The sequence below is a fragment of the Azospirillum thiophilum genome (assembly GCF_001305595.1).
Taxonomy (GTDB): domain Bacteria; phylum Pseudomonadota; class Alphaproteobacteria; order Azospirillales; family Azospirillaceae; genus Azospirillum; species Azospirillum thiophilum.
Genome location: NZ_CP012401.1, coordinates 736624 through 792850, shown reverse-complemented (window position 1 = coordinate 792850; position 56227 = coordinate 736624). Strand labels below are relative to the sequence as shown.

Sequence of the window (56227 nt, the reverse complement as noted above, 5' to 3'; positions counted from 1 at the left end):
AGTTCTTCAAGGACCACGTCAAGATCATCGGTCACCTGCCGCCGGAGAACAACCTGGCGGTCGGCCAGGTCTTCCTGCCGCGCATCAGCCTGGACGCGCAGGAAGCCTGCCGCTGCATCGTCGAGACCGAGATCCTGGCCTTCGGCTATTACATCTATGGCTGGCGTCAGGTGCCGATCAACGTCGACATCATCGGCGAGAAGGCCAACGCCACCCGGCCCGAGATCGAGCAGATCATCGTCGGCAACAGCAAGGGCGTGTCGGACGAGCAGTTCGAGCTCGACCTCTACATCATCCGCCGCCGGATCGAGAAGGCGGTCCATGGCGAGCAGATCACCGACTTCTACATCTGCTCGCTGTCGGCCCGCTCGATCATCTACAAGGGCATGTTCCTGGCCGAACAGCTCTCCACCTTCTATCCCGACCTGACCGACGACCGCTTCGAGTCGGCCTTCGCCATCTACCACCAGCGCTATTCGACCAACACCTTCCCGACCTGGCCGCTGGCCCAGCCCTTCCGCATGCTCGCCCACAACGGCGAGATCAACACGCTGAAGGGCAACGTCAACTGGATGAAGGCGCACGAGACCCGGATGGAGCATCCGGTGTTCGGCGGCAACATGGGCGACCTGAAGCCGGTGATCGGCGTCGGCCTGTCGGATTCGGGCGCGCTCGACACCGTGTTCGAGGTGATGGTCCGCGCCGGCCGCAGCGCGCCGATGGTCAAGATGATGCTGGTGCCGCAGGCGCTGACCAGCTCGCAGACCACGCCGGACAACCACAAGGCGCTGATCGCCTACTGCAACTCGGTGATGGAGCCGTGGGACGGCCCGGCCGCGCTCGCCATGACCGACGGCCGCTGGGTCGTCGGCGGCATGGACCGCAACGGCCTGCGCCCGATGCGCTACACCATCACCAGCGACGGGCTGATCATCGGCGGGTCCGAGACCGGCATGGTCAAGATCGAGGAGAACCAGGTGGTCGAGAAGGGCCGCCTCGGCCCGGGCGAGATGATCGCCGTCGATCTCCAGGCCGGCAAGCTGTTCAACGACCGCGAGCTGAAGGACCATCTGGCCGGGCAGAAGCCGTGGAACCAGTGGGTCAAGAACACCACGCACCTGGACGAGCTGGTCAAGACCGCCGCGCTGAAGGGCGAGGCGTCGGAGATGGAGAAGGCCGAGCTGCGCCGCCGCCAGATGGCCTTCGGCCTCGCCATGGAGGACATGGAGCTGATCCTCCACCCGATGGCGGAGGACGGCAAGGAGGCCATCGGCTCGATGGGCGACGACAGCCCGATCGCCGTGCTGTCCGACAAGTATCGCGGCCTGCATCATTTCTTCCGCCAGAACTTCTCCCAGGTCACCAACCCGCCCATCGACTCGCTTCGCGAGCGCCGGGTGATGAGCCTGAAGACGCGGCTCGGCAATCTCGGCAACATCCTGGACGAGGATGAGAGCCAGACCCGGTTGCTGCAACTCGACAGCCCGGTGCTGACCACCGCCGAATTCCGCGCCATGCGCGAGTATATGGGCGAGACGGCGGCCGAGATCGACGCGACCTTCCCGGTGGAGGGCGGCCCCGACGCCCTGCGGGACGCGCTGCGCCGCATCCGCCAGGAGACCGAGGACGCGGTGCGCGGCGGCGCCAACCACGTCATCCTGACCGACGAGGCGATGGGGCCGGAGCGCGCCGCCATCCCGGCGATCCTGGCGACCGGCGCGGTCCACACCCACCTGATCCGCTCCAACCTGCGCACCTTCACCTCGCTGAACCTGCGCACGGCGGAATGCCTGGACACCCATTACTTCGCGGTGCTGATCGGCGTCGGCGCCACCACCGTCAACGCCTATCTGGCGCAGGAAGCGGTGGCCGAGCGCCAGCGCCGCGGCCTCTTGGGCTCGCTGTCGCTGGAAAAGGCGATGACGAACTACAAGAAGGCGATCGACGACGGCCTGCTGAAGATCATGTCCAAGATGGGCATCTCGGTCATCAGCAGCTATCGCGGCGGCGGCAACTTCGAGGCCATCGGCCTCAGCCGCGCCCTGGTCGCCGAGCATTTCCCGGCGATGGTCAGCCGCATCTCCGGCATCGGCCTGAACGGCATCCAGAAGAAGGTGCTGGAGCAGCATGCGCTGGCCTATGCCGGCGAGGCGCTGCCGCTGCCGGTCGGCGGCTTCTACCGCTTCCGCAAGTCGGGCGACCGCCATGGCTGGGAGGGCGGCATCATCCACACCCTCCAGCAGGCCGTCACCAACGACAGCTACACCACCTTCAAGAAGTATTCCGAGCAGGTGAACAAGCGGCCGCCGATGCAGCTGCGCGACCTGCTGGAGTTCCGCACCACCAAGGCCGCCGTCCCGGTCGACGAGGTCGAGAGCATCACCGCGATCCGCAAGCGCTTCATCACGCCGGGCATGTCGATGGGCGCGCTGTCGCCCGAGGCGCACGGCACGCTGAACGTCGCCATGAACCGCATCGGCGCCAAGTCCGACTCGGGCGAGGGCGGCGAGGATCCGGCGCGCTTCCGTCCCGACAAGAACGGCGACAACTGGAACTCCGCCATCAAGCAGGTGGCGTCGGGCCGCTTCGGCGTCACCGCCGAGTACCTGAACCAGTGCCGCGAGCTGGAGATCAAGGTCGCCCAGGGCGCCAAGCCCGGCGAGGGCGGGCAGCTGCCCGGCTTCAAGGTGACGGAGATGATCGCGCGGTTGCGCCACGCCACGCCGGGCGTGACCCTGATCAGCCCGCCGCCGCACCACGACATCTATTCCATCGAGGATCTGGCCCAGCTCATCTATGACCTGAAGCAGATCAACCCGGACGCCAAGGTCACGGTGAAGCTGGTCAGCCGGTCGGGCATCGGCACCATCGCCGCCGGCGTGGCGAAGGCGAACGCCGACATCATCCTGATCTCCGGCAACTCCGGCGGCACCGGCGCCAGCCCGCAGACCTCGATCAAGTTCGCCGGCCTGCCCTGGGAGATGGGGCTGTCGGAGGTGCATCAGGTCCTGACCTTGAACAAGCTGCGCCACCGCGTGCGGCTGCGCACCGACGGCGGCCTGAAGACCGGCCGCGACATCGTCATCGCCGCCATGCTGGGTGCGGAAGAGTTCGGCATCGGCACCGCCAGCCTGATCGCCATGGGCTGCATCATGGTCCGGCAGTGCCATTCCAACACCTGCCCGGTCGGCGTCTGCGTCCAGGACGAGACGCTGCGCGAGAAGTTTGTCGGCACGCCTGAGAAGGTGGTCAACCTCTTCACCTTCCTGGCCGAGGAGGTCCGCGAGATCCTGGCCCGGCTGGGCGTCCGCTCGCTGACCGAGGTGATCGGCCGCACCGACCTGCTGCATCAGGTCAGCCGCGGCGGCGCCCATCTGGATGACCTCGACCTCAACCCGCTGCTGGCTCAGGTCGATCCGGGCGAGAACGCGCGCTACTGCACGCTCCAGGGCCGCAACGAGGTGCCTGACACGCTGGACGCCCGCATCGTCGCCGATGCCCGCCCGCTGTTCGAGGAAGGCGAGAAGATGCAGCTCGCCTACAACGCGCGGAACACGCAGCGTGCCATCGGTACGCGGCTGTCCTCGATGGTCACGCGGAAGTTCGGGATGTTCGGGCTGCAGCCCGGCCACATCACCGTCCGCCTGCGCGGCACCGCCGGCCAGTCGCTGGGCGCCTTCGCGGTCCAGGGTATCAAGCTGGAGGTGATGGGCGACGCCAACGACTATGTCGGCAAGGGCCTGTCGGGCGGCACCATCGTCGTCCGTCCGGCGACCAGCAGCCCGCTGCTGTCGAACGAGAACACCATCATCGGCAACACGGTGCTGTACGGCGCCACCGCCGGCAAGCTGTTCGCCGCCGGCCAGGCCGGCGAGCGGTTCGCGGTGCGCAACTCCGGCGCCACCGTGGTGGTGGAGGGCTGCGGCTCCAACGGCTGCGAGTACATGACCGGCGGCACGGCGGTCATCCTGGGCAAGGTCGGCGACAATTTCGCCGCCGGCATGACCGGGGGCATGGCCTACCTCTACGACCCGGAGGACTCGCTGCCGCTGCACATCAACGAGGAAAGCGTCATCTTCCAGCGGATCGAGGTGCCGCATTACGAGGCCCAGCTCCGCGCCCTGATCGAGGAGCATGTGGCGGAGACGCAGAGCCGTTTCGCCGCCGAGATCCTCAACGACTGGCAGCGCGAGCTCGGCCATTTCTGGCAGGTGGTGCCGAAGGAGATGCTGCACCGTCTGGCCGTGCCGGTGACCCTGCCGCGCGCCATCCCGGCGGAGTGACGAAGACTGCTCCCTGCCCCGCCTTCACCGGCGGGGCGGTGGGCGGATATGAAAACGGCGCGCCATCCGGCAGGGTGGCGCGCCGTTTCCCGTTTCCGTTGGAACCGGACCGCCGGCGCCGGATCAGCGCCGCTCCGCCAGAAAGCCGCCCGCCATCAGCCTGAACGCTGCGATCGCCTTCGGCAGAACGGATTGCGGGTCGTCACTGGACGCGACCCACAGCGCGGCATTCAAGGCCGCTCCGCTCAGCAGGCGCGCGGCGGCCTCGACGTCGACCGGTTTCATGACGCCGTCGGACACCAACTCCGCCACCGCCTGCTTCGTGACGGCCAGGCAGGCGTTCTGGCTGGGCCAGCGGGACGGATCGCCCAGGAATGCGGGACCGTCCAGCAGCACGACCCGCCGGACCTCGGGGTTCAGCGCCATCTCGATGTAGGCGGCCCCCTCCGCGAGCAGCCCCTCCCAGCCGTCGCCGGCCAAGGCCCCGGCCTGCTTCGCACGCTCGGCCATCTCGCCGTCGATCTCCGCCACGACGGCGCCGAGCAAGCCGGTCTTGTCGCCGAAATTGTGATAGAGCGCGCCGCGCGTGAGCCCGGCATCCGCGGTCAGCTCATCCATCGACGACGCTGCGAAGCCCTTCGTTGCAAAGGCCTTGCGCGCCGCCGCCAGCAGCTTCCTGCGGTTCTCCTCCATCGTGTCGATGCGACGCTTCGCAGCCACTGCGATCCTTTCCAGTCAGATGCGTCGCGCAATCCGCTTGACATACGCGACGTATGCCAGTCTTCTACATACGTCGCGTATGTGAAATGCGCGACCAGCGACCCATTCCCGCATGGCGATTCCGCCCTTGCCGGACCAAGGCTCGAAAGGAGACCGATATGACCCGACGTGACGCGGTATTTCCCGAGAACCGCCATGCGCTCTACGAGGCGCATGGCTATTCTGCCGCCATCCGGTCCGACACGCTACTGTTCGTGTCGGGCCAGGTCGGCAGCCGCGCCGACGGCTCGCCGGAACCGGATTTCGGGGCGCAGGTGCGGCTGGCCTTCGCCAACCTGAAGGCAACCCTGCGGGCAGCGGGTTGCGGCTTCGACGACATCGTCGACGTGACGACCTTCCATACCGATCCCAAAAACCAGTTCCCGACGATCATGGCGGTGAAGAGCGAGATCTTCCCCCAGGCTCCCTACCCGAACTGGACGGCGGTCGGGGTGACCTGGCTTTCCGGCTTCGATTTCGAGATCAAGGTGATCGCCCGCATTCCAAGTTGACCGGGGGCGCCTCCCTCCCCATCGGGGGAGGGACCGCCGAGGGCGGTCAGAGCGGCAACTCCCAAGGCTCCGCCTTGGCCGCAGCGGTCCATTCCCGCATCGCCGGCAGGGCCAGCACCGCGTCCATGTAGGCGCGCGTTTCCGGCGACACCGCGACGCCGTAGGTCTCCAGCCGCGTCACCACCGGGGCGAACATGGCGTCGGCGATGGTGAAGGCGCCGAACAGGAAGGGCCCGCCCGCCGGCCCGCCGAAGCGGGTGCGGGCATCGGCCCACAGCGCCTCGATGCGGGCGATGTCGGCGGCGGTCGCCTCCGTCATGCCCTCGCCCTTGCGGTCGCGCCTGAGATCCATCGACATGGTGGTGCGCAGCGAGACGAAGCCGGAATGCATCTCCGCCGACACCGCGCGGGCCACCGCGCGGGCGGCGCGGTCCGCCGGCCACAGCCCGGCCCCGGGCGCCAGTTCCGCCACATACTCGCAGATCGCCAGCGAATCCCAGAGGACGAGGTCGCCATCGAGCAGGCAGGGCACCCGGCCGGACGGCGAGTGTGCGGCGATGCGCGCGGCGGTGTCGGGCTGGCGCAGGGGAATCACGGTCTCGGCGAACGGCAGCCCGGCCTGTTTCATCGCCAGCCAGGGGCGCAGCGACCAGGACGAGTAGGCCTTGTTTCCCATCACCAGGGTCATGTCGGACATCGGTACCTCGCGGGCAGGCGCGGGATCGCGCAAAATCGGTGGCCGAGCATGCCGCCCCCTCCGCATCTCCGCAAGCTCCGGTCAAGGACGGCCGACGCGTGGCCGGAGAGCCGTCGGGCGCCTCCGCCATGCCTGTCCGGCGCATCCTCCCCCTTTCCAGCCGGCGTTCGGCACGCCATCCTTGGGGGTGGGCATCCGCACCGGATGCGTGACGTGATTTCGTGAGAAGGATTACCCGTCTTGCTCGCCACCCTGCTTGCCGTCGGCGGTCCCGATACCGTCGCCCTCACCCCCGTGACCAAGGCCGGACTGGCCGACTGGCTGGCCGCGCAGACGCCGGCCGTCGCTTCCTGGGTCAAGGCGGTGGGCTTCACCGGCGAGGCCGGATCGACCGTCTTCCTGCCGGGGCCGGACGGCGCCGTCGCCCGCGTGCTGGCCGGCGTGTCCGCCCTCGATGACCTGTGGGCCTTCGCCGGGCTGCCGGCCTCGCTGCCGGCCGGCTCCTACCGGATCGACAGCAAAATCGAGGGGGGGCTGGACGCGCGGGCGGCGACGCGGGCGGCGCTGGGCTGGGCGCTCGGCAGCTACCGCTTCACCCGCTACAAGAAGCCGCCCGAGAAGGGCTTCGCCTGCCTCGTCTGGCCGGCGGAGGCCGACCATGGCGAGGTCGAGCGGGCGGCGACCGCAACCCATCTGGTGCGCGACCTGGTGAACACCCCCGCCTGCGACCTCGGCCCGGCCGAGCTGGCCCAGGCGGCGCAGGATCTGGCGGCCGAGTTCGACGCGGCGGTCGAGGTGATCGTCGGCCAGGATCTGCTCGACCGCGACTATCCGGCGATCCATGCGGTCGGCCGTGCCAGCCCGCGCGACCCCCGGCTGATCGACCTGCGCTGGGGCAACCCGGAGCATCCGAAGGTCACCATCGTCGGCAAGGGCGTCTGCTTCGACACCGGCGGGCTCGACCTGAAGCCGTCGTCGGGCATGCTGATGATGAAGAAGGACATGGGCGGGGCGGCGCATGCGCTGGCGCTGGGCCGCATGATCATGATGGCCGGCCTGCCGGTGCGGCTGCGCGTGCTGGTTCCCGCCGTCGAGAATGTGGTGTCGGGCAACGCCTTCAAGCCGCTGGACGTGCTGAAGACCCGCAAGGGCCTGACGGTCGAGGTCGGCAACACCGACGCCGAGGGCCGGCTGATCCTGTGCGACGCGCTGGCCGAGGCGGATTCGGAGAAGCCGGCCCTGCTGATCGACTTCGCCACCCTGACCGGCGCCGCCCGCGTCGCGCTCGGCCCCGACCTGCCGGCGCTGATGAGCAACGACGACGCGCTGGCCAATGAGTTGACCGAGGCCGGGAGCGCGGTCGACGACCCGATGTGGCGGCTGCCGCTGTGGGCGCCCTACCGCAAGGGGCTGGACAGCAAGGTGACCGACATCAACAACGTCACCACCAACGGGTTCGCCGGCGCCATCACCGCCGGGCTGTTCCTGCAGGAGTTCGTGTCCAAGGGCACGCCCTGGGCCCATCTCGACACCTATGCCTGGAACGGATCGGCCCGGCCCGGCCGTCCGGAGGGCGGCGAGGCGCTCGGCCTGCGCGCCGCCTATGCGGTGATCGCCAGACGCTTCGGCTGAGGCCACGGCCCCCATAGGGGGCAAGGGGGGCAAAGGGGACAAGGAAGGGATTTGACTAAATTTGTCCCTTCTTTGCTCCCCCCTTGGGGATGGAACCCCCAACTGGATCGTATTACAACGGACGATCAGGATCGTGTCGATGGGAACGGCCGGCCGCGCATCGCGGCCCCTTACCCCCGTCCATGAATGCGGATTGGTGGAGACAGGCATATGGCGTTGAAGGTTCGCGAGGATTACCGGACCCTCACCGGCCCCGAAAAGGCCGCCATCATGATGCTGGCGCTGGGCGAGGAGCATTCGTCCAAGCTGTTCTCCCTGATGGACGACGAGGAGATCAAGGAGCTGTCCCAGGTGATGGCCAACCTGGGCACCGTGTCGGCCAACCTGATCGAGCGCCTGTTCGTCGAGTTCGCGGAGCAGATGTCGGCCACCGGCTCGCTCGTCGGCTCCTTCGATTCGACCGAGCGCCTCCTGCTGAAGACCCTGCCCAAGGACAAGGTCGACCAGATCATGGAGGAAATCCGCGGTCCGGCCGGCCGGACCATGTGGGACAAGCTGGCCAACGTCAACGAATCGGTCCTGTCCAACTACCTGAAGAACGAATATCCGCAGACCGTCGCGGTGGTGCTGTCGAAGATCCGTCCCGAACATGCCGGCCGGGTGCTGACCCAGCTGCCGGAAAGCTTCGCGATGGAGGTCATCATGCGCATGCTGCGCATGGAGGCGGTGCAGAAGGAGGTGCTGGACGACGTCGAGCGCACCCTGCGCACCGAGTTCATGACCAACCTCGCCCGCACCAGCCGCCGCGACAGCCACGAGATGCTGGCGGAAATCTTCAACGGCCTCGACCGCACCACCGAGCACCGCTTCATGGCGGCCCTGGAGGAGCGCAACCGCGACAGCGCCGAGCGCATCAAGTCGCTGATGTTCACCTTCGAGGATCTGTCGAAGCTCGACCCCAGCGGCGTCCAGACCCTGATGCGCACCGTCGACAAGCAGAAGCTGGGCACCGCCCTGAAGGGCGCGTCGGAGACGCTGAAGGATCTGTTCTTCTCCAACATGTCCGAACGCGCCGCCAAGATCCTGCGCGAGGACATGGCGGCCATGGGGCCGGTCCGCGTCCGCGAGGTGGACGAGGCGCAGATGTACATGGTCCAGCTGGCCAAGGATCTCGCCGCCCGCGGCGAGCTGGTCATCTCCGAGGGCAGCGGCGAGAACGAACTGATCTACTGACCGGACGCCCGCCGGGGCTTCCGGTGGAGCGATCCGGCGGCGGAGGGGCCGTATGGGCATGCCGGCGGACCGGGGCAGGGACTGGATGGCGGTGCGCCGCGACGCGGAGAGCGGCATCGAGACCATCCGTGCCCATTTCCACGGCCATGCCTACGACCTGCACGACCATGACGAGCTGCTGGTCGGCGTCACCGAACAGGGGGTGCAGGCCTTCCGCTGCCGCCGCCGGCTGCACACCAGCACCCCCGGCCGCGTCATCCTGATCGAACCCGGCGAGGCCCATGACGGCCACAGCCCGGGCGAGGACGGCTTCACCTACGCCATGCTCTATCTGCCGGTGCCGCTGCTGGCGGCCTCCGGCCAGGCACTGGGCCTTCCGGCGGGCTTTCCGTTCGGCTTCCGCGACACGCTGGCCGACGATCCCGGCCTCGCCGCGGCGATCCGCTCCGCCTTCCTGGCGCTGCATCAGGGCGAGGGGCGGCTGGCCCGCGACCTGTCGGTGGACCGCCTCGCCGCGCGGCTGGCCGGCCATCTCGCCCCGCCGCCGGAGCGGCCACGCCTGCGGCCCGACCGCGCCGCGGCGCTGGCCCGCGAGCTTCTCCATGCCCGGATGGCCGAGGATGTCGGGCTGGAGGCGCTGGCCGCCGCCGCGGGCGTCGACCGCTTCCGCCTGAACCGCGCCTTCCGCGCCGCCTTCGGCCTGTCGCCCCATGCCTATCTGGTGCGGCTGCGCCTGCGGGCGGCCCGGCGGCGGCTGGCGGCCGGCGAGGCGCCGGCACCGGTCGCGGCGGCGGTCGGGTTCGCCGACCAGAGCCATCTCGGCCGCTGGTTCCGCCGCGCCTACGGCCTGACCCCGGCGGCCTACCGCGATCTGTGCACGAACGTTCCAGACTGACGCACCGTCATCGGGCATCAGGGACGGCGAAGGAGACACCGCCATGCCCGACAGCCAGATGACCGACAGCCAGATGCCTGAAAGCCCGATGACCGGCGCCGCTTCGCCGGATGCACCCGTCCGCTTCGACACCAAGGTTGCGCTGATCGTCCGCGCCGACCTGCCGGTGTGGCAGAAGCTGAACGTCGCCGCCTTCCTCGCCACCGGCATCGCCGCCGCGGCGCCCGAGGCGCTCGGCGAGCCCTATGTCGATGCGGCGGAGCGCCGCTACGGCCGCATGCTCGGCCAGCCGATCCTGATCTTCGCCGCCGAGCGCGACCAACTGCGCGCCGTGCGCGACGCCGCGCTGGAGCGCGGGCTGACGCTGGTCCCCTATGTCGCCGCGATGTTCACCACCGGCCATGACGCCGCCAACCGCGCCGTCTTCCGGGCCGAGGATGCGGACGCCCCCGATCTGGTCGGCCTGGCGCTGCGCGGCCCGAAGAAGGCGGTCGACAAGACGGTGAAGGGGCTGGCGCTGCACGGGTAGGGGGATTTCCCCCTTCGCGCTCGGGGTGCACACTTCCTGTCGAGCCGGACCGGATCCCCTCTCCCCCCCCGGGGAGAGGGTTAGGGTGAGGGGGATGCGTGGCGGCTATTTCCAAGAATCCAACCGGTGCCTCCCCCTCACCCCGGCCCTCTCCCCGGGGGGGAGAGGGGGGAGCTTGCGATCTACCCTGAGATCCCCCTCCGTCACAGCTCCTGCGGCACGGTGATGCCGACGATGGTGCCGGCGCCCGGCGTGCTGTCGATGGCGAGCCGGCCGGCGAGCGGCCCGGTCACGGTGTTGAAGACCACCGCCAGACCCAACCCCTTGTGCCCGCGCCCGCGGGCGGTGGTGAAGAACGCGTCGGTCAGGGCGGGCAGATGCCGGGCCGGAATGCCGGTGCCCCAGTCGCGGACGGTCAGGCACCAGGCGGGCACGGCGTCCAGCGTCGTCGGCGCCATCGTCACCTCGACGCGGCCGGGACCGCCGCCATAGCCGTGGGCCGCCGCGTTGGCGAGCAGATTGTGCAGCACCCGCTCCAGATGCGGGACATAGCCGAGCCAGGGGCAGGGCGGACCCGGAGCCACCTCGATCTCCAGCGGCAGGTCGGGGTGCTGGACGGCGAACAGCGCGGCGGCATCGGCCGCCGCCTGCCGCAGGTCCAGCGCCTCCAGCGGCTCGGTGTTCTGGCAGGCGGCGATGGCGGCGAAGGCCTCCACCAGTTCCACCGCGCGGGTGAGGTTGGCGTCCAGCAGGGCCGCCGGCTCCTGCAGCTCCTCGGTGGCGAGCGGGCCGCTGCCGGAACGCGACAGCTCCTTCAGGTGGCTGGCCGCGGTCACGCAGACGCCGAGCGGCGTGTTCAGCTCATGGGCCAGCCCGGTCACCGCCAGGGTGATGGCGCGCTGGCGGGCCAGCTCCGATTCGGCGATGCGGGTGCGGCGCTCAAGATCCTCGCGGACCACCCGCTCCGACACGTCGCGGATCATCCGGCTGAGCTCGCGCAGCAGCTTGGCCAGCAGGGCGGGGGAGGGGGAGATCAGCGACAGGAACAGGTCTCGTTCCAGCTCGAACACCCGGACCGGCGTGGCGGCGATCACCGAGGCGGAGCGCGAGCCGCCGTCGATCAGCGCCATCTCGCCGAAGCAATCGCCGACCCGGCGGAACCCGACCTCGACCTGACCGCCGAACTTGTCGCTGCGCACCACCCGCACCGTGCCGTCGAGCAGGACATAGAGCGAGCTGGCGGTGTCGCCCTCCCGCATCAGCATCGTGCCCGCCGCGGCATCGAACACCCGGCCGCGCGAGGCAACCGCGGCGCGCTCCTCCGGCGTGAAGGCCTCGAACAGGACGATGCCGTCGAGGATCCCGCCGGGGGTGGCGGTGCCGGTGGGTGCGCTGGTGACTGCGCTGGTCATGGCGAGGGGTTGCTCCGAAAGGGCTCTGTCCCGCCAGCATAAACCAAGCCACCGGGGCTTCGCGAGACGTTAACCGCAAGACGCTAACCGATGTGTTCGCGACGCGGAAACTTGCTTTCGCGTGCCAGACGGTCGAGCAGGCCGCGCGCCCCGGCCTCGCACAGGTCGAGCACCTCCTCGAATCCGTCGGCGCCGCCGTAATAGGGATCGGGCACCTCGCGGCCGGCCAGCCCCGGCGCATCGTCGAGGAACAGGCGCAGCGCGGCGGTGGCGCCCGGCGGGGCGAGGCGCTGCATCTGGGCCAGATGGCCATGGTCCATCGCCAGGATATGGTCGAAGCGGGTGAAGTCGGCCGCCGCCAGCCTGCGGGCGCGCTGGGACGACAGGTCGACACCGCGGGCCAGCGCCGCGCGCAGCGTGCGCGGGTCGGGCGGCTCGCCGACATGGTAGCCGTGGGTGCCGGCGGACGCGGCGGTCACCCGGCCGTCCAGACCGGCGCGCCCGGCCAGATGGCGGAACACCCCCTCGGCGGTCGGCGAGCGGCAGATGTTGCCGGTGCAGACGAACAGGATCTTGACCACCGTGGATACTCCTTTTCGTCAATTTCAGCGTCTTTACTTCCCGGCGCGACAAGCGTACGCCGCAGCAGTTTTCCACATGACCGGTTTCCGAACCGCTAAGGGGATCCCATGCCCTCACCCGCGCTGACCAACCGACTGCGCCCGACCGATTCCATCGTCATCCTGACCGGGGCCGGGATCTCCAAGGAATCGGGACTCGACACCTTCCGCTGCGAAGGCGGCATCTGGAGTCAGGTCGATCTGGAGGACGTGGCGACGCCGGAGGGATTCGCCCGCGATCCCGACCTCGTCCACCGCTTCTACAACGACCGCCGCCGCGGCCTCGCCGACCCGGCGGTGCAGCCCAATGACGCGCACCGGGCGCTGGCCGAGCTGGAGCGGCGCTGGAAGGGCGAGCTGCTGCTGGTGACGCAGAACATCGACGATCTGCACGAGCGCGGCGGGTCGACCGCGCCGCTGCACATGCATGGCGAGCTGCTGAAGGCCGTCTGCCTGCATTGCCGTACCGTGGTGGAGGTGCAGGGCGACCTGTCGGTGCACGACCATTGCCTGGCCTGCGGGCGCAAGGGCGGCATGCGGCCGGACGTGGTCTGGTTCGGCGAGATGCCCTACCGGATGGACCGCATCCAGCGGGCGCTGGAGGAATGCGACCTGTTCGTGTCGATCGGCACCTCGGGCCATGTCTATCCGGCCGCCGGCTTCGTCGCCGAGGCGCGGTCGGCCGGTGCCTATACGGTCGAGCTGAACCTGGAACCGTCGGAGGGGGCGTCATATTTCCACAGCTCAATCCACGGTCCGGCCACCCGGGTGGTGCCGGCCTTCGTCCAGGATCTGCTGACGCTTGTCTGAGACCGGTTCCGAACGCGAATCCGATCTGGGCCGCCTGTTCGCGGGCGCCCGTGCCTGCACGCTGTGCGCCGGCGTGCTGCCGCATGGCTGCCGGCCGGTGCTGCGCGGCAGCCCGACCGCCCGCCTGCTGATCGTCGGGCAGGCGCCGGGGGCGCGGGTGCATGCCAGCGGCATCCCCTGGGACGACGCCTCCGGCGACCGGCTGCGCCGGTGGCTGGACATGGACCGCGCCGCCTTCTACGACGAAACCCGCATCGCCGTGGTGCCGATGGGGCTGTGCTATCCCGGCACCATGGCGAAGGGCGGCGATCATCCGCCGCGGCCGGAATGCGCGCCGCTGTGGCACCCGCCGCTGCTGGCGGCGCTGTCGGGCGTCCGGCTGACCCTGCTGGTCGGGCAGTATGCCCAGGCCCGCTATCTGGGCGACCGGCGCCGGGCGACGATGACCGAGACGGTGGCGGACTGGCGCGCCTATGGCCCGGCCTTCATGCCGCTGCCTCATCCGAGCTGGCGCAACACCGGCTGGCTGAACCGCAATCCCTGGTTCGACGCCGAGCTGGTGCCGGCGCTCCGCCGCCGGGTGGGCGAGGCGCTGGCGGGCTGAGCCTTTGGAGCGTCCCTACTCCATCGCCTCGATCCGCTCCATGTCGTCGTCGGAGAAGCCGAAATGATGGCCGATCTCGTGGATCAGGACATGGCGGACGATGGAGGGCAGATCCTCCCCCGTCTCGCACCAGTAATCCAGGATCGGGCGGCGGTAGAGGAAGATCATGTCGGGGCCGCCGCGCAGGTCGGCGACGCTTTGCCGCGTCAGATCCACCCCCCGGTAGAGGCCGAGGAGGTCGAAGGGGCTTTCCAGCTCCATCTCCCGCTCGGTATCCTCATCGGGAAAATCCTCGACATGGATGACGAGGTTCCCGACCGGGGCGAGCAGCTCCGCCGGGATGGTGCCGAGCGCCTCTTCGGCCATGCGCTCCAGGTCTTCGACCGTGGGCGGAACCGTATGGGGACCTGATGGTTTCCTTATCATGCCGGAGAAGGTAGCGAACCGCCGCCCATTCGCCAAGGAGGCGCAGGCGGCAAAAGAGAAAGGGAGGTCATCATGTCCGATCGCCTGGTCGGCGCGCATCGCCAGACGGCACTGAAGGAACTGCACGGCTGGTCGGAGGTGCTGGAACGCGACGCCATCCGCAAGACCTACCATTTCGCCGATTTCGCCACCGCCTGGGGCTTCATGGCCCAGGTCGCCCTGCTGGCCGAGAAATGCGGCCACCATCCCGAATGGTTCAACGACCTGGGCCGGGTCGAGGTGATCCTCTACACCCGCAGCGTCGACGGCGTGACCCAGGCCGACGTCGATTTCGCCCACCGGCTGGACCAGATGGCGCCGCTGCATGATCGGTGAGTGGGGCCGCCGTCACTCCACCCACCAGGTTTCGATCATCGGCCCGTAGAGCGGCGTGACGTCCGGGCGGTGGAGCCGCGACCAGCGGGCGACGCGGTCGACCGGGCTGTGGAACAGCGGGACCATGTAATGGCCCCACAGCAGCACCCGGTCGAGCGCCCGCACCCGCCCGACCAGCTCGGCCCGCGTGGCCGCCGCGGCGATCGAACGGGCGAGCGCGTCGACCACCGGGTCGCGGATGCCGGCAAGGTTCCGGCTGCCCTCCTGCCCGGCCGCTTCGGACCCGTAATAATAGAGCTGCTCATTGCCGGGCGACAGGGTGGACGCCCACCAGCGCATGGTCATATCGAAATCGAAACGGTCCAGCCGGGCCTGGAACTGGGCGCTGTCGACGGTGCGGACCCGCGCCGCGATCCCCAGCGGCTCCAGCGAGCGGGCGAACTCCAGCGCCACCCGCTCGTCCGCCGGGTTCGACAGGAGGATTTCGAAGGCGAAACGGTTGCCGGCGGCATCGGTCAACCGGCCGTCGCGCACCCGCCAGCCGGCCTCCTCCAGCAGCCGCAAGGCGTCGCGCCGGTTGGCGCGCAGGCCGGCCGGGCCGCCGCCGGCCGGCAGGACGAAGGGGCGGGTGAACAGGTCGGGCGGCAGCCGGTCGCGGAAGGGTTCGAGCGCCCGCAGCTCCTCCCCCGCCGGCAGGCCGCGGGCTGCGAGTTCGGAGTTGGGGTAATAGCTGGCGGTGCGGGTCAGCAGGCCGTGGAACAGGCTGCGGCCGATCCAGTCGAAATCCGCCGCCATCCCCAGCGCCCGCCTGACCCGGACGTCGGCGAACAGAGGCCGGCGGGTGTTGGCGATCAGGCCGCGGGCCGGCTCGGGCCGGCGGTTGGGCAACTCCTCGCGCACAATGCGGCCATCGCGCAGCGCCGGACCGTCGTAGCCGGTGGCCCATTTGGCCGGATCGCTTTCGTAACGAACGTCGCCCTGTCCCGCCTTGAAGGCTTCCAGCGCCACCGAATCGTCGCGGTAATAGTCGAACTCCAGCCGGTCGGCGTTGAACTGCCCGACCCGTGTCGGCAGGTCGCGGCCCCAATAGCCGGGCACCCGCTCGTAGACGATGCGCCGGCCGGGATCGACCGCCGCCACGCGGTAGGGGCCGCTGCCCAGGATCGGCTCCAGCGTGGTGCGGCTGAAGTCGCGCCCGCTCCAGAAGGCCTTGGAATGGATCGGCATCAGCCCCATCAGCAGCGGCATCTCGCGGTCGATCCCGCCCTCCGGGCCATCCTTTGGGGCGGCGGCGAAGGCGAAGCGGACGGTCTGCGGGTCGGGGGCCGTGGCCTCCGTGACCTTGGCGTAGAACAGGCGGCGGTTGGGCGTGCCGTGCTGCCGCTGCACCTCCAGCGAGAACAGCACGTCGTCGGCGGTCACCGGTGTCCCGTCATGCCAGCGCGCCCGGCCGTCGATGTGGAAGGTGACGGACGACCGGTCGTCGGCGACCTCGACCCGGTCGGCCAGCAGGCCGTAGAGCGAGAAGGGCTCGTCCCACGACCGCGTCAGCAGGGTTTCGAAGACATAGCCCGTCCCCAGCGCCGGGACGCCCTTGACGATGTGCGGGTGCAGGCTGTCGAAGCTGCCGGTCACCGCCTGCCGGATGGTGCCGCCCTTCGGCGCGGCCGGGTTCACGTAGGGCAGGGCGGTGAAATCAGGCGGCAGGGCCGGATCGCCATGCATGGCGATGCCGTGGGCGATGCCGTGGGCGATGCCGTTGGTCTGCTGCCCGGCCGGCAGCGGAAGCGGCGCCAGCAAGGCCAGAAGGAGGAGGAGCGGGAGGAGCGGGCGGGCCATCCCCGGCAGGGTTGCTCCTTATGCCGCACCTGCGCAAGAGCCCGCGCAAGTTCCTTGGCCTCGATCCGCGTTCCGCCTAAACTCCGGCCCCGCGTGGCGCCGGACCGGGCACCGGTGCCAAAACAAAGAAACTGCCCTGAATACGCCAGTCGAAGGAACGCGATACATGGATCTGAGCAAGCTCGCCGCGGGCAAGAATCTTCCCTGGGACGTGAACGTCGTCATCGAGATCCCGATCGGCGGCCAGCCGGTGAAGTACGAGGTCGACAAGGAATCGGGCGCGGTGTTCGTCGACCGTTTCCTGCACACCGCGATGTTCTATCCCTGCAACTACGGCTTCATCCCGCACACCCTGTCGGGCGATGGCGACCCGGTCGACGTCTGCGTCGTCGGCCAGCATGGCGTCGTCCCGGGCGCGGTGCTGCGCTCGCGTCCCATCGGCGTGCTCTACATGGAGGACGAGGCCGGCGAGGACGAGAAGCTGCTGGCCGTGCCGGTCGACAAGCTGCATCCGTTCTACACCGACGTGAAGAACTACACCGACCTGCCGTCGATCGTGATCGAGCAGATCGCCCACTTCTTCGAGCACTACAAGGATCTCGAGAAGAACAAGTGGGTGAAGGTCCGCGGCTGGGGCAACGCCGAAGAGGCCGCGAAGAAGATCGAAGAGGGCCTGGCCCGCGCGCTGGAGGCCAACAAGGGCAACCCGGGCCCGGTGGTCTGAGGCCAGTGGTCTGAGGCCGGCGGCTCAAACCGTGTCGGACTCAGACCGAGCGGCTTGAGTTCGCGTGGTCCGGCACGCCTCTCCCCGCCTCCGGCAGGTCCGCCGGCTGCGCGGGGAGAGGCTCCGGCCCGAGGCACCCCAGCCCGGCGAGCGTCCGGCGCACCGCGAGGTCGAGCGGCGTGTGCGGCTCCTCGCCCAGGAAGGCCAGCAGGCGGCGGTTGTCCAGCCGCACCGGCCGTTCCCACAGATACCGCATCTCATTCAGTTCGCGGAACAGCGGCACCAGCGGCGAGGCCAGGCGCAGCAGCCCCCAGGGCATCCGCCGCACCGGCAGGCCGGGCTTGCCGAGCGCGTGGGCGATGGCCGCGATCATCCGCCGGCCGTCATCGTCCCAATGCCCGTCCATGTGGAAGACCGCGTCGTCACCCAACTCCGACTCGCGGTCGAGCAGCCGCATCGCCGTCTCCGCCACGTCGGGCAGATAGGCCCATTGGTGGCCGATCCCCGGCCGTCCCGGCTGGGTGATCCGGACCGGCGGCCGGCCGGGAGTCAGCAGCCCCTGGCTGAACCAGCTGTTGGCGGCCCGCGGCCCGAAGAAGTCGCCGCAGCGCAGGATCAGCAGCCGCGCCCCTTCCCCCACCGCGCGGTGCAGGCGGCGCTCCATCTCCACCCGGATCGCGCCCTTGCGGGTGACGGGGTTTTGCGGCGCCGTCTCGCCGATCAGCGGAAAGACGTCCGGGCCGTAATTGTAGACGGTGCCCGGCAGCAGGATGCGGGCATCGTTGGCTGAGGCCGCGGCGATGGAGTTGTCCAGCATCGGCAGCACCAGCCGGTTCCAATGCCGGTAGGCCGGCGGGTTCACTGCGTGGACGATCAGCGAGGCGCCCTCGGCGGCGGCCCGAACGTCGGCCGCGTTCATCGCGTCGCCGACCACCCACTCCATGGCCGGGGCGCCGCCGCCGGCCTCCGCCGGTTTGCGGCGCAGGCCGCGCACCGACCAGCCGCGCGCCGCCAGCGCCCGCGCCATCTCGCCGCCGACCCCGCCGGTCGCCCCCAGCACCAGCGCGAGCTTGCCGTTGGTGGATTTCCGGCCGTCCATCGTCTTCTCCATCGCCGTGAGGTTCCTTGCCGGAGCGAGGATGGCCGTGGTCACGTCTGAACGGAATTGTCGAACTGCGGTGGGTCGCTATACTGTTTTCGATGAACCACCCTCCACCCAGCTGGGATCTGTACCGCAGCTTCCTGGCCGTGCTCCGCGAAGGGTCGCTGTCGGCGGCGGCGCGCAGCCTCGGCCTGACCCAGCCGACCCTGGCCCGCCATGTCGCGGCGCTGGAGGAGGCGGTCGGCGGCTCGCTGTTCCTGCGCTCGCCCCGCGGGCTCGACCCGACCGACGCGGCGCTGGCGCTGAAGCCGCAGGCGGAGGCGCTCGACGCGGTGGCGGCTGGCCTGTGGCGCACGGCGTCGGGCTGGGGCGCCGAGATCGGCGGAACGGTGCGGATCACCGCCAGCGAGGTGGTGGGCGGCCGCATCCTGCCGGCGATCCTGGCGGGGCTGCGGACCCGCCATCCGGCGCTGGAGGTCGAGCTGGTGCTGTCCAACGGCGTTGACGACCTGCTGCAACGCGACGCCGACGTCGCGGTCCGCATGGTCGAGCCGGTGCAGCAGGCGCTGGTGGTGCGGCGGATCGGCGTCATCGCGCTCGGCATGCACGCCCACCGCGACTATCTCGACCGCCACGGCGTTCCGCAGAGTTTGGAGGATCTCGGCCGTCACAGCCTGATCGGCTTCGACCGCGAGACGCCCGACATCCGCGCCATGATGCGGCGGGCGCCGGCCATCGCCCTGCCGCGCTTCGCCCTGCGGTCCGACAGCCATCTGGCGCAGCTGGCGGCGATCGAGGCCGGCTTCGGCATCGGCATCTGCCAGGTTCCGCTGGCGCGGCGCAATCCCGCCCTGCGGCGGGTGCTGGCCGACGCCTTCGACATGCCGATGGGCGTGTGGGTCGCCATGCACGGGGATCTGCGCTCCACCCCCCGCTGCCGCGCCATCTTCGACGGGCTGGCGGCGGGGTTGGCGGAGTATGTCGACCCGGCCCGTCCCCGGGCGGAGTCCAGACAGGCGCCCTAGCTGGTCCAGCCCATCCGGCGCTCCACCCCGTCGGCGGCCTCCTTCAGGATCTCCGCGCTGCGGCGGAGCGCGGTTTCCTCCTCCGCCGACAGGTTGGGCAGGATGGTGTCGTGCACGCCGCCGGCCCCGATCACCCGCGGCAGCGACAGCACCACCTGCGGCACCCCGGCGACCTCGTCGTTCAGCATGGCGCAGGTCGCCACCAGCCGTTCGTCGGCGCCGATGGCGGCGACCAGCCGGGCCAGCCCGCCGCCGATGCCGAAGGCGGTGTGGCCCTTGCCGTTGATGATGCGGTAGGCCGCGCGGCGCACGCCCTCGTCGATGGCGGCGCGGTCCTCCCCGGTCAGGCCGCGGTGGAGCTGGCCGGCGGCCTGCGCCACCGGCAGCCCGGCGACCGTGGCGCTCGACCACAGCAGAACCTCGGAATCGCCATGCTCGCCGACGACATGGGCATGGACGGAGCGTGGCGTCACCCCCAGCCGGTCGGCCAGCAGGGCGCGGAAGCGCGCGGTGTCCAGCACGGTGCCGGACCCGATGACCCGGTTGCGCGGCAGTCCGCTGATGCGGGTGGCGATCTGCGTCATCACGTCCACCGGGTTGCTGGCGACCAGCAGCACCGCGTCGGGCGCCGCCTTCAGCACCTCCGGGATGATGGCGGCGAACACCTTGGCGTTGCGCTCCAGCAGGTCCAGCCGGGTCTCGCCCGGCTTCTGGGCGACGCCGGCCGACAGCACGACCACGCCCGCCCCCTCCAGCGCGGCATAGGAGCCGGCGCGCACGGTCACGGCGTGGGTGAAGGGCACGGCATGGGCGATGTCCTGGGCCTGGGCCTGGGCCAGCGCCTCGTTCATATCGACCAGCACGACCTCGCTCGCGGCCCCGGTGGTCACCATGGCGAAGGCGGCGGTACTGCCGACGAAGCCGGCCCCGACGATTCCAACCTTCATGAACACGCTCCTTGATCAAGTGCCGGCCGGACGGCCGGCGGTCCCGCCGACAGCTTGGCGACGGTCGGCCCCCCGCCGCAAGGGCGCCGTGCGGCACCCGACCGGTTTTGCACGGGCGCGACGAAACGCCCCTTGCCCAATGGTCATACCAACCCGTAATGTTGCGCCGCAGCAAATGGTGGGGATGAAAGTCCCGCCCGGTGCTGTTCGTCATCAAAACCGTCATCAAAACCGTTGGCGACCCGTGGCAGACTGGGGCCGGCGGCTTTCCCAGCACCGGATCCGGTCATGACCGTTCGCAATCTCGACAAGCTGTTCAAACCGGCGTCCATCGCCCTGATCGGTGCCAGCCGCAAGCCGGGCACGGTCGGCGCGGTGGTGGCCCGCAACCTGTTCCAGGCCGGATTCGACGGCCCGGTGATGCCGGTCAACGCCACCGAACGCGCGGTCGAAGGTGTGCTGACCTACAAGACGGTGGACAGCCTGCCGATCGCCCCGGACCTGGGCGTCATCTGCACCGCTCCCGACACGGTGGCGGCGACCATCGACGCGCTGGGCAAGCGCGGGACCAAGGCCGCCATCGTCATGACCAACGGCATGACGGCCGACCAGACCCAGGCGATGCTGGACACGGCCAAGCCCTACCTGATGCGGGTGCTCGGCCCGAACAGCCTGGGCGCCATGGTGCCGTCCCGCGGCATGAACGCCAGCTTCGCGCCGGTGGCGCCGCGCAAGGGCGACGTGGCGCTGGTGGCGCAGAGCTCGATGGTGCTGACCTCCATCGCCGACTGGGCGACCTCGCGCGGCATCGGCTTCTCGCATCTGGTGTCGCTGGGCGACCGCGGCGACGTCGATTTCGGCGACCTGCTGGACTATCTGGCCAGCGACGTCACGGTGCGCGCCATCCTGCTCTATATCGAGAGCATCACGCACGCCCGCAAATTCATGTCGGCCGCCCGTTCCGCCTCGCGCCAGAAGCCGGTGATCGTGATCAAGGCCGGCCGCTCGGACGAGGCGCAGGAGGCCGCGGCGTCACACACCGGCGCGCTGGCGGTGTCGGACGCCGTCTATGACGCGGTGTTCCGCCGCGCCGGCGTGCTGCGGGTCAACGATCTGGCCGAGCTGTTCGACGCCGCCGGCACGCTGGGCACCGGGGTGCCGATCACCGGCGACCGGCTGGCGATCCTGACCAACGGCGGCGGCATGGGGGTGATGGCCACCGACAAGCTGATCCAGGCCCGCGGCCGGCTCGCCGCCCTGGCGCCTGAGACGCAGGACGCGCTGGCCAAGGCGCTCGGCTCGCCGCCGGGCGGGGGGCAGCCGGGTGGCGCACCCTTCCGCAACCCGCTGCGCATCGGCGCCGACGCCACGCCCAAGCGCTATGCCGAGGCGCTGAACGCGCTGATGCAGGACAGCGGCAACGACGCGGTGCTGGTGCTGCACTGCCCGTCGGCGCTGACCGACAGCGCCGCCATCGCCCAGGCGGTGGCCGAGACGGTGCAGGCCAACAAGGCGCGCCGCCACCCGGTGCTGACCAGCTGGATCGGCGACCAGTCGGCGATGGAGGCCCGCAAGCTGTTCGCCGCCGGCCGCATCCCGACCTACAACGGCCCGTCGGACGCGGTGCGCGCCTTCATGCATCTGGTGCGCTACCGCCGCAGCCAGCAGCTGCTGATGGAAACCCCGCCGTCGGTGGCCGAGGATTTCCAGCCCGACGAGATCGCCGTGAAGAAGGTGGTTTCCCGCGCCATGGCCGAGAAGCGCGAGTGGCTCAGCGAATATGAGGCCAAGCGCGTGCTGGCCGCCTACGGCATCCCGGCGGTCGACACCCGCGTCGCCGAGACGCCGGAGGAGGCGGCGAACGCCGCCCGCGTCATCGGCGGGCCGATCGCGCTGAAGATCCTGTCGCACGACATCACCCACAAATCCGACGTCGGCGGCGTGGCGCTCGGCCTGTCCGGCCCGGACGAGGTGAAGGCGGAGGCCGAGGCGATGCTGGCCCGCGTCGCCGAGCTGGCGCCCGAGGCGAAGATCGAGGGCTTCACCGTGCAGGAGATGGCCGTTCGCCCCGACGCCTACGAGCTGATCGTCGGCATGACCGAGAACGAGATGTTCGGCCCGGTCCTGCTGTTCGGCGAGGGCGGCATCGGGGTGGAGGTGGTGGAGGATTACGCGCTGGCCCTGCCGCCGCTGAACATGAAGCTGGCGGCCGAGCAGATGGGCCGGACCCGCATCCACCGGCAGCTCCAGGGCTACCGCTCGCGCGCGGCGGTCGATCTGGACGCGGTGGCGCTGACGCTGAACAAGGTCAGCCAGCTGGTCGTCGATTTTCCCGAGATCGCCGAGCTGGACATCAACCCGCTGCTGGCCGACGCCGACGGCGTGCTGGCGCTGGACGCCCGCATCAAGGTCGGGGTGCCGACGCTGGCCGGCGCGGCGCGGCTGGCGATCCGCCCCTATCCCAAGGCGCTGGAGGACCGCATCACCATCAAGGACGGCCGCCAGTTCCTGGTCCGCCCGATCCTGCCGGAGGACGAGCCGCTGGTGCATCATCTGGTGGAGAACCAGACGGCGGAAGACCTGCGCCTGCGCTTCTTCGCACCCCTGAAGCGGCTGTCGCACCAGGCGGCGGCGCGGCTCACCCAGATCGACTATGACCGCGAGATGGGGTTGATCGCCGTCGGCCCCGACCCGCAGACCGGCGACACCATCATGTACGGCGTCGTGCGCATCACCGCCGACCCGGACAACCGCCGCGCCGAATATGCGGTGATGGTGCGGTCCGACATGAAGGGGCAGGGGCTGGGCTTCATCCTGATGAACAAGATCCTGGACTATGCCCGCTCGCGCGGCATCAAGGAGGTCTATGGCGAGGTTCTGCGCGAGAACACCAACATGCTGAACATGTGCCGCGCCCTGGGATTCGTCCGCAAGGAGAACCTGGACGAGCCCGGCGTGGTCGAGGTCCGCATCGAGCTGGGCGGCGGTCTGGCGGCCTGAGCGTTCCTGTCCCGGCGGTTGACTAAGGGCGTGGATGAGGCAATATCAGGCTTGGCGGGCAGGGGCTCTCTTCCCCCTGCCCGCCGGCCCGATCCTTACCTGCAGAGGTCAAGCAGACGCTTGACGATCTCCAGTACGAGGATCAGGAGCTTGAGGATTTGCGACATCCTCTTCACTCCTCGTAAGCGGCGGGGATGGCGGCCAGTCCGCCATCCCGTCCGCGCCGCCACTGTGGCGCACGCATAGGTATTGCGGAAGCCCTTTCGCTCGCAAATTCAGGAATTCCAGCGGCTGCATTCAGTGGCCGCGGCCTGCCGTCACGCCGGCAGCAGGGTCACCTTGACATCGGCCGGCTGGCCGAAGAAGGGGGCCGAGGTGACCAGCAAACGGCAGCCGGCCGCGGCATAGGCGGCGGCGTTGGCTTCGGTGACGCCGCCGGCCGGCGCCACCACCGGCGGCGGAGCGAGGCCCTGCGTCGCCTCGATCACCGCGCGGGCGGCGGCGGGCGGCAGCTTTTCCAGCTGGATCACGTCGGCGCCGGCCCGGGCGAAGGCGACCGCCTCCTCCACCGACCCGACCTCCACCACGATCTTCTTTTCCGGGGCCTTGCGGCGCAGCGCGGCGATCCATTCCGAAGGCGCCCCGGTCAGGAAGGCGCGGTGCTCGGGGAAGACCAGCAGCGTTTCCGACAGGCCGAGCCGGTGCATCACCGCGCCGCCCGCCTGCACCGCCTTGACGCTGAGATCCTTGGATCCTGGAAAGTTCTTGCGGGTGCAGGCGACGGTGACGCCGGGGGCCGCCTCGACGATCCGCCGGGCGCGGGTGGCGATGCCGGAGGCGTATTCGACCAGCGTCTGCGCCACCTTCCACGCGCGGTGCAGCGATCCGGCGGTGCCGGCGGCCTCCAGGAAGACCGCCCCGGCCTCCGCCGCCGCGCCGCTGGGCTCGACGCGCAGGATGTGGCCGCCGGCCTTCTCCACCAGCCGCGCCGCCTCCTCCGTCCCGGCCAGCACCATGGCGCCGCGGGCGGCGAACAGCATGCGGGCGGGCCGGCCGGCGATGGCGAGCGACTCGGTGGTCAGGTCGCCGTAGGGGACATCCTGCGCCAGCAGCGCGTCGAGGGCGGCGTCGGGCAGGATGGTCGGCATCGGCGTGTTTTCCCTGCTTAGAGCCAGCCGCGCCGGCGGAAGTACCAGAGGGGAACCACCGCCGACAATACCATCAGCAGGATGGCCATGGGATAGCCGAAGTCCCAGTCCAGTTCCGGCATGTGCCTGAAATTCATGCCGTAGGCCGACGCGATCAGGGTGGGCGGCATCAGCGCCACCGACACAACCGAGAAGATCTTGATGATGGCGTTCTGTTCGATGTTGATCAGGCCCAGCGTCGCGTCGAGCAGGAAGTTCGCCTCATGCGCCAGGAAGCCGGCATGTTCGGTCAGCGAGCGCAGGTCGCGCGTCATCGTCTTCAGCGCCGTCTTCTGGTCCTTGCTCAGCCGGCCGCCGCTGGCCGAGGTCAGGAACACCACCAGCCGGTCCAGCCCGGCCAGGCTGTCGCGCACCTTGTGGGTGAGGTCGCCGGCCCGGCCGATGCCGCGCAGCACGTCCTGCAACTCGTCCGGCTTCTTCGCCGCCTTGCCGAAACCGCCGCCGTCGAGCGAATCGTCGAAGATGCGGGCCGACAGCTCGTCGATGCGGCCGCCGACCAGCTCCAGCACGTCGGCGACCCGGTCGATCACCGCGTCGAGCAGGCCGAACAGTGCGCTCTCCCCCGTCGCCAGCAGCTCGGGCTGGCGGACGCTGCGGGCGGCGAAGGTGATGACGGGCAGCGGTTCGGTGTAGCGCAGCGTGATCAGGTGGCGCGGCGTCAGCACGAAGGTCAGCTCGCCCTGTTCGGGATGGGGCGAGGTGGCGCGCGAGATGATGGAGGAGGTCATGTAGAGCGCCTCGCCCTCGACATAGAGCTGGCTGGAGGCCTCGATCTCCTTCATCTCCTCGCGCGTCGGCAGGTCGCAGCCGGTGAGCGCGCCGACATGGCCGCGCTCCGCTTCCGTCGGGCGCAGAAGATCGATCCAGACGGCGCCGGCCGGCAGCTCCTCGCCCAGCTCCAGCGGCTGGCGCACCACCCGCCCGTCTTCGGCGCGGGCGTGGACCGTGATCACCGCGCCATCCCCTGGGCGTTCAGTTGGGCGTTCCCTTGGGCGTTCCCCAGGGCGGCCGCCTCTTCCGGTACCGGCGCGCCGGCGGCGCGGCAGGCGGCGGCCAGCGTGTTCAGCATCAGGCAGGCGATGGTCATCGGGCCGACGCCGCCCGGAACCGGCGTGATGGCGCCCGCCACCTTGACCGCCTCGTCGAAGGCGACGTCGCCGACCAGCCGGGTCTTGCCCGGCTCGGCCGCCGGCACGCGGTTGATGCCGACGTCGATCACGGTGGCGCCGGGCTTGATCCAGTCGCCGCGCACCATCTCCGGCCGGCCGACCGCCGCGACCAGGATGTCGGCACGGCGGCATTCGCCGGGAAGGTCGGCGGTGCGGGAATGGGCCATCGTCACCGTGCAGTCGGCCTGCAGCAGCAGCTGGGCCATCGGCTTGCCGACGATGTTGGAGCGGCCCAGCACCAGCGCGCGCTTGCCCTTCAGGTCGCGGCCCAGCGTGTCGCGGATCAGCAGCAGGCTGCCCAGCGGGGTGCAGGGCACGATGGCGCCCGGCTGGCCGGTGGCGAGCAGGCCGGCATTGACGATGTGGAAGCCGTCGGCGTCCTTCTCCGGCACGATGCGGCCCAGCACCTTCTGGCTGTCGATGTGGCGCGGCAGCGGCAGCTGGACCAGGATGCCATGCACGGCCGGATCGGCGTTCAGCCGGTCGATCAGCGCCAGCAGGTCGGATTCGGCCATGTCGGCCGGCTCATGGTGGTCGAAGCTGTTCATGCCGAGGTCGACCAGCGCCCGCTCCTTGGAGCGGACATAGACCTGGCTCGCCGGATCCTCGCCGACCAGCACGACGGCCAGACCGGGGGTGACGCCGTGGCTTGCCTTCAGCGCCGCCACCCCGTCCGCCACCCGCGCACGCAGGCCGGCCGCGAAGGCCTTGCCGTCGATGATCCTTGCGTCCGCCATGCTACTCTCCACCCTCGCTGCCCACATCGTCGATCAGGGCCGACAGCCGCGGCAGCAGAGCCGCCGGGTCGCCGGCCACATGCAGTATCTTGTTCCGATCGGTGGCGCCGGCCACCACCGTCAGGCTGGTCTTCGGCACTTTCCACGCTTTCGACAACAGTTTTATGACGGCCTCGTTGGCCTTGCCGTTTTCCGGCACGGTCGTGACCGCCACCTTCAGGACCCTGCCGCCCCCTGCCGTCTCCGCCAGCCCGGTGACCGCGTTGCGCGACGCCTTGGGCGTCACCCGCAGCGCCACCCGCAGGCCGTCGGCGACGGCCTCGAACGGGGACGGCATCGCCATCACATGCGCGGCCAGTACTGGGCCAGCAGGTTCTGGATGAAGGAGATCGCCAGCAGCACCACGATCGGCGACAGGTCGAGCCCGCCCATGTTGGGCAGGACACGGCGGATCGGGCGCAGCACCGGCTCGGTCACCCGGTACAGGAAATCGCCGATCAGATAGACCGCGCGGTTGCGCGTGTTCACCACGTTGAAGGCGACCAGCCAGCTGAGGATGGCCGACAGGATGAGGATCCAAAAGAACAGATCCAGGATGGTGTTGATGAGCAAATACAGCGCGATCATGCCGGGCCAGCTCCATGGCGGTTCTTTGCGACGGCCGCGCGCAGCGCACTGCGAAGCGGGCGCCAGCCTTTTCCGGGCACCCTAAGCATAAGCGGCAAGGGCTGTCCAGTACGGCGGGTTCGGAAGCGCCGGCCGGCGCCCCCGATCATCCGCTGCATTTTTTCCGAACAGAGCGCTTGACAGCCCCCCCCGTCATGGACAATAACCGCGCCACGCCGGAGCGACGAAGACGCGACGGTGTTTGTGTGGGGCCGTAGCTCAGCTGGGAGAGCGACGCGTTCGCAATGCGTAGGTCGGGAGTTCGATCCTCCTCGGCTCCACCAATCACCCCCAAGACATTGATGCAACACAGGAATTCGCCCGGAAGCGGCGGAATTCCCCGCGGTGTGACACCGCCCTGTTGCACGCGGCGTCGGCCGAATCGTCTTCATCGCCTTCAAAATCCGCCGTTTCAGCCCATCCGGGGTGTCGCACATTCCTGTCGCCCAAGCGGCGTCCCACAGGGCTGTGGATCCGGGGAGCCGTCTGGCAGTTCCGGACGCGGGTTCCGGCCGACCTCCAGGCGGTTCTGGGCCGGACCCACATCAATCGCTCCCTTAGGACCAGCAGCTACCCCGACGCCATCCGGGCGGCCCGCCGGGTGGCCTTCCAGATCGAGGAACTGTTCGAGGCGGCCCGTGGGGGCATCGGAAGCGACCCGGCCCACGCCGTGTGCGACAGGCCTTGCCTATTGCCCCCCGCCCCCTCGGTGTCGGCCAACACCGTCCTGCCCGAGCCCACCGGCCCCGCCATCCAGATCGACCTGGACCTGCTGGCCAGCCGCATCGCCGAAAAACTCCAGGCCGCCCAACCAGTCGCCGCGGAGGCGGTTGTGCCTACCGTCGCCCCCGCCAAGGCGAAGACCATCCAGCAGGTCTACGACGCCTACATGGCCGATCCCGGCGTTATCCGATCCGGCAAGACCATCCTGGCCTACGAGACGGTTTTCGGGCTGCTGATCGAGATCATCGGCCAGGACACGCCGGTGTCCGACATCGGCCGGGAGACCTGCCGCGAGGTCATGGACACCCTCCGGTGGCTGCCGCCCAACTCGACCAAGCGGTACCCCGACCTGACCGCACGTGAGATCGCCCAGAAAACCCGCGACGCCGGCAAGGCGTCCGGCCTCAGCCCCGCGACCGTGAACGGTTACATGACAAAGCTGTCCGCCCTCCTGACCTGGGCGGTCAACGAGGGGTTCATCGACCGGAATCCAGCGAAGGGGCTTGGCGTCGTGGACACCACCAATCGCAAGGACAAGCGGCAGCCATTCACCCCAAAGCAGCTTCAAGCCATCTTCACCGCCCCGCTCTACACCGGTTGCCAGGACGACGACCACGGCTACGCCAAGCCGGGAGACGCCCGTCCCCGGCGGGGACGCTTCTGGGTGCCGCTGATCGGCTTGTTTTCGGGCATGCGGCTCAACGAGATCTGCCAGATGAACACCGAGGATGTCCGGGTGATCGACGGCACCCTGTGCTTCGTGGTCACGGCTGAGGCGATCAAGGGAACCGACGACAAGCGGCTCAAGACCGGCAGCAGCGAGCGGGTTATCCCGGTCCACCCCACGCTGCTTGCGGCGGGATTCGATGAGTACGTCAGCGAGCAGCGGCGGAAGAGGAACGCCAAACTGTTTCCGGAACTACTTCCGGCAAAAACCGGATATTACTCCGATGTATTCTCGAAGTGGTTCCGGCGGTTCCTCCAGAAGGCGGGGGCGTCGGCTGGCCGGACTTGCTTCCATAGCTTCCGACACAACTTCCGGGATGCTCTCCGGGAGGCTCGGGTCGACCGTGAGCTTGCCCTGGCCCTTGGCGGTTGGGCCGGCGACAACGGCGACATGGGCTCGGAAAGTGCCGAGTTCTACGGTCGGGGGTTCCGGGCATCTACCCTTCTGGAGGCCATCTCCAAAGTCCGCTACCCGGAACTGGACCTTGTCCACCTGATGCTCGCCCCGTTCCCGGCGTAGGCCCGGCTGTTATTCGAAGAAGTCCTCGTCCACTCTCTTGATGTGCAGGGTCTCCTCGATCCTGCATCCGACCTCGTGCCGGATCATGAGCTTGGCCAGTTGGATTCCATCGATCAACACGATGCGGGTGCCGAGCCGGTCGGCCGTCTCCCTGGCCGACGTGGTGAAGGCGGAGGTGGTAACGAATAGTCCCTTGGTCGCCTTGAACAGGTTCAGGCTGCCGAAGAAGTCGCGGATCGCCCCTGCCCCGACGGTGTTGCCGTCGGCGTACCGCTTGGCCTGGACATAGACCCGGTCCAACCCGAGCGGGTCCTGGTCGATGACACCGTCCACGCCGTCGTCGCCGGACTTCCCGACCAAAGCCTTGTCCAGTTCCGTCACCGACCCGCCATAGCCCATGGTGATCAGCAGGCGGACCACCGTCTTCTCGAAGAACGCGGGCGTTCCGGATTGGACACGCTGAAGGATTTCGTCGGCCAGCGACGCCTCGATTCGGGCGTGGGCTTGACGCATCACCTCATCGGGGGTGAGCGGGTTGTCGGCAACCGGCAGTACGGTCTCGGTGGCCGCCACCGCCTCGGCCTCGCCTTCACGTGCTTCCTTAAAGGCTGGAAACTGCTCCAGGAACCGGACAGTGATCCGGTCAGGGGGCGAGTTCAGCACCTGTCGGCCGGTCTCGGTGATACGGAAATGTGCTCGTCGGGTCAGTTCGACCAACCCGGCTTTGCTGAGATAGCTCTTTGCCCAACTCACGCGGTTGCCAAAGGTCGTCTGTTGTTTCGACGGCACGCGATGAGCCCGCTCCTCGTCGGTCAGGGCAAACTCGTCCGCAAGAATGTCCACTACGTCGCGGATGCGGACCTCGCCACCCCCGGCGGCGATCTTCAGCACGGGGAGCATCAAGGTCTGGAAATCGGGAATGGCCATCAGGTCGGCTCCACGCGTCGCAGCGTCAGGAAATGCTCGTTCTGGTCCAGCCATGCCTTCCTGGCCTCCCAGTCCGGCAGGATGGTTCCGACCAGCCCCCAGAAGGCCCGGTCGTGGGTGCGGTGCCGCAGGTGGCAGAGTTCATGGACCACCGCGTATTCCAGCACCGTCCGGGGGGCGAAGACCAACTGCCAGTTCAGGTTTACGACGCGGTCGATCCCGCAGCTTCCCCAGACATGCTTCTGGTCCTTGACCCGGACATCTCTGGGCTTCAGCCCGTTCGGCTCGCCGTGTCGGCGGACGAGGTCGGCGACATCCTGGCGGAGCCGCTTCCTCAGCCACAGCCGCAAGGCCGACTCGATCAGGTCGTCGTGGGAGGCGGGAGCCACGGACCGCGGGCAGCCGACCAGGAAGCCGTTGCGGTAGGCGACACTCACCAGCGTGTCGTCGCAGGGCTCGACCCGCAGCCGCATGAGCCGGCCGCGGTAGGGGATCTTGGCCCCGCTGACGAACCGCCGGACGGCATTGGAGCGGGCCATCCGCTCGGCCATGTGGCGGGTCTGCTCGTACAGCCATGCCCTGCGGCGGTGGAGCACCCCGGCAATCTCGTCCTCGGTGGCGGCGGTGGGCACGACCACCTCGACGCTGTCGGGGGTGACGGTGATGCGTGCCCGCGTCGCCGCGTCGGAGCGACGCAGGACGTAGGGGATCTCGACGCTGCCGACCGTCAGCATGGGCATGGATCAGACCTTGGCGAACTGCTTGAGGGCGAACTCCTCGACCTGCTCGGAGACCTCCTTGAGGTTCCCCAGGCCGAATTCGTGGGCCAAGCCGCGGACCTGCTGTCGCAGCGACCGCCGCAGCCCCTCCTTCTCCTGCCACAGTCGCGGGGCGGTCGCATCATCCTCATAGAGGGCGGCGATCCGCTCCGCCAGCCCATCCGCTCCATCCCCCGCGTGGAAGGCTAGGAGGACCTGGAGAATGCCATATGCCCCCTGCGACATCCCGGCCTCCTCATGGGCGGTCGCCTCGGCTTCCAGGTCCTTGGCGAGATCCTGCAACTTACTCAGCGTGTCGGCCCAGGAAAGCTGGGCACCCTCCAACTTCTCCAGCAACTCCCGCAGCCGGTCGGAGAATTTGCCGTACTGGTGGGCGTTCTGGCCCAGCCGCTCGTAGACGACCTTGCGGAGTTCGGTGGTCTTGCGGATCGCCGCCGTCTTGAGGTCGTCCTCCGTCTTGCCCTCGACCTTGAAGTCCTCCCAGAACTCCGGATCGGTGATGTGGCGGAGCTTCACCGTCACGCTCAGCCCGGTGGCGTCGAGGTGGCGTTCCAGCATGTCGCGGATCTTACGGCTGTAGGACCGCTGGTCGAACGCCTCCCGCTTCTCGATGGCCTGGGTGGCGTACTGGAGGAACAGGGCCACCCATTTCAGGTCGGCGGTGAACTCCAGCACGCAGGGGTCCGGGCTGACGGCCTCGTACAGGCCGATGAACTCGCGGGCCGCCTTGCGGAACTCGATCCACTGGGTCTCGTCGGGTTTCAGCCGGGCGACAAGCTGGTCGAACTCGGCCTTCAGGCTGTCCTTGTCCAGTCGCCCGCCGGCCCGCTTCACCCCCTTCATCATGTGGAGCACGGCGGCGTGGGCGGCCCGAAGCTGGTTGCGGAGGTCGTCCAGATCCCGCATGGCGTTGCGGACATCGTCGGCCCGGTAGGAGGCGAGAGCCCTGTCCAGATGAGCGGACACGCCGATGTAATCGACGATCAGCCCGTTTCGTTTGCGGGCGTCGGCGACCCGGTTGGTACGGGCGATGGCCTGGAGCAGGCCGTGCTCCTTCAGCGGCTTGTCGAGATACATGACGGACTCGACGGGGGCGTCGAACCCGGTCAGCAGCTTGTCGCAGACGATCAGGAAATCCGGCCGGACGCCCTTCTTGCCGAACGCCTTCTTCACATCGATCTCGGCCTTGTCGTCCAGATAGTGGGCGACAAGGCCGTCGCGGATCGACTGGGTGTACGCGTCCTCGCTCGGCTTCGCGTCCTCCTGCGACGACGAGTAGACGCAGGCCGACATGTCCGCCGCCATCGCCTGGGCGTCTTCGATGGGCATGCCCTCGGCGGCCAGATCGGCGGCGATGACCGCATCCAAGGCCCGCTTGTAGAGGATGACCGCCTCGCGGTCGAAGGCGACGATCTGGGCCTTGAAGCCGTCGGGGCGGGCGTATTCCTTGAAGTGGGTCCAGATGTCGTAGGCGATCAGGGCGATCCGCCTCGGGTGCTTGACCAGATCGGCGACCGTCACGCCCCGCTTCTTCAGTTCCGCAAGCTTGTCGTCGGGCAGGTCGGCGAACCACTGGTCGAACAGGATGTCGATCTTGGCCTCGTCGATATGCCAGTCGGTCTTGCGGCCGGTGTAGTAGATCGGCACCGTCGCCCCGTCGGCCACGGCGTCGTCGATGCCGTACTTGTCGAGATAGCCTTCGCCGACCACGCCGAAGTTGGCGTAGGTATCCTTGTCGTCCTTCTTGATCGGCGTGCCGGTGAAGCCGAAGAAGCGGGCGTCGGGCAGAGTCTTCCGCAGGAAGGCCCCGAGGTCCTTTTCCTGGGTGCGGTGGGCCTCGTCCACCATGACGATCCAGGTGGCGGAGTTCGCGACCGCCTCTTCGGACCCCTGGAACTTGAAGATGGTCGAAAGGGCCATCAACCCGTCCGTCTTGCCGTCCATCAGGGTCCGCAGATCGCGGATGCTGCCGATGTCGGTCGGGTTCGGCAGGCCGCAGGCGATGAAGGTGGTGGTGATTTGGGTGTGCAGATCCACCCGGTCGGTCAGCACCAGGATGTTGGGGTTGGTCAGTTCGGGCGACTCCACCGTCCGGTGGGTCTTCAGCTTCAGGGCGGCGAAGGCCATGGTCAGCGACTTGCCCGACCCCTGGGTGTGCCACACCAGCCCCCGCCGGTGCCGGTTCTCCACCACCCGCTCGACGATCTTGTTGACCGCCCGGAACTGCTGGTAGCGGCACATCTTCTTGACGATGCCCTCCTCGGTCTTCTCGAACACCACGAAGTGGGCGATCAGGTCGAGCAAGCGGGACGGCTCCAGCAGGCACCACAGCCCCTTGGACAATTCGTCGGTGAAGTCGGCCTCCTGGCGGGGCCACGGGTCCCGCCACGCCGCGAAGAACTTCGACGGGCTGCCGGTGGAGCCGTAGAGGCAGTTGGTGCCGTCGGTGACGAGGTTGAAGACGTTGGACAGGAACAACCGGGGGATGTCCCGCTCATACTGCCGGATCTGGTCGAACGCCTCGCCGGTCTTGTCCTTGGAATTGATCGGGCTCTTGCACTCGATCACCACCACCGGGATGCCGTTCAGGTGAACCACCACGTCGGGAATCCGGGTCCGTTCGGCCTTGACGCGGAACTGGTGGGTGACGGTCAGCCGGTTGTTGGCCGGGTTGGCGAAATCGACCACCCGCAGGGTCCGCCGCGTCGCCTCCCCCTGCACCGGCCGACTGAAGTCGCCGCGGAGCTTTTTGAGCCACGCTTCGTTGTCGGTGATCGACACGAGGTCGGCGTAGGCGGCCTGGGCATCGGCCAGGGAGACGCCGTTGATCCGCTGGATGGCCTCGACGAGGTGGGGGCGGAACAGCACCTGATTCTCGCCGTCCCGCAGACCGGCATGCTCCTCCGGCGGGACGAAGCGGTAGCCCATGGCCTCAAGGCAGGCGATGGTGGGTTGCTCGGCGAGGTGCCATTCCATGCCCTGGGCCACGGTGCTGCTCCCTGTGGTCGTGCGTTATAATGCGGGGGATAAGGCGTCGGCGGAGATCCGCTTCCGGCCGGTCAGAAGGTCGGACAGGAGGGCTGCTTTGGTCTTTGCCAGTTGGGCCAATGCGTCCGAAGCCGACCGCTCCGCAAGGGAGTATGCGGCGACCTGTTGGACAATCCTTTCCTGCTCTTCCTTCCCCGGCAACAGAACCGGGAAATCTTTGACCTGCGTGGAGTTGATTGAAGCAAGATTCGGTATTCGGTAGCAAACACACCCAACCAAAAAACTAGATACATGCAGATATCTTTAAATGCGCAAGTGAGATTTCGTGCTATGGAAGTTTCAATCAACCGTTCACTGGCGGAATCCGCGCGCAAAGCGAAAGGGCCGCCTCACCAGCGGCCCTTTGCTGCGGCGTTACGGGTTTTGGCTAGCCTAGAGGCTAATCGCTAGGCTGTGGTCGCCCGGCGGCTTAGCGGGGCTAGTTACCCCATCAAGTCAAGAGTAAACAAAGGAAAAGAGTTGTACTTTGCCTCGTTGCTAACGAACCAGACGCAATACGCAAGCACTTCGTCTTGGATTTCGTCATGACCGACGCTTATGACGGTCATATTTGGCCCACCAGACTTTAGACGCACAACTTTCCCTTTTACGATGTCTTCTGGCATTGGCGACTCCTTTGGTAGAGGGGCACCAAGAATGGCAGAGAGGGTATAAAATGTCACCAAAGGCTCGCCCTATCCGGGCAAAAGATCTTGTGGTTGTAGCGTCGGCCGAGTCCTTTCGTCGCGACAACGAGCCGCCGCACCGCATTGGGGACATCGTTCGGCTGAACAGCGGGGGGCCGACTTCTCTCGTAGTTGACGTTGATGGCGGTGTTTTGACTGTGGCGTGGCGCGACTCGGACGGGTGCGCGAAGGAATTGGCGGGGCCTGATGTTTGCTTCCACCGGGCGCGCGAAATCTGGTAATCGGCGACGAAGGCCGCATTCAAGCCGCCCGGCCGCGCTGCCAGTAGCCGGACCAATCCACGGACGGCGGCAGCGCAGCGGCACGGAAGCCAACGGTTCGGAACTGTTCGCCGTTGCTGGTCCGGCGCTGGTCTTCACGCCACGCCATTTCGGCAGCATAGCGGTTCAGGTACTTGCCGCCGATCCGGTGATACTGCCCGGCTTCCGCACGACGCAGACGGGCGAAATAGGACTCCGCTTGGTTGGTGCAGGCGTCATCCGCGCTGTAGGCTTCCTGGTGGTTGATGCGCTTCATGTTGAAGCGGGCATGCAGGCTGTTCCAACCGGCGGCTTCATCGGCATGGACGGTGGAGGCGCGATCAACGCGGGCCTTGATGAAGGCGACGCTTTCGTCTTCCGAGCCGAACACCTGGGTAACAGTCCGGCCGTCACGCTCACGGGCCACGACAACTACCTGACGCTTGCCCGTCTGGTTCTCGGCAAGGCGACGGTCCTTCCGGTCTTCCTTGCGGTTCTCGGGGCGGACGTGACCACCGACATAGCAGCCGTCAACTTCCACGTCGGCGCCGTCGCCACCCAGCACCACGCCGCGGACTTCCGCCGCCATGGCTTCCCGGAGCTTATGCGCCAACACATAGGCCGTCTTGTACTGCACGTCGAGATCGCGGCCGAGTTGGAGAGCGGAGATGCCCTTGACCGCGTTGACGAAGATGATGATGCCGATCAGGTAATCCCGGATCGGCAGCTTGCGCGAGGCAAACAGGGTGCCGGACGTTTCGGAGAACTGGCGACGGCACGCCTTGCACTTAAAAACGTTCCGGGTGGTGTATTCGTAGCACTTCCGGCAATCGCAGTAGGGGCAGACGGCAGCGCCCTTGGTGTCGGGCCAGCGGATTTGACGGAACAGCGCGCGGGCTTCCCCGTCCGTCATGCGCGCAACCTGTTTCATGCTGACGGTGCGAGCGGCGGAGGACATGAGAAAGTGTTGCGACATGGTAGCGTATCCGTGTTGTTCCTAACAGATACGTTAGTTTCATCGCCCTTTCTTGTCAACGAGAAAGCTTTCACATATGTTATATTCCATGCGCTAACGAGAGGTACATAGCATGGAAGCGAAGGACGAATGGGCAGGCCGCGCCAAGCGGTTCATGAAGGCGGAGTTGAAGCGGCACGACGTGACCTATGACGAGTTGGCCCGCCGTTTGACCGAGATGGGCATTGAGGAAACGGAAGGCTCCATCACGGTGAAGATAAACCGGGGGGCCTTCCCGACGTGGTTCTTCCTCGCCAGCATGAGGGCTATAGGGTGCCCAGCGGTGCGGGTGGATGATGTATAAACTCGTGCCCGTGAGCTTGCTATACCACCACGCATCAGCCTATGTTCAACAAGTGCGGTTTATTTTTTGCGCTGGAAGTGGAGATGATCAATGGATCGCGTAAAGTATTTGGTATGGAATAATAAAGGTGGCGTTGGGAAGAGCTTCCTTACTTATATGCTTTCGGTTGAATATGCTCTTGCAAATCCTAATGAAGAAGTAATCGTTGTCGATGCCTGCCCGCAGGCTAACGTATCAGAAATGATACTCGGAGGAAATGGCAAAGGAGAGGAAAACCTAGAGAGGCTGAGGCAGAACAATACTACGATAGCTGGGTATATTAAAGACAGATATGAGCGGTCAAAGTCATCTAAGCTTGGAACTGAGATAGATTATTTCGTAAACGCGAGCCAGCGTAACGGCAATATGCCAAAAAATCTCTATCTTCTTCCGGGAGATGTTGATTTGGATATTTGCTCGGCAATCATAAATTACATGGCTACTGCACCAGAGCGCAACGCGTGGAAGAAGAGCAGACTATTGCTCAACGACCTAATTACGTCATTTGAGCAGAGGAAGGAAGCAGATCAGAAAAAGCAGGTGTATTTTATCGACTGCAACCCAAGTTTTGCAACTTATACTGAAATAGCTGTGCTGGCATCAAATCGGATCATTGTGCCTTGCACGGCGGACGCCGCATCGATCAGAGGGATACGCAATCTGTTTAAGCTTATTTATGGCATTGACGTCGGGAAAGCGACAATGGATGATGAAATTTTTCTCGCGTTCCATTCGAATGCTAGGGATGCCGCTTTGTCTCTACCAAACATTCATAGATTTGTTCTGAATAAGTCGAGGTCTAATCTTGCCGATGCTGCGGCAGCCTTTAAATCCCATGTAAGGGAAATCGAAGACGTGGCAGCGCGTGTGCGGGCCGCCTATCCAACCCTGTTCACCGCCAATGGCGGCGGCGATGTCTTGAATGTCAAAGACGGCAATACGCTCGCAGCAATCATCAATCACGTTGGCATGCCGTTGTCGAAACTTGTTCCTAAAAAATATGACATCTATGGAAGGCAAACACAAGCTAGCGAAACCCAGATAACCCCGCTAGTGAGCGATCTCAACAAGGTGCTTGCTACACTTTAATAGCAGTATTTCATGAGACTTTCCACGCCGTCACCTTCCCATCCGCTACTTTCTCTACCAACCCGTTGGCTTGCCGGGTGACGGCGTTATGGACCAGCTTCGTGACCAGCTTTCCGGTGCGTGCGTCGGTGGTCTCCAGCCCCCGGCGCTGCATCACCTCGACGGCGATGTCTCGGACGGTCATGGGGGCGGGTGCGATGCGGAGAACATCCAGCACCATGCGGGCCAACTCGCCCTGCTTGAACCAGTCGTTGCGCTTCCTGACGGCCTTGGGTGCGATCTCTTCGGGGACGACATCCGGGGCGCATAGCCGCAGTACGGCGTCGATGTGGACCAGATCGGCCCGGTGCTGGGCGATGCGCTTTTCAAGGTCAGCGATGATGCCGGAGACTTCGGCGCGCTTAGCGGTCAAGCCGGAGATCAGGTAGGTGTCGCCCATGGCTTCCTCTCAGAGACTCAAGGGCGATAGCTTAACGAAATCAATGGATTGCCGGATACAGCAGCGTGGGTGTGTTTGCTACCGAATACCGGCAAGATTCGTGGTCTGCTTCGCACAACCCAGGAAGTAGCCTTTCCCATGGGCCGATGCAGTCAAAGCCGCCAGAAACTCCGACACGAGAAGGTCCGGATTTGGGCGAACCGCAAAAACATGGTTTTGGTGCAGGCAGACAGGGACTTGACCATTCCAGACATCGCCTCGGCCAAGCTTGTCGAAATCCCCGCCTTCGGTCATCAGCACGTCGCCGGAGCGGAGACTGTACCGTTCGACCTGTGATGCCGAGACCATGATGGTCTTCAACTCCGTAAGGTCGATACGGCCGTCCTGGACATTTGCGACCCTCAGATAGGGGAGTTCGACAGGGTCCTGGATGTCCTTTTTGCCTTTGGCGACTCCGGTCTGGACGTGGGCCACGGTCCTGAGAGGCACGACTTCCCAGCCTTCGGGGATCAAACCAAACTCGGTCTGCTTAAAGCGGTCATGTCCAATGCCCTTGGTCAGTAGGCGGTCCAGGACACCCTGCTTGACCGTGCGGTTTTGCTCAATGACCGCCAACGTCGTCTTGATCGTCTCGTCCACGGTGGAAAGCACCTCGGCGATCCGGCATTGCTCCTGTAGGGGCGGAACAGCCACCTCGATCTGAAAGAGGTCCTCTGGCGGCACCCGGCGTGCCTTCCGACCTCCTCGGGCCAGTCCTTTGTGAGCGGCGTAGAACTGCTCGCGAGTCACGTATGCAAGCAGCCAACGCTTGTCGATCATAGATGAAACATCAAAGGCTGGCAGATCAAGCGTGGTCTCCCACCCATCCAACTCTTCAGGAACAACTCCGAAAGCACCATTCAAAAAGTCCAACTTGCTGTAGATGAACTGACCCTTCTTTCGAATGTAGTACTTTGTATTTTCGCTCCCTTGCCCGCCAATCTCTTTGGCCACCACACCTTTCCCATAAAGCCGAACTGTCAGCTTCCGGGCACTACGCCCGTCATTCCCCGGAATCCGGCTTTCTTGCAGAAAGTCGCCAAGCGGCTGAACTGTCCACCCCTCCGGCACCTTCATCGCCCGCCCCCCTTTAGGGTCTTCGATACCTGGGCCTCGATGGACTTCAGTTCCTCCAGGTCCGCGGCGTCGGCGGCGATGGCGTCCTGCTGCTTCCGCTGCCGGTCGAACTCGTCGTAGCGGTCGTGGGCGATGCGTTTCATGGCGTCGTGGCTGATCCGCCCGTTCCCGTTGAGGAGCGGCCGTTCGTTGAAGGTGATGAAGCGGTCCACATATGCCCGCCAGTCGTCCAGGGTCAGGTGCTTCCGCTGGCTCACCCGGTCCTCGGCGTAGTCGAGGAACATGGTGACGATGCGGTTCAGTTCGGTGATCTCCCCGGCGGCGAGGTAGTTCTTGGCCACGATCACATCGGCTTTGCGGACGCGGGCACCGGTCCAGCTTTGCAGGTTCATGTTGGGCTTGCCGGGATCGGACCGGTCCACCACCAGTTCGGCGGCGGTGTGGCCGGTGACGGCGTGCAGCAGCTTGTTCTGAACCTCGGCGAAGAACAGGGCCGCCGCCCCATGGTCGTCGCGGTAGTCCTGCGACAGGGCGAACAGGTCGCGGATCTTCTGGTAGAACCGCTTCTCCGACGCCCGGATGTCGCGGATGCGTTCAAGCAGTTCGTCGAAATAGTCCCAGCCGCCGGGATTCTTCAGGCGTTCGTCGTTCATGACGAAGCCCTTGACGAGATACTCGGCCAGCGTTGCCGTCGCCCATTGCCGGAACTGGACGCCCCGCGGTGACCGGACGCGGTAGCCGACGGCCAGGATCATGTCGAGGCGGTATAGCTTGATGCTCCGGGAAACCTGCCGCCGCCCCTCGGTTTGAACTGTCAAATTATCTTTGACAGTTGCCTCCGCCGCCACCTCGCCCTCGGCGAGGATGTTGCGGATGTGGTGGCTGATGGCCTGTTTCGAGGTCTGGTAAAGCTCCGCGATCTCGATCTGATTCATCCAGACGGTGCCGTCCAGCTTGGTCAGCCGGAACTGGGCGGACCCATCGTCGGTCCGATAAAGAATGACTTCGCCTTCCGACATGGTGTCCTCACTCCCCGTCCGGCAGGTAGCCGAGTTCCCGCAGGAACCCCATCATCCGGGCCTCGGCGGCGTCCCGCTGCTCCCGCAGTTCCAGGAGCTTCTGGACCTCCTCGGCCACGTCCAGGTCCTCCTCCTCCTCGGTCAGGTGGACATAGCGGCTGATGTTGAGGTTGTGGTCGTTGCCGGCGATCTCCGCCATCGGCACCACGCGGGCGAGGCGATCCACATCGGCATAGTCGTGATACGCCTGGGCGAGCGTGGCGACGTTGGCGTCGGACAGGTGGTTCTGGGCCTTGCCTTCGATGAACTGCTCGGCCCCGTTGACGAACAGCACCTTGCCCTTGCGGTCCTTCGGCTTGGACTTGCGGACGATCAGGATGCAGGCGGGAATCCCGGCCCCGTAGAACAGGTTGGGGGCGAGGGAGATCACCGCCTCGATCAGGTCGTCCTTCAACAGGCCCTCGCGGATGCGGCCCTCGGCCCCGCCGCGGAACAGGATGCCGTGGGGCAGCACCACCCCCAGCATGCCGTCCTGCCGCAGGCTGGCGACCATATGCTGCACGAAGGCGAGGTCGCCGTAGGATTTGGGCGGGCAGCCGTAGCGGTCGCGGCCGAACCGGTCGCCCTTGCTCCAGACCTCGTGCCCCCAGTCTTTCAGGGAGAAGGGCGGGTTCGCCAGCACGCGGTGGAAGGTGCGGATCGCCTTGGTGCCGTCGCCGGTCAGATGCTTCGGGTCCAGCAGCGTGTCGCCACGGGCGATGTCGAAGTCCTGGATATCGTGCAGGAACAGGTTCATCTGGGCGATGGCCCAGGTGTTCAGGTTCTTTTCCTGCCCGCACAGGGTCAGGCTGCGGGCGTTCTTGCCCTGCCGCTCCAGATGATGGAAGGCTTCCAGCAGCATGCCGCCCGATCCGCAGGTCGGATCGTAGATAGACGTGCCTTCCTCGGGCCGCAGGCATTCCACCAGCAGCCGCACCACCATCTTCGGCGTGTAGAACTCGCCGCCCTTCTTGCCGGAATCGTCGGCGAACCGCTCGATCAGGTATTCGTACGCCTGCCCCAGAACGTCCGGCTCCACATTGGCGTTGCGGAGAGGATACTTCTCGAAATGCTGGAGCAGCTTTTCAAGAGATGCGTCGGGGAACCGTTCCTTGTTGTTGAAGTCCACATCCTGGAAGACGCCCCGCAGGCGGTGATTGGCGTCTTCAACGGCGTGGAACGCGGCGTTCAGTTGTTCGCCGATGTTGGTCGTGTGCGTCCGCACGTCCTTCCAGAACCGCCCCTCGGGGATGTGGAAGCGGTGCTCGTCCGGGTCGGCAGCCAGAGCCGCATCGCCGTACTTGGCCATCCGCTCCTCGTACTCCTCCTCCCACACGTCGCAGAGCCGCTTGTAGAACAGCAACCCAAAGATGTAGTGCTTGTAGTCCGACGAATCGATGGAACCCCGCAGGATATCGGCGGCTTTCCACAGGTGGGATTCAAGCTGGTCCAGGGTCAGAACGGCCATCGCGAGCCCAACGTCTCTTCAAAAGTGTGCAACGCGGCGGCACTCTATCAGACCGGGTGCGGCAGGCAACGGTGTTGACCGGAAGCGGGGCTGCGGCAGGGAGGCCGGCTCAGTCCTCCTCGTCGAAATCCTCGTCGGGGTCCGGGTACTGGGGCGGGGCCTTGCCGACCGACGCGACCACCCTCGGGTAGCGTTTGCGTGGCTCCCGCTCGCCGAGGGCAAGGACCTCGACCCGGAACCGCCACTCGTCGCCGTAGTCGAACAGGAACGTCATCGCCTTCCCGACCTTGGGGAACGCCTGGGCCACCGTCGTCTTCTTGACGCTGAGGGAGTCGCCGCCGTCGCCCATGTCGGCGAAGAGTTCATAGCGGGGCTTGGCGTCGTAGATGTGGCCGGTGAGCTTGGGGAAGAACCCGAAGGCGTGGTCCAGGTCGAAGGCGTAGGCCCGGACGATGGCCTCGGCGAGGTCGTAGAGGGAGCGGTCGCTCGGGATCTCGATGTCCCGGTAAAGCTTGGGCCGAAGGGCGGCCCGGACGATGTGGGTGGCGGCTTCGACCATGGCGTTGTCCTCCTGTCGGTGCTGCGGTCCGCCTTGTCACGCCTGCGGCAGGCTTTCCCGGATGTCGGGAACGCCGGCCAGGAAGATGGCGTCGGGCTGGTGGTTGACGTAGGCGAGGAAGATGTACTCGTTCCAGTGGTTGGCGGTCGGGCCGAACTTCAGCAGGGTTTCGGCGTCCACGGCTTTCCGTCCGCCGGCCGCGGTCATCCGGGCGACCTCGCGGCCGATATAGTCCAGGAGCCGCTGCTCCGTCCCGTCCAGCACCACGTAAGGCGTGGTGACCACCACATGGTGGTCGATGTCCGGGAGCGGTGGGGGCAGCAGGCGGGTGTACCAGAGTTGGCCGGGTTCCCCCGCATACCCCGTCGCGGAGTGGCACCGCCGGACCTGCCGGGTGACGATGTCCTTCAGCAGAACCAGCGGGCCGTCCATGCCCATGTGGATGTAGAACCCCATGCGAGACTCCTGCATCGGCCGGACGATGTCGGCGATCCAGGCCGGCATGCCGGTGGTCTCCGCCACCCGCAGGATGCAGGTCCCCATGGTCTCCCGGCTGGACCCGAACTGGAGGTCGAAGAAGGCCCACATGTTGAAATAGCTCGCCGTCAGCGGACTGATCGGCGGGCCTTCCGGCACGTACTCGTCCTCGGCCTTCGCCACCGCCTTGGCGTACGCCTTCGCCTCGGGCATGGCGGAGATCGCCTCGGCGAACATCGACACCAGCGTCAGCCCCTGTGCGTAGAAGGCGAAGGCCGGATCGTAGCCCTGCTCGACGAGGTCCTTGAACCGACTGCCGTCGAGACCGGCCTCAACGGCACGCTCCCGGCTCGCCCGAAACGCGGACAGGTCGATGACGTTAGAGCGGATCTGGGTCGCCACCTTCCGGGCGATCTTGTCGGCGACGCTTCCCATAGGGGCTCCTGCTGTCGGTTTGGCCCACGCCTCAGTGCGTGTGGACGTGGTGGGCGTCGGGGAAGTGGGCGTGCCGGTGCCGTAGTCGTCCGTGACGATGCTTGTGGGTGTGCGGCTCGGTTACCGGGCCGTCGTGATGGTGCCGGTGGTGCTCGTCATGGACGTGCGGGTGATCGTGTTCGATCTCGTCGTGGACATGCTCATGGTCGTGGTCCTCGGTCAGGTGGAGCCAGACGCCAAGCCCCATCAGAACCGCCGCCGCGGCCAGCCCGACCGTTACAGGCTCTCCGAAGATCGCCAGGGAGGCGATGCCTCCGACGAAGGGAGCCGTCGAGAAATAGGCCCCGGTGCGGGCGGTGCCAATGTGCCGCAGGGCGATCACGAACAGCACGAGGCTGACGCCGTAGCCCAGCAGCCCGACCAGCATCGCCGCCGCTGCGGTTGGCACGGCGGGCAGGCCATCGCCAAGGGCTGAGGCGATGCCGACATTGACGCTGCCGGCAACCAACCCCTTGATGGTGGCGATGTCCACAGGATCTGCCAGCGAGACCTTGCGGGTCAGGTTGTTGTCCACCGCCCACATCAGGCAGGCGGCGACGACCGCAGCCGGCCCCCAACCACCGACAATGTCCACCGTTCCGCCCCAGGACAGCACCACTGCTCCCGCCACGATGGCGACCATTCCGGCAACGAGCCGCCGGTCGAAGCCTTCCTGGAAGACGAACCACGCCAGCAAAGCGGTAAACACCCCTTCCAGATTGAGCAGGAGCGAGGCGGTCGATGCCGATGTCGCCGTCAGGCCGAACATCAGCAGCACCGGCCCGGTGACACCACCGGCAAATACAGCGGCCAGCAACCAGAACCACTCGATGCCGTGGATGCTCCGCTCGTTCCGCTCCTGCGAGGCCGACAGCCCACGGGCCAGCCGAACCAACCCCAGGCCGATCCCGGAGCCGAGATACAGCAGGCCCGCCAGCATCCAGGGCGACAGGTCGTGGACCAAGAGCTTCGCCAGCGGCGTGCTGATGCCGAAGAGCACCGCGGCCAGAATGGCCATCGTCGAACCTGCTTGTGCCATAGGAGCTTCGCCTGTCCGGTAGCTGGAAACGTCCGCCCGACCGAACCTGATGGAGATGCCCAACGCTGTCCAGCCCATCGGTTGCCTACAAAATCCGGATTTGAAGGCAACTGGAGTGGAGCGGGTGTGGAGGAACTCGGGCTGGCCATAAAGACCATGTTGGCCGACATGGAGCGGCGATTCGAAGAAGAAGCGGAAGGGGCGTGGCTACTGGTACTTTAGGGTTATGAGGGCGGCCACCGCTACAGCCGCTACGCCGGCCCCGCCAACGCTCCGGAAATCGCTGCCCGCATCGAGCGGTTCCTCGACCTCAAGGCGGATTTCACCGGGCGACGGCGGATGGTGTCGGCACTCAAGGCCGACGGGCTGCTGCCGCCGGACGCCTTCATCCAATGCGTCCCTTTTCTTCGGAACACCTGCGGATATTCAGGTATGCGGGCCTTCATCACGGCCACAGTGTGACATCGTTCAGGCAGGTCGAATGGAAGCCGCCTCTTTGCCGACTGGTTGGGTGGCCTGGAGTTTTTCGGCGATGCGGCTGGCCAGCAGGTCCAGGTCGATGTGGATGGCGGGGCCGGTGGGATCGGGCAGGACGGTGTTGGCCGTCACCGAGGGGGCCAGCGGCGACGGGCAAGCCCTGTCGCACGCGGCGTGGGCCGGGTCGCTTCCGGTGCCCCCGCGGGCCGCATCGAACATGTCCTCGATCTCGAAGGCCACCCTGCGGGCCGCCCGGATGGCGTCGGGGTAGCTGCTGGTCCTGAGGGAGCGATTGATGTGGGTCCGGCCCAGAACCGCCTGTAGGTCGGCCGGAACCCGCGTCCGGAACTGCCACACGGCTCCCCGCAGCCAGAGCCCCATGGAACGCCGCTTGGGCGACAGGGATGTGCGACACCCCGGACGGGCTGAAACAGCGGATTTAGAAGGGGATGGAGGCGATTCGGCCGACGCCGCGTGCGACAGGGCGGTGTCACACCGCGGGAAATTCCGCCGCTTTCGGGCGAATTCCTGTGTCGCATCAATGTCTTGAGAAGGAATGGTGGAGCCGAGGAGGGTCATGCGGGCACCGGGTCAGGTCTGTCCGGTGACATTGTCCAGCACCGGCTTTTGGCGGTCGAGTGGTTCCAGAACGGCATGGTCAGCGGCACGCCCAGGGCGGCAAATGAGGCCGTCATACCTCGTTGCGGCAACCAGCCGGAGTGATCGGATCGTTACCGATCCCGCTGTTGGCCTCGCCGGCATGGCCGCCAGCGTTCCTCACCCTTACCGGCGGATCTGATCCAGGATCGCCTGGACTTCTGGGGTGAGCGGTGCCTCCCTGGCCAGCCGGATCTCAAGCTGTCGGCGTGCCTCGGCGTCAACGAACTTCGGTGTCGTCATGAATGCAAAGCGGGGGTTCGCCTCGGCCCTGGTCCGGCCGTTCAGGTAGACCTCCTGCCGGATCTCCAGGAACAATCGGTCCTCGTCGGTTCGGACGGTCATGTGGGCGGGGTTGATGCAGGTCTTCATCCCGCAGGTCATGCGAATCTGCGGTCGCCCGACCATGTTGGAGTTGAGACGGTTTCCGTAGGCCGCTTCGAAGGCTACGGGGCGAACGCATACACGTTCGCCGTTGATCTTCAGCACCGGGTAGCCGTTCTTGTCCACTCTTCCTTTCCAGATCCGGCATCCTGTATTGAGGTCGTCCTCACTGTGCATTTCCAGCCGTTCGTGGATTGGGCGTGCATTACCCATTGGTCCTCGCTCTTCTCCTCCTTCATTTTTACCACCCGGCCTTTTCGGAACGCAAAATTCCCGGCGAGCCTTCCTGGTGATGGGGCGGCTCATCCTGGCCCCCGGTTTCCCTGGTCTCCGCGATCCAGGCCGGGCACCCATCCTGGCCCTGGGCTCGGCCGATGCCCACCTCGCCAGCCCGGTCTGAACGGCAGCGACCCGCCGGACAGCCGGGCCATACCGGCCCTGACGCAAGCTCGGGCACGGCGGTTCCGACCCATCCAGATCCGGCGAAGCACTCCGGTGCCGGCCGGAGCGGGCCGAGCGGCAGCGAGGGCCGCGAAGGTCGGCACCTCGTGGTCGCGACGCAGGAGCGGCCACGACCGTGTTTCCCCGAAGCCGCTGGCATGGCCGAATTCCCCACGGCGACGCAGTCGGCAACGAGGCCCGGCACGGCGGGAGACGAGGGCGAAGCCCGAGACTCACGCCGGGAGGGCCGGTGTTAGGTTCGATCATCTCGTTTTGACCGGGGCAGAGGCGGGGGAGCGTTCTCCTCCTCCTGGAGGAGAAGGTTTTCCCCCCCTTTGACCTGGGCAGAACGGGAGGATTGGTGCCTCTAAGTAGGGAAAGAAGGTTTTCCCCCCCTGGGGCCAGACCGTCAGGCCCAGCCGTCGCAGAGTCGCTCCAGGACCTCCTGGGTCGCACACCCCGCCCGCACCACGATGCGGTCGATGCCGTCCACCTGGGCGTCCAGGATCACGACACCGGCGTCACCCGGCTCGAAGAAGGAGCGGAACCGGACCCAGTTCGAGCCATCCAGGACCAGGATGGCGACATGGTCGTGGGGATGCTGGGATCGGGGACTGCGGTTGAAATAGACCTCGCTGGCCTTCATGGCGGGACCTCGGATTGGCTGGTTGTCGGCTGGCCCCGTGACGGGCTCCGGGTATTTACCGGCCGGGTTCCGGACGGCCGTCCCGCCCGTCCAGGACGGCCTGGATCGCCGGGGCCACGCCGCTCCGCCATCGGCATCGGCATCGCGATGAAAAGGCGTCTGCCCGGAACTTTTAATTTCGACTTCCCGATTCGGAGTCAGGTAGCCAGGACCTCAGCGAGGTCACAGGGCCTCCACATACGAAGGGAAAGCAAAAATGGAACTGGCTACCGTCAAAATCCGCTGGGCGGACGGAACTCAACAGAAGATCTGGGTGATCCTTGGGCATTCGAACTACGAACATACCGGACCGGTGAGCCATGAGGTGGTTGCCGATCTGGTCATTTCGGTTGCTCGGGCGTCCTTGATTGCCGAGAGCCACCTGCCTGGACAAGAAGCCGTTCGGGACCTTTTGGCATCGCATCTGACCGCTTGGAAGAATCAGCCGGACGTGCCGGTCGAACCGATCTATGTCGGGTCTATCGGCATTGAGGTCGAGTTTCCGGGCAACCGCTCGCGGTCTGATGCACCTTACGGACCTGTCGTGGGAACGGCGGCGTGGTTCAGGGCATTGCGGATGCCTTCGCTTCCCGCAACGCCCTGAACACCGACGACCGGCTGATGCCGAGCCGGATGGCGATCTCGGCCGGCAGCACGCCGGCCCGGCGGAGTTCGATCACTTCGGCGAACCGCCGCCGGGCCGTCGGGGCTCGGCCGCGGTACTTGCCCTGGGCCTTGGCCGCGGCGATGCCGACCCGCTGCCGCTCCAGCAAGAGCCGCCGCTCGAACGCCGCCACCGCCACGACGATCTCAGCCACCATCCGGCCGGTGGGGCTGGAGGTGTCGATCCCGAGGTCCAAGACGCGGATCGCCGCTCCCTTCCGCTCCAGCCGGTCAAACACCTCGCAGAAGTGGGCGGTGGACCGGCACAGGCGATCCAGGCGGGTGACGATCAGCGTGTCGCCCTCCCTGAGGAAGTCCAGGCAGGACGCAAGCTGGGGCCGGTCTCCCACGGCCGACGCCTGCTCGGCGAAGACCTTCTCGACGCCGAGCCGCTTCAGGTGCTCGATCTGGTCCTCGAAGCCGGCGACCTGATCATGGGTGGATGTGCGGGCGTAGCCGACCAGCATGGCGTCCTCGGTTCCTGACAACTCAAGGACCCAGTGAACCATGGGTTCCAAAACTGTCAAATCCGGCCCCGGTGGCACTCAGGCCCGCTGGGTAGCACCGGCAGGGCCATGTGGCACCGCCGCCCGCGTCAGGGGCTCAGCGAGCCTGCGGCTGTCCCGGAAGCCGGTGAAGCACCAGGGCCGCCGCGACCGCCTCGGCGTCGCCAGAGACGCTCCCATGTTGCAGCCGGGCTTGGGGGGCCGATGCAGGCCGTGTGGCGAACAGCAGAGCTACGCAGAGCCGCCAGCATGGGCTCGCTTGACAGCTTTCAGATTGGGGGTACTCGAATGGGATCACGGCAGGAGTACGTCATGCCCAATCCCCTCGACTGGCTCATCGACCGTTACAGTGATCGCCCTCGTGCCCTTCAGAACATGATCGATCTCGCAGATCGGCTCCCCGCTCAGTGGGACACCGAGCAGGAAAGCCGCTACCGGCACCGCATGACCCGGTTGGCCAGCACGGTACTGGAGGTCGCGAACGTCACCACCGTCGCCGACAAGCCCATGGCGTTCCGCGAGCGGTTCACCGTCGCCACCGCCCTGGAGGTCCAGCGGTTTGTAGTCTATTTGATCTACCTGTCGTTGCCCGACCAAGTCTGGCCGCAGCCCGTGGCGTGGGACTCCGAGGCCGGGAGCCCGCGAGTGTATCACCTCGACAGGATGCTGGAGCACGCGGAGCAACTGGTGCTTACCCTGCTCGCTCGCCGCCTCCAGAGCGAAGCGTGAAGGTCATTGTGGAGACCATGCGGCTCTCCGACGGCTCGGCCGGAACACCCCACCGCCGTATAGGGGGAGCGATTTGACCGGATCGAGGTGACCAATGAAGCGTTCTTGGACACTGGTCGAGCGTCCCATCGCCTCCTGGACGGCCACCGTCGGTGTCGATCTCGGGTCTTGGAGTTTCGGGTTTGGCTGGGATCTACGGCCGGCCTACTTCTGGGTTGAGATCGGCCCCCTGTATTGCGATTTCAGCCGCGATGAGCCCTGGCCGTTGAATCCGGATGAGATTCCGAATTGGACGACACGTCTTGGGAGATGGGTCGTCAAAAATCTCGAAATCCGCTTCGCAATCGACTGGAACATCTGGCGGTTCGGCGTCTGTATGGCAGACCCCTACGACTGGGGGCTGTATTGTGGCCCGATCAATTTCCAGCTTGAATACGGAAAACGCTACGCCGACGACCGCCGACTCTAAGCTTGGCAATGGCTTGCCATGACGACCCTGGGGTTGGTGAATCAGAACCAGTGGTGCATGCGGCCCCTGTCCCGTTGAAGCGTCGGGAGACGGGAGATGGCGGCATGCAGTTTGCTCCCTTTGCCCTCAGCCTGCGATGCGTCCCGACAGCAGCAAGGACAACCTCAGGATATGCGGGAGGCCCCGACCATGGCCTTCTGGCGGCGTGGCGTGGACTTCATCGGTCCCATTCACGTCTATACCGGCTGCCAGTCGATGGCGGTGGTCGGTCTCGCATAGGACCTCAACGGGCTGCCCCTCCAGATGTGGCCGGTCATGGTCGATCTGCCGTTCCGTCAGGTGGTCAGCACCACCGTGGTGGAGTGAGTGCCCTGCCGATTCAGTAACTGGCGGCTCCGCGTTGAGGTCGATCTCGGGATATGGGCGGTAGGGTTTTTCTGTTGGGGGGCGGGACGACGATGGTGTTATCCGGGGGCCGCTGGTGGTGTCCCTGGAGAGTTACGAGGAGTGATCGGCCCAATCGCCTGCTCGGCCCAAGCTACCGGGCAGCCAACCGCCGGCACCGATTAGCTCGTCGGCGAGTCTGATCATCAGACTGTTCGGGCGAGCCTCCGGCCAAATCTGCCGGATCAGCACGACGGCCTGTTCCTCATAGCCCGGCATCGCCTGGGCGACGGTGACAACTGCGGTAGCAGCCGACCGCGACCGACCGGCTCCGCAGCAGCAGAGCAGCCGTCCGCCCGGCGACACATCGCGACCAAACTCCAGGATAGCCTCGATGTCGCCGACTTGCGGCATCCGAATCAGCCCGCGTCGTGACAGTGCCGTCGACATCGGGTTCCCGACCGCTGATTCCCGGTCGAGATCCCAAAAGCTCAGCCGTAGAACAGAGGCGTCGTCCGGCACCGGCATGCCACCCTGGTAGGGGTCGCTGATGGCGATGATGTTCGTCGGTACAAACGCCCTGACGACGGTCTCGGCCTCCCGGAGGCCGCAGATCCGGATGCTAAACGGTACGACGGCGGTCGAGAAGCCTTCCCGCCCCACGTTGTGGTTTCCTTGGTGAATTCCTCTTCTGTCATCATGGTACCTTCATGGCCCTCACATCAAGGAAACCTGAACCTGCCTCGGCTAGATCCGGAGGTAAGGTATGGGTGGGGACCTCAAGACCCAGGTGGCATCGTTGATTCGGGCTAGTCGAACTGGTCATGGGATGACGCAGGAGGATCTTGCGGACCGGGCAAACCTAAGCGTGCAGTCGATCTCCGCCCTGGAAAACGCTAAGTACCTGCCAGCCCTCGACACCCTCGTGGATCTGGTTGAAATCCTTGGCCTCGATGTCACCGACGTAGTCTCCCCATCGCAAGTGCCGGAACACCGCCTTGCTCAAGAGGCCAAGGCCAAGTCGCTCCTCCGCCGACTCGACGCTGACCTCTTGCTGGTGGCCGTCCGGCAGCTTGAGGCTTTGGTCGAGCACGCCGAGCGGGCTGGTCGGGCTACCCGCCCCACAGCGGGCTCGGCGAAGAAGTAGCTACTCACCTCCCGGCGTCTCCCATCCCTCAACTGCCGTCACTGCACAGCCTGCCCCGCCAACCACCAGCCGCGGGTTGAGTATCGTGTTTCCTTTAAGCTATGATCGCATTTGTTCAACCTATCTGGTCGGGTACCGGGTAGTGTCGGCTGTTTGAAGGAATGCGACATGGGCAAACCAATGGCCCTTCTCACTTCAGCGTTGCTCGCCGCGGCCGGCGTGCAGGCTGCGGGGTACAGTACTGCGTCAGCAGCCAACCAGCAGGTCGCCCAAGCGGGCCGCCCACTCCGGTTGTCCGCTCTCTGCATGCAGGACGGTCAGATCGCGTTCTTCTTCGAGAACAACAGCGATGCGACCATCGACCACATCTCGATCAACGTCACCTTCCACAGCCGGAAATTCCCGAACCAGCCGCTGGACAATCACGCCGCCCAGTTCGAGTACTCCGATCCGGAGTCGGTCAACCAGGACTCCTACGAGATTCCCAATCGACACTGCTCAGATGTGGATTTTATCCGCGTCCGCGATGTCGGTTACTGCAAGGTCAAGGGCGTCATATTCCCACTCTGCCGGAACTACCTGGAACCCGATGTGATCGAAATCGACGGCGTCACCCCATAGCTCAGTCGGGAGCCCGCCATGGATGCCGTTCACCTGATCGCGATGACGCTCGGTGCCACGTGGGCCAGCGGGATCAACCTCTACGCCGCAGTGACGGGCCTGGGCCTGCTTGGGGTGTTCGGCATGGTCGAACTCCCTCCCGGATGGGAACTCCTAATGCATCCGCTGGTCATCGCGGCTGGCGGCTTGATGTACATGGTCGAGTTTACGGCCGACAAGGTGCCGGGCGGCGATTCGGTTTGGGATGCGGTCCACACGTTCATCCGGATACCCGCCGGGGCCGTGCTGGCCTTCTCAGGGACGCATCACGTTGATCCAGGTCTCGCCCTGGCCGCGGCCTTGGTGGGAGGCGGTCTGTCGGCGGCCAACCACTCGGCCAAAGCAGGTCTGCGACTCGCCATCAACACCTCGCCAGAACCGTTCACGAACTGGGCCGCCTCGACAACCGAGGACGGTCTGACCTTCAGCGGCATCGCCTTGGCGGTCTACCACCCAGTTCTGTTCCTGTCCCTGCTGGGCCTGTGGATAATCCTGTTGATCTGGGCAATCCCACGGCTCTGGAGGTTCGTCAGAGCCGCATACCGGCAGGTTCGATCATTGCTCGGCAGAGCAACCATCCTACAGGAACCGGCGGTGGTTGATCCTGCGGCTACAGGATCAGATCGAACACCAACCGGCCGGCGGACGGAGAATGCCTTCGATACCAGCCGTGAGGCCGGTGTTCCGCCACTCGTCATCCAAGTGCAAATCGCAGGAAGCTGGCACGATCTGAAAGAAATCTCCGGCGACACGCCGCAAGGTCATCTCGTCGGGATGGCGAAAAAGCTCAAGTCAAGCGGCATCACCCAAAAGGTGAAAGTTTCCCGGAAGGTCAACCAACCCGGTAGAAGCGATGCCGGAGGGAATGTTCTTCTGGAAATGTAGCGAAGCCACCGAATCTAGATTTCACACAGGAGATAACGTTGACGCATCGACAGAAGTTGCTCGTCGGAGCAATCGTTCTCACCGCTTCCGCCCTTTCGTTCCACGCCTTGGCCGCCAACGGCCTGTATTTCTCGGTCGCCGTCAACGCGTTCGGTAAGGCCGGGGGGCAATGCAACATCAACCCGCAGCGGGTCACGCTGCTTGAAAAGCGGGGTGTTCAGGAAATCTACGTCACGCCGGCCACCAAGACGATCAACGGCTCCTGCGTGGCCGTCTGCCAGAACGGCCGCTGTGACGTGTCGGTCACCAAAGGGTGAGGAACAAGCCGAGTGTTGGCTCGAACAGCCACCGAGGGCGGGTCGTGCGTCGCATTCACACCGTGGGGTCTCCACAATGAAAGTACTAATCGTGATGCTCGGTCTCCTGGTCGTCGGCATCGCTCCTGCTCTGGCCCAGCCCGTTCCCTGGATGATCGGCAACGCCAAGGGATGGTTCACCGCCACCAAAACGGACGACAAGGGGAACAAGCTGGCCATCGTCTGCGACGCAGCCACCCAAGAGCAGGCGGCGATAATGTACATGCCGAGAATTCCCGTCCGAGGCATTGGGCAAATCAAAGTCTCGTTGGGGCTTGATGGGACAGTTGTTCCGGCTGGCTCCTGGCAGATAATCCAGGGGGGCGTGGCGATCAAGGACTATGCCACGGTCGTTGATCTTGCTGAAAAGATGAGCGAAGCACTCATGATCGATATTTTCCCCGGCGATCAACCCGGAGCATCGTTCGACAGTTTCGGCTTCGAAGAGGTCAGCAAGGGGCTTGCCCAGGCGTGCGGTCGGTAGGCAGGCAACCTTCCATGGTGAGCCGGATCGCGGCGACCTCGGCGGTACTGCTGGTCATGTTGGGAGTGGTTGCCGGCTGTCGGCAGGCAGGACCAGCGAGGGGGATCGGTCAGCCCTATGACGGAGCGACGCCCTACCGCTTGGCCGTCCCACCGGGACAGGGCGGCGGCCCGCCGGCCGAGGCGACCGGCCGCACGACTTGCCCGAACGACGACGTGGTCTACGGCGGCTGCCTGCGGAACCTGCATCAGCAGCCACGCGAGTTCTGGGAGCAGTACCAGCGGGAAGCCCCGGCTCTCCGCGAGGGCTTCCTGACCTGTAGCCGGTTGCGGGATGAGTTCGGCGACTGGGTGCGGGGCAAGCGGAACGAACTCCGCCAGAAGGATCGCCAGTGGAACATGGAGACTGGGTACCTGCCGCACTCAGTAGTCGAGGAATCGACCCATACGATCCAGCAGATGGCCTCGGCCTTCTCGGTGACCGAGTACACCCAAATTATCAACGCCGGGGCTCGCCCCGAACTCTGCCGCGAGCGGGCTCTGTTCTGGAAGGCCCAGATCCTCGGGATCACAGAGAAGTTCCCTCCGCTTCGTCGGTAGGCCGGACCTACCGGACCTCCTGGATCGTACCGTCGGTCATCCGACACCTCCATGCGGTCGTTCTTCCAGTCTGCGGGTCGAAGAGCGGCTGGCACAACGGCTGCTTCATCAGCTTCCATCGGTGAGGAAAGTCCCGGTAGGCCGGAATCGGATCGGGCCGCAGGTCAAGGGCCACACCGCCCGCCGGTGGAGCATCGCGGCCGAATGGATCAGCGAGCGGACGAACCTGCGGCGGCTGATACGTGTCGGCGACAGCCGGGCTCAGGACGGTCGCGGCGGCGACCAGAGCCATCCAGCCCGTGACTTCCTTGATCATGGTGCTCCTCCGCCCCACGCAACCCGGTAGAATTTTCCGCAACCAGGAACAACCTGCCCAGCATCCATTCTTCGACCGACGTAACATCACCACCCCACATGGTGACGACCGTCACAGTGTAAGGTTTCGGCTCTTGGTATCAAGTTTGCTTGTTGTCATAAGAAAATTTCCACAAGCAAGCACGAATACGGCCCGATGGTATCTCCCGACCTCCAGCTTCCCGCCGCAATGCGGGCGAACCTGCTGACCCTCCAGGTCACACAGCAGGGGATGTCGGCTGCCCAGCAGCGGCTAGTGACCGGGCTGAAGATCAATGCTGCCCTGGACAGCCCACCGGTGTACTTTGCGGCCAAAGCCCTGACGCAGCGGGCCGCCGATTTGTCGGCGGTAAAGGACGCGATGGGACAGGCGATCTCCACGATCAAGGCCGCCGACAAGGGAGCCGGCAGTATCGCCAGCCTGCTCCAGCAGGCCCGCGGGTTGACCACAGCGGCCTTGGCTACCCTCGGCACTGACGATGCCTCGATCCGCACCAGGGCAGCCTTGGCGACCCAATTCGACGCCATCCTGGGCCAGATCAACGGGGTCGCCCACGACAGCGGCTATGGCGGCAAGAACCTCCTGGTCGGCGACGGCTCGGGGATGGAGGCGACCGTGGAGAGCAAGCTCGATGTGCAGCGGATCGTCGGCGTCACAAAAGCCCGAGTCACCGACATCACCGCCCCTGACAGCTACGACATCCGGGTGGTCGGCGATGGCGAGATCTCGGGGGCTGCCGAGGGCATCGCCGACGCCGAACAGCAACTCGGGCTCACGGGCCTCTCGGTCAGCGGCCTGATGAGTTCGACTCAGGGCAACTTCAACAACATCCAGATCGCGGTCACCGGCAGCCCCGGCCGGGACAAGACCATCACCGTCTCGAATCCACCGGAGTCCTACACCCAGAAATTCACAGTGGACGAATGGAAGGCGGCAGAGACCGTCGGCACGCCCCTGTCGTTCGACCACGCCTTCCAGAGCGGCTCCTGCGTCCGCTTCGATGTCGATTTTGACCTGATCGACGCGACGCCACGCAACGTCGGCACCCGCTTGGTCGAGATCGAGAAGCACGCCGCCCTGGCCGTGAAGGTCGCCAACAACCAGGGTCTTACCGTGACCCGTGACCTCATGAGTCCCCTCGGACAGGGAAAGCTCGCCAATGGCGTCAACGACTTCGTGTTCCCGAGCGGAACCGTTCGGATCGAGGTTGATGGGCAGAAGCTGTGTTCCAGAACGGACCCCTTCGCCCGCGGCACGCAGATCGGGGTGGACGATCTGCGGGGCACAGGGCCGTACCTTCCGGTCGGTGTCCCGGTCGCCCAGGCCGAGCAGTACCTGAGTGTTCCGGAGTCCACCTACTTCCAGTTCAAACTGGGCCTGCCGGACGGAAACTCTCCTGGACTCAGGGACTTGTATGTGTGGGACACGCGGTACGATTCCGTGACCCAGGTCACCGTGCCGAATGAGCGGCAGACCTACTTCCCGGTCACGCTTGCGGGGAACAACCCGAACGCGGGCTCGACCATCCGCCTGAACATCGACGCATTCGACCCCGCGAGTCCGTACGCCTTCGACTTCGGCATTCCCAGCCCAGTCACCGAGGGCACACCCGGCTGGGTCGGCGTCACCGACACCCAGCCGCATTCGACCGGCTGGGTCGGAATCGCGACCAACAGTCCGATCCTCGACGGGATGGGCGGCATTCCGCCGTTCGCCGACAACGTCAGCAACATGGCGTCATCGGCGAAGCAGGGCGTCTACAATCTGGTCCCCGAGAGCATCCAGGGCTTTGTGCCCGGTGCTAATGCCCGGCTTCGCTTCCAGGAGGGTCTGCTGGACAGTGCGGGGCCGGGGCAGGCAACGCTGATGGTAACCGACGGCTTTGGGCGGTCGTTCCAATCGGCCATCCCGAACGCCGGCTTCGCCTATGTCGATGTCAACTTCGGCAAGACAGACGCCGCACCCGCCTCCTCCATGCGGGTCGGCGTGGTCTCGCGGCTCGGAACCGGGGCCGGTCAGACCCTCACGCCGTTCTGGCACGATGCCGAGATCAAATGGCCAGCCGGCACCCGCGAATCGGCATTGCTGAAGACCGCTCTGGTCACGCCCGCCAACCACGCCAACGACATGTTCGTCGCCTTTGACGCTGCCCACCAGAACGGCGTCACCGTCGAGAGCCAGAACCTCCAGGTCGAGGGCAAGGGGCTACATGTCGACTACAGCCAGAACGGCTGGATGGACCGGGCCGACATCGAGAACGCCATCGCGGGTCTGGATACTGCCGAGCAGCGGGTCCGGTCGGCGTCCCAGGCCCTGTCCACCGGCATGGGCATCATCACGACCCGCGAGGACTTCATGCGGGGCTTCTCCGATGTGCTCGACGAGGGGGCGAACAAGTTGATCCTGGCCGACCAGAA

General features: G+C 66.4%; 56 protein-coding genes, 1 tRNA gene and 1 pseudogene (2 of these 58 running past the window's edge). 27 read left to right on the top strand and 31 right to left on the bottom strand.

Going from position 1 to position 56227, the window contains the following annotated elements:
* On the top strand, positions 1-4283 hold the 3' portion of the coding sequence (gltB, locus tag AL072_RS03580) for a glutamate synthase large subunit (RefSeq protein WP_045581482.1). Its footprint begins 265 nt before the window's first position; only the last 4283 of its 4548 coding nucleotides appear in the window; the start codon falls outside the window, past its left edge; its stop codon occupies positions 4281-4283.
* Between the two features lie 123 nt (positions 4284-4406).
* Here the strand turns inward: gltB and AL072_RS03575 are convergent, their stop codons facing one another.
* Positions 4407-5003 (bottom strand): TetR/AcrR family transcriptional regulator, encoded by a 597-nt coding sequence (locus AL072_RS03575; protein WP_200909773.1) that lies wholly within the window; start codon positions 5001-5003, stop codon positions 4407-4409.
* Positions 5004-5161: 158 nt separating this feature from the next.
* Here AL072_RS03575 and AL072_RS03570 point away from each other — a divergent pair, with 158 nt between their 5' ends.
* Positions 5162-5554, top strand: a complete 393-nt coding sequence (locus tag AL072_RS03570; protein ID WP_045581483.1) for a RidA family protein — start codon at positions 5162-5164, stop codon at positions 5552-5554.
* Positions 5555-5600: 46 nt separating this feature from the next.
* Here AL072_RS03570 and AL072_RS03565 read toward each other — a convergent pair whose 3' ends face one another.
* Positions 5601-6251: a glutathione S-transferase family protein gene (locus AL072_RS03565; RefSeq protein WP_045581484.1), complete on the bottom strand. Its 651-nt coding sequence runs from the start codon at positions 6249-6251 to the stop codon at positions 5601-5603.
* A gap of 240 nt (positions 6252-6491) precedes the next feature.
* Here AL072_RS03565 and AL072_RS03560 point away from each other — a divergent pair, with 240 nt between their 5' ends.
* The 4 genes from AL072_RS03560 to AL072_RS03545 all read left to right on the top strand — a co-directional run bounded on the left by AL072_RS03560 (position 6492) and on the right by AL072_RS03545 (position 10540).
* Positions 6492-7883, top strand: coding sequence for a leucyl aminopeptidase family protein (locus tag AL072_RS03560; protein ID WP_045581485.1), 1392 nt, complete (start codon positions 6492-6494; stop codon positions 7881-7883).
* Positions 7884-8093: 210 nt separating this feature from the next.
* Positions 8094-9116, top strand: a complete 1023-nt coding sequence (gene fliG, locus AL072_RS03555) for a flagellar motor switch protein FliG (protein WP_045581486.1) — start codon at positions 8094-8096, stop codon at positions 9114-9116.
* A 52-nt stretch (positions 9117-9168) separates the two neighbouring features.
* Complete coding sequence (locus AL072_RS03550) at positions 9169-10011, top strand: AraC family ligand binding domain-containing protein (protein WP_045581487.1); 843 nt, start codon at positions 9169-9171, stop codon at positions 10009-10011.
* Positions 10012-10054: 43 nt separating this feature from the next.
* The gene (locus AL072_RS03545) at positions 10055-10540 is read left to right on the top strand and encodes a DUF2000 domain-containing protein (protein ID WP_245636741.1); all 486 of its coding nucleotides are present in this window, start codon (positions 10055-10057) and stop codon (positions 10538-10540) included.
* Between the two features lie 203 nt (positions 10541-10743).
* On the opposite strand, the gene AL072_RS03540 is transcribed toward AL072_RS03545, so the two are convergent.
* The gene (locus AL072_RS03540) at positions 10744-11952 is read right to left on the bottom strand and encodes a sensor histidine kinase (protein WP_045581488.1); all 1209 of its coding nucleotides are present in this window, start codon (positions 11950-11952) and stop codon (positions 10744-10746) included.
* 83 nt (positions 11953-12035) lie between these two features.
* Positions 12036-12533, bottom strand: a complete 498-nt coding sequence (locus AL072_RS03535) for a low molecular weight protein-tyrosine-phosphatase (protein WP_045581489.1) — start codon at positions 12531-12533, stop codon at positions 12036-12038.
* Positions 12534-12641: 108 nt separating this feature from the next.
* Between AL072_RS03535 and cobB the strand changes: the two genes are divergently transcribed.
* Complete coding sequence (gene cobB, locus AL072_RS03530; protein ID WP_045581490.1) at positions 12642-13382, top strand: Sir2 family NAD+-dependent deacetylase; 741 nt, start codon at positions 12642-12644, stop codon at positions 13380-13382.
* Positions 13375-13986, top strand: a complete 612-nt coding sequence (locus AL072_RS03525) for a uracil-DNA glycosylase family protein (protein WP_045581491.1) — start codon at positions 13375-13377, stop codon at positions 13984-13986. Before cobB ends, AL072_RS03525 begins: the two co-directional genes overlap by 8 nt.
* Positions 13987-14001: 15 nt before the next feature.
* Here AL072_RS03525 and AL072_RS03520 read toward each other — a convergent pair whose 3' ends face one another.
* A complete protein-coding gene (locus AL072_RS03520) occupies positions 14002-14352 on the bottom strand; it encodes a metallopeptidase family protein (RefSeq protein ID WP_082108869.1) in 351 nt (116 codons plus the stop codon).
* Between the two features lie 132 nt (positions 14353-14484).
* Here AL072_RS03520 and AL072_RS03515 point away from each other — a divergent pair, with 132 nt between their 5' ends.
* Positions 14485-14787, top strand: coding sequence for a 4a-hydroxytetrahydrobiopterin dehydratase (locus AL072_RS03515; protein ID WP_045581493.1), 303 nt, complete (start codon positions 14485-14487; stop codon positions 14785-14787).
* Between the two features lie 12 nt (positions 14788-14799).
* Here the strand turns inward: AL072_RS03515 and AL072_RS03510 are convergent, their stop codons facing one another.
* Positions 14800-16626, bottom strand: a complete 1827-nt coding sequence (locus tag AL072_RS03510; protein WP_045581494.1) for an extracellular solute-binding protein — start codon at positions 16624-16626, stop codon at positions 14800-14802.
* Between the two features lie 166 nt (positions 16627-16792).
* Here AL072_RS03510 and ppa point away from each other — a divergent pair, with 166 nt between their 5' ends.
* On the top strand, positions 16793-17350 hold the full coding sequence (gene ppa / locus AL072_RS03505; RefSeq protein WP_045581495.1) for an inorganic diphosphatase: 558 nt from the start codon (positions 16793-16795) through the stop codon (positions 17348-17350).
* 40 nt (positions 17351-17390) lie between these two features.
* Here ppa and AL072_RS03500 read toward each other — a convergent pair whose 3' ends face one another.
* Positions 17391-18461, bottom strand: coding sequence for an NAD(P)H-binding protein (locus AL072_RS03500; protein WP_063840336.1), 1071 nt, complete (start codon positions 18459-18461; stop codon positions 17391-17393).
* 89 nt (positions 18462-18550) lie between these two features.
* Here AL072_RS03500 and AL072_RS03495 point away from each other — a divergent pair, with 89 nt between their 5' ends.
* Positions 18551-19477: a LysR family transcriptional regulator gene (locus tag AL072_RS03495; protein ID WP_045581496.1), complete on the top strand. Its 927-nt coding sequence runs from the start codon at positions 18551-18553 to the stop codon at positions 19475-19477.
* Here the strand turns inward: AL072_RS03495 and AL072_RS03490 are convergent.
* A complete protein-coding gene (locus tag AL072_RS03490; RefSeq protein ID WP_045581497.1) occupies positions 19474-20424 on the bottom strand; it encodes an L-lactate dehydrogenase in 951 nt (316 codons plus the stop codon). The genes AL072_RS03495 and AL072_RS03490 overlap by 4 nt on opposite strands.
* Positions 20425-20712: 288 nt before the next feature.
* On the opposite strand from AL072_RS03490, the gene AL072_RS03485 reads away from it, so the two are divergent.
* Positions 20713-23424, top strand: a complete 2712-nt coding sequence (locus AL072_RS03485; protein ID WP_045581498.1) for a bifunctional acetate--CoA ligase family protein/GNAT family N-acetyltransferase — start codon at positions 20713-20715, stop codon at positions 23422-23424.
* Between the two features lie 317 nt (positions 23425-23741).
* Here the strand turns inward: AL072_RS03485 and modD are convergent, their stop codons facing one another.
* Genes modD through AL072_RS03460 form a run of 5 tightly spaced genes read right to left on the bottom strand, consistent with a single transcriptional unit; the run spans position 23742 to position 27165 of the window.
* Positions 23742-24572: a ModD protein gene (gene modD, locus AL072_RS03480; RefSeq protein ID WP_045581499.1), complete on the bottom strand. Its 831-nt coding sequence runs from the start codon at positions 24570-24572 to the stop codon at positions 23742-23744.
* 17 nt (positions 24573-24589) lie between these two features.
* On the bottom strand, positions 24590-25585 hold the full coding sequence (locus tag AL072_RS03475; RefSeq protein WP_045581500.1) for a magnesium transporter CorA family protein: 996 nt from the start codon (positions 25583-25585) through the stop codon (positions 24590-24592).
* Positions 25582-26538, bottom strand: a complete 957-nt coding sequence (folD, locus tag AL072_RS03470) for a bifunctional methylenetetrahydrofolate dehydrogenase/methenyltetrahydrofolate cyclohydrolase FolD (protein ID WP_045581501.1) — start codon at positions 26536-26538, stop codon at positions 25582-25584. Before folD ends, AL072_RS03475 begins: the two co-directional genes overlap by 4 nt.
* 1 nt (position 26539) lies before the next feature.
* Positions 26540-26881: a DUF167 family protein gene (locus AL072_RS03465; protein WP_045581502.1), complete on the bottom strand. Its 342-nt coding sequence runs from the start codon at positions 26879-26881 to the stop codon at positions 26540-26542.
* Positions 26881-27165: a YggT family protein gene (locus tag AL072_RS03460; protein WP_045581503.1), complete on the bottom strand. Its 285-nt coding sequence runs from the start codon at positions 27163-27165 to the stop codon at positions 26881-26883. Before AL072_RS03460 ends, AL072_RS03465 begins: the two co-directional genes overlap by 1 nt.
* A gap of 247 nt (positions 27166-27412) precedes the next feature.
* Between AL072_RS03460 and AL072_RS03455 the strand changes: the two genes are divergently transcribed.
* The 3 genes and pseudogenes from AL072_RS03455 to AL072_RS03450 all read left to right on the top strand — a co-directional run bounded on the left by AL072_RS03455 (position 27413) and on the right by AL072_RS03450 (position 29173).
* A tRNA-Ala gene (locus AL072_RS03455) sits at positions 27413-27488 on the top strand.
* A gap of 77 nt (positions 27489-27565) precedes the next feature.
* Positions 27566-27784: pseudogene (locus tag AL072_RS36210) on the top strand (DUF6538 domain-containing protein); the annotation flags it as partial.
* Positions 27785-27805: 21 nt separating this feature from the next.
* Positions 27806-29173: a site-specific integrase gene (locus AL072_RS03450; protein ID WP_052709950.1), complete on the top strand. Its 1368-nt coding sequence runs from the start codon at positions 27806-27808 to the stop codon at positions 29171-29173.
* A 9-nt stretch (positions 29174-29182) separates the two neighbouring features.
* Here AL072_RS03450 and AL072_RS03445 read toward each other — a convergent pair whose 3' ends face one another.
* From AL072_RS03445 to AL072_RS03430, 5 genes are all read right to left on the bottom strand, one after another.
* Positions 29183-30100 (bottom strand): restriction endonuclease, encoded by a 918-nt coding sequence (locus tag AL072_RS03445; RefSeq protein ID WP_045581504.1) that lies wholly within the window; start codon positions 30098-30100, stop codon positions 29183-29185.
* Positions 30100-30840: a M48 family metallopeptidase gene (locus AL072_RS03440; protein WP_045581505.1), complete on the bottom strand. Its 741-nt coding sequence runs from the start codon at positions 30838-30840 to the stop codon at positions 30100-30102. The genes AL072_RS03445 and AL072_RS03440 overlap by 1 nt, the downstream gene beginning before the upstream one ends.
* A 3-nt stretch (positions 30841-30843) precedes the next feature.
* Positions 30844-33867 carry a type I restriction endonuclease subunit R gene (locus AL072_RS03435; RefSeq protein WP_045581506.1) on the bottom strand — a complete coding sequence of 1008 codons (3024 nt, stop codon included), beginning with the start codon at positions 33865-33867 and terminating at the stop codon, positions 30844-30846.
* 482 nt (positions 33868-34349) lie between these two features.
* The gene (locus AL072_RS36205) at positions 34350-34475 is read right to left on the bottom strand and encodes a hypothetical protein (RefSeq protein ID WP_425388582.1); all 126 of its coding nucleotides are present in this window, start codon (positions 34473-34475) and stop codon (positions 34350-34352) included.
* 378 nt (positions 34476-34853) lie between these two features.
* Positions 34854-35828 (bottom strand): IS1595 family transposase, encoded by a 975-nt coding sequence (locus tag AL072_RS03430; protein ID WP_045581507.1) that lies wholly within the window; start codon positions 35826-35828, stop codon positions 34854-34856.
* 112 nt (positions 35829-35940) lie between these two features.
* Here AL072_RS03430 and AL072_RS03425 point away from each other — a divergent pair, with 112 nt between their 5' ends.
* Positions 35941-36171 carry a DUF6471 domain-containing protein gene (locus AL072_RS03425; RefSeq protein ID WP_045581508.1) on the top strand — a complete coding sequence of 77 codons (231 nt, stop codon included), beginning with the start codon at positions 35941-35943 and terminating at the stop codon, positions 36169-36171.
* Between the two features lie 90 nt (positions 36172-36261).
* On the top strand, positions 36262-37299 hold the full coding sequence (locus AL072_RS33235; RefSeq protein ID WP_082108871.1) for a ParA family protein: 1038 nt from the start codon (positions 36262-36264) through the stop codon (positions 37297-37299).
* Positions 37300-37309: 10 nt separating this feature from the next.
* On the opposite strand, the gene AL072_RS03420 is transcribed toward AL072_RS33235, so the two are convergent.
* The 10 genes from AL072_RS03420 to AL072_RS03375 form a co-directional block, all read right to left on the bottom strand.
* Positions 37310-37738, bottom strand: a complete 429-nt coding sequence (locus AL072_RS03420; protein ID WP_052709951.1) for a hypothetical protein — start codon at positions 37736-37738, stop codon at positions 37310-37312.
* A 78-nt stretch (positions 37739-37816) separates the two neighbouring features.
* Positions 37817-38854 carry a restriction endonuclease subunit S gene (locus tag AL072_RS35270; RefSeq protein WP_200909771.1) on the bottom strand — a complete coding sequence of 346 codons (1038 nt, stop codon included), beginning with the start codon at positions 38852-38854 and terminating at the stop codon, positions 37817-37819.
* The gene (locus AL072_RS03410) at positions 38851-39873 is read right to left on the bottom strand and encodes a virulence RhuM family protein (protein ID WP_045581509.1); all 1023 of its coding nucleotides are present in this window, start codon (positions 39871-39873) and stop codon (positions 38851-38853) included. Before AL072_RS03410 ends, AL072_RS35270 begins: the two co-directional genes overlap by 4 nt.
* A 7-nt stretch (positions 39874-39880) precedes the next feature.
* Positions 39881-41380: a type I restriction-modification system subunit M gene (locus AL072_RS03405; protein WP_045581510.1), complete on the bottom strand. Its 1500-nt coding sequence runs from the start codon at positions 41378-41380 to the stop codon at positions 39881-39883.
* A 109-nt stretch (positions 41381-41489) separates the two neighbouring features.
* A complete protein-coding gene (locus AL072_RS03400; protein WP_045581511.1) occupies positions 41490-41939 on the bottom strand; it encodes an IS1096 element passenger TnpR family protein in 450 nt (149 codons plus the stop codon).
* A gap of 36 nt (positions 41940-41975) precedes the next feature.
* Complete coding sequence (locus AL072_RS34840; RefSeq protein WP_045581512.1) at positions 41976-42851, bottom strand: hypothetical protein; 876 nt, start codon at positions 42849-42851, stop codon at positions 41976-41978.
* Positions 42852-42882: 31 nt separating this feature from the next.
* The gene (locus tag AL072_RS03390; RefSeq protein ID WP_425388570.1) at positions 42883-43908 is read right to left on the bottom strand and encodes a DMT family transporter; all 1026 of its coding nucleotides are present in this window, start codon (positions 43906-43908) and stop codon (positions 42883-42885) included.
* Positions 43909-44397: 489 nt separating this feature from the next.
* Entirely contained in the window at positions 44398-44787 is a 390-nt protein-coding gene (locus AL072_RS03385; RefSeq protein ID WP_045581514.1) for a DUF6538 domain-containing protein, read from the bottom strand.
* A 402-nt stretch (positions 44788-45189) separates the two neighbouring features.
* Positions 45190-45573: a hypothetical protein gene (locus AL072_RS03380; protein WP_045581515.1), complete on the bottom strand. Its 384-nt coding sequence runs from the start codon at positions 45571-45573 to the stop codon at positions 45190-45192.
* 724 nt (positions 45574-46297) lie between these two features.
* Positions 46298-46534, bottom strand: coding sequence for a hypothetical protein (locus AL072_RS03375; protein WP_045581516.1), 237 nt, complete (start codon positions 46532-46534; stop codon positions 46298-46300).
* 256 nt (positions 46535-46790) lie between these two features.
* Here AL072_RS03375 and AL072_RS34130 point away from each other — a divergent pair, with 256 nt between their 5' ends.
* Positions 46791-47177, top strand: coding sequence for a hypothetical protein (locus tag AL072_RS34130; RefSeq protein WP_144428130.1), 387 nt, complete (start codon positions 46791-46793; stop codon positions 47175-47177).
* Here AL072_RS34130 and AL072_RS03370 read toward each other — a convergent pair.
* On the bottom strand, positions 47137-47745 hold the full coding sequence (locus tag AL072_RS03370) for a recombinase family protein (protein ID WP_307420799.1): 609 nt from the start codon (positions 47743-47745) through the stop codon (positions 47137-47139). The two genes, AL072_RS34130 and AL072_RS03370, sit on opposite strands and share 41 nt — an antisense overlap.
* Before the next feature lie 309 nt (positions 47746-48054).
* Between AL072_RS03370 and AL072_RS03365 the strand changes: the two genes are divergently transcribed.
* Both AL072_RS03365 and AL072_RS03360 read left to right on the top strand, forming a co-directional pair.
* Positions 48055-48471 carry a hypothetical protein gene (locus AL072_RS03365; protein ID WP_144428141.1) on the top strand — a complete coding sequence of 139 codons (417 nt, stop codon included), beginning with the start codon at positions 48055-48057 and terminating at the stop codon, positions 48469-48471.
* Positions 48472-48565: 94 nt separating this feature from the next.
* Entirely contained in the window at positions 48566-48940 is a 375-nt protein-coding gene (locus tag AL072_RS03360) for a hypothetical protein (RefSeq protein WP_045581519.1), read from the top strand.
* Between the two features lie 498 nt (positions 48941-49438).
* Here AL072_RS03360 and AL072_RS03355 read toward each other — a convergent pair whose 3' ends face one another.
* Complete coding sequence (locus AL072_RS03355; RefSeq protein WP_052709952.1) at positions 49439-49987, bottom strand: hypothetical protein; 549 nt, start codon at positions 49985-49987, stop codon at positions 49439-49441.
* Positions 49988-50153: 166 nt separating this feature from the next.
* Here AL072_RS03355 and AL072_RS03350 point away from each other — a divergent pair, with 166 nt between their 5' ends.
* From AL072_RS03350 to AL072_RS03325, 6 genes are all read left to right on the top strand, one after another.
* A complete protein-coding gene (locus tag AL072_RS03350; RefSeq protein WP_052709953.1) occupies positions 50154-50471 on the top strand; it encodes a helix-turn-helix transcriptional regulator in 318 nt (105 codons plus the stop codon).
* A gap of 168 nt (positions 50472-50639) precedes the next feature.
* Entirely contained in the window at positions 50640-51092 is a 453-nt protein-coding gene (locus AL072_RS03345; protein ID WP_144428140.1) for a hypothetical protein, read from the top strand.
* Between the two features lie 18 nt (positions 51093-51110).
* A complete protein-coding gene (locus AL072_RS03340) occupies positions 51111-52016 on the top strand; it encodes a DUF4126 domain-containing protein (RefSeq protein ID WP_063840337.1) in 906 nt (301 codons plus the stop codon).
* A gap of 38 nt (positions 52017-52054) precedes the next feature.
* Entirely contained in the window at positions 52055-52333 is a 279-nt protein-coding gene (locus AL072_RS03335) for a hypothetical protein (RefSeq protein ID WP_144428139.1), read from the top strand.
* Positions 52334-52424: 91 nt separating this feature from the next.
* A complete protein-coding gene (locus AL072_RS03330; RefSeq protein ID WP_144428138.1) occupies positions 52425-52856 on the top strand; it encodes a hypothetical protein in 432 nt (143 codons plus the stop codon).
* A gap of 14 nt (positions 52857-52870) precedes the next feature.
* On the top strand, positions 52871-53455 hold the full coding sequence (locus AL072_RS03325) for a hypothetical protein (RefSeq protein ID WP_045581523.1): 585 nt from the start codon (positions 52871-52873) through the stop codon (positions 53453-53455).
* A 7-nt stretch (positions 53456-53462) separates the two neighbouring features.
* Here the strand turns inward: AL072_RS03325 and AL072_RS03320 are convergent, their stop codons facing one another.
* Positions 53463-53771 carry a hypothetical protein gene (locus AL072_RS03320; protein ID WP_045581524.1) on the bottom strand — a complete coding sequence of 103 codons (309 nt, stop codon included), beginning with the start codon at positions 53769-53771 and terminating at the stop codon, positions 53463-53465.
* 195 nt (positions 53772-53966) lie between these two features.
* Here AL072_RS03320 and AL072_RS03315 point away from each other — a divergent pair, with 195 nt between their 5' ends.
* A protein-coding gene (locus AL072_RS03315; RefSeq protein WP_082108874.1) for a flagellin N-terminal helical domain-containing protein crosses the window boundary here: on the top strand, positions 53967-56227 show its 5' portion. Its footprint extends 109 nt past the window's final position; only the first 2261 of its 2370 coding nucleotides appear in the window; the start codon lies at positions 53967-53969; the stop codon falls past the right edge of the window.

Bases quoted from the DNA above. Each gene is read 5' to 3' on its own strand.
- AL072_RS03495 (WP_045581496.1), top strand. From the start codon at position 18,551: ATGAACCACCCTCCACCCAGCTGGGATCTGTACCGCAGCTTCCTGGCC.
- AL072_RS34130 (WP_144428130.1), top strand. From the start codon at position 46,791: ATGGAACTGGCTACCGTCAAAATCCGCTGGGCGGACGGAACTCAACAG.
- AL072_RS03440 (WP_045581505.1), bottom strand. From the start codon at position 30,840: ATGCCCATGCTGACGGTCGGCAGCGTCGAGATCCCCTACGTCCTGCGT.
- AL072_RS03360 (WP_045581519.1), top strand. From the start codon at position 48,566: ATGAAGCGTTCTTGGACACTGGTCGAGCGTCCCATCGCCTCCTGGACG.
- AL072_RS03445 (WP_045581504.1), bottom strand. From the start codon at position 30,100: ATGGCCATTCCCGATTTCCAGACCTTGATGCTCCCCGTGCTGAAGATC.
- AL072_RS03485 (WP_045581498.1), top strand. From the start codon at position 20,713: ATGACCGTTCGCAATCTCGACAAGCTGTTCAAACCGGCGTCCATCGCC.
- AL072_RS03520 (WP_082108869.1), bottom strand. From the start codon at position 14,352: ATGGCCGAAGAGGCGCTCGGCACCATCCCGGCGGAGCTGCTCGCCCCG.
- folD (WP_045581501.1), bottom strand. From the start codon at position 26,538: ATGGCGGACGCAAGGATCATCGACGGCAAGGCCTTCGCGGCCGGCCTG.
- AL072_RS03510 (WP_045581494.1), bottom strand. From the start codon at position 16,626: ATGGCCCGCCCGCTCCTCCCGCTCCTCCTCCTTCTGGCCTTGCTGGCG.
- AL072_RS03375 (WP_045581516.1), bottom strand. From the start codon at position 46,534: ATGAAGGCCAGCGAGGTCTATTTCAACCGCAGTCCCCGATCCCAGCAT.
- AL072_RS34840 (WP_045581512.1), bottom strand. From the start codon at position 42,851: ATGGGAAGCGTCGCCGACAAGATCGCCCGGAAGGTGGCGACCCAGATC.
- AL072_RS03540 (WP_045581488.1), bottom strand. From the start codon at position 11,952: ATGACCAGCGCAGTCACCAGCGCACCCACCGGCACCGCCACCCCCGGC.
- AL072_RS03570 (WP_045581483.1), top strand. From the start codon at position 5,162: ATGACCCGACGTGACGCGGTATTTCCCGAGAACCGCCATGCGCTCTAC.
- AL072_RS03350 (WP_052709953.1), top strand. From the start codon at position 50,154: ATGACGCAGGAGGATCTTGCGGACCGGGCAAACCTAAGCGTGCAGTCG.
- AL072_RS03405 (WP_045581510.1), bottom strand. From the start codon at position 41,380: ATGGCCGTTCTGACCCTGGACCAGCTTGAATCCCACCTGTGGAAAGCC.
- AL072_RS03385 (WP_045581514.1), bottom strand. From the start codon at position 44,787: ATGGGGCTCTGGCTGCGGGGAGCCGTGTGGCAGTTCCGGACGCGGGTT.
- AL072_RS35270 (WP_200909771.1), bottom strand. From the start codon at position 38,854: ATGAAGGTGCCGGAGGGGTGGACAGTTCAGCCGCTTGGCGACTTTCTG.
- AL072_RS03490 (WP_045581497.1), bottom strand. From the start codon at position 20,424: ATGAAGGTTGGAATCGTCGGGGCCGGCTTCGTCGGCAGTACCGCCGCC.
- cobB (WP_045581490.1), top strand. From the start codon at position 12,642: ATGCCCTCACCCGCGCTGACCAACCGACTGCGCCCGACCGATTCCATC.
- AL072_RS03565 (WP_045581484.1), bottom strand. From the start codon at position 6,251: ATGTCCGACATGACCCTGGTGATGGGAAACAAGGCCTACTCGTCCTGG.
- AL072_RS03465 (WP_045581502.1), bottom strand. From the start codon at position 26,881: ATGGCGATGCCGTCCCCGTTCGAGGCCGTCGCCGACGGCCTGCGGGTG.
- AL072_RS03370 (WP_307420799.1), bottom strand. From the start codon at position 47,745: ATGGTTCACTGGGTCCTTGAGTTGTCAGGAACCGAGGACGCCATGCTG.
- AL072_RS03425 (WP_045581508.1), top strand. From the start codon at position 35,941: ATGGAAGCGAAGGACGAATGGGCAGGCCGCGCCAAGCGGTTCATGAAG.
- AL072_RS03500 (WP_063840336.1), bottom strand. From the start codon at position 18,461: ATGGAGAAGACGATGGACGGCCGGAAATCCACCAACGGCAAGCTCGCG.
- AL072_RS03390 (WP_425388570.1), bottom strand. From the start codon at position 43,908: ATGGCCATTCTGGCCGCGGTGCTCTTCGGCATCAGCACGCCGCTGGCG.
- AL072_RS03545 (WP_245636741.1), top strand. From the start codon at position 10,055: ATGCCCGACAGCCAGATGACCGACAGCCAGATGCCTGAAAGCCCGATG.
- modD (WP_045581499.1), bottom strand. From the start codon at position 24,572: ATGCCGACCATCCTGCCCGACGCCGCCCTCGACGCGCTGCTGGCGCAG.
- AL072_RS03320 (WP_045581524.1), bottom strand. From the start codon at position 53,771: ATGATCAAGGAAGTCACGGGCTGGATGGCTCTGGTCGCCGCCGCGACC.
- AL072_RS03345 (WP_144428140.1), top strand. From the start codon at position 50,640: ATGGGCAAACCAATGGCCCTTCTCACTTCAGCGTTGCTCGCCGCGGCC.
- AL072_RS03550 (WP_045581487.1), top strand. From the start codon at position 9,169: ATGGGCATGCCGGCGGACCGGGGCAGGGACTGGATGGCGGTGCGCCGC.
- AL072_RS03460 (WP_045581503.1), bottom strand. From the start codon at position 27,165: ATGATCGCGCTGTATTTGCTCATCAACACCATCCTGGATCTGTTCTTT.
- AL072_RS36205 (WP_425388582.1), bottom strand. From the start codon at position 34,475: ATGACCGTCATAAGCGTCGGTCATGACGAAATCCAAGACGAAGTGCTT.
- AL072_RS03420 (WP_052709951.1), bottom strand. From the start codon at position 37,738: ATGGGCGACACCTACCTGATCTCCGGCTTGACCGCTAAGCGCGCCGAA.
- AL072_RS03410 (WP_045581509.1), bottom strand. From the start codon at position 39,873: ATGTCGGAAGGCGAAGTCATTCTTTATCGGACCGACGATGGGTCCGCC.
- AL072_RS03400 (WP_045581511.1), bottom strand. From the start codon at position 41,939: ATGGTCGAAGCCGCCACCCACATCGTCCGGGCCGCCCTTCGGCCCAAG.
- AL072_RS03325 (WP_045581523.1), top strand. From the start codon at position 52,871: ATGGTGAGCCGGATCGCGGCGACCTCGGCGGTACTGCTGGTCATGTTG.
- fliG (WP_045581486.1), top strand. From the start codon at position 8,094: ATGGCGTTGAAGGTTCGCGAGGATTACCGGACCCTCACCGGCCCCGAA.
- ppa (WP_045581495.1), top strand. From the start codon at position 16,793: ATGGATCTGAGCAAGCTCGCCGCGGGCAAGAATCTTCCCTGGGACGTG.
- AL072_RS03340 (WP_063840337.1), top strand. From the start codon at position 51,111: ATGGATGCCGTTCACCTGATCGCGATGACGCTCGGTGCCACGTGGGCC.
- AL072_RS03430 (WP_045581507.1), bottom strand. From the start codon at position 35,828: ATGTCGCAACACTTTCTCATGTCCTCCGCCGCTCGCACCGTCAGCATG.
- AL072_RS03365 (WP_144428141.1), top strand. From the start codon at position 48,055: ATGCCCAATCCCCTCGACTGGCTCATCGACCGTTACAGTGATCGCCCT.
- AL072_RS33235 (WP_082108871.1), top strand. From the start codon at position 36,262: ATGGATCGCGTAAAGTATTTGGTATGGAATAATAAAGGTGGCGTTGGG.
- AL072_RS03515 (WP_045581493.1), top strand. From the start codon at position 14,485: ATGTCCGATCGCCTGGTCGGCGCGCATCGCCAGACGGCACTGAAGGAA.